The organism is Pseudomonas sp. BP01, assembly GCF_022760795.1.
GTDB classification, from domain to species: domain Bacteria; phylum Pseudomonadota; class Gammaproteobacteria; order Pseudomonadales; family Pseudomonadaceae; genus Aquipseudomonas; species Aquipseudomonas putida_Q.
Genome location: NZ_JAFBKA010000034.1, coordinates 1 through 56,113, shown reverse-complemented (window position 1 = coordinate 56,113; position 56,113 = coordinate 1). Strand labels below are relative to the sequence as shown.

At 62.7% G+C, this 56,113-nt stretch carries 56 protein-coding genes (1 of these 56 cut by a window edge); 15 read left to right on the top strand and 41 right to left on the bottom strand.

The window, feature by feature from the left end:
• The 6 genes from mazG to JOY50_RS23890 form a co-directional block, all read right to left on the bottom strand.
• A protein-coding gene (mazG, locus tag JOY50_RS23915; RefSeq protein ID WP_019473070.1) for a nucleoside triphosphate pyrophosphohydrolase crosses the window boundary here: on the bottom strand, positions 1–117 show its 5' end (the start). Its footprint begins 717 nt before the window's first position; the window shows 117 of its 834 coding nt (coding positions 1–117); the start codon lies at positions 115–117; its stop codon lies beyond the left edge, outside the window.
• A 124-nt stretch (positions 118–241) separates the two neighbouring features.
• Positions 242–2,482, bottom strand: a complete 2,241-nt coding sequence (gene relA / locus JOY50_RS23910; RefSeq protein ID WP_019473071.1) for a GTP diphosphokinase — start codon at positions 2,480–2,482, stop codon at positions 242–244.
• 96 nt (positions 2,483–2,578) lie between these two features.
• A complete protein-coding gene (gene rlmD / locus JOY50_RS23905; protein WP_132846912.1) occupies positions 2,579–3,937 on the bottom strand; it encodes a 23S rRNA (uracil(1939)-C(5))-methyltransferase RlmD in 1,359 nt (452 codons plus the stop codon).
• A complete protein-coding gene (cysM, locus tag JOY50_RS23900) occupies positions 3,938–4,837 on the bottom strand; it encodes a cysteine synthase CysM (RefSeq protein ID WP_165931669.1) in 900 nt (299 codons plus the stop codon).
• 159 nt (positions 4,838–4,996) lie between these two features.
• Positions 4,997–6,388, bottom strand: coding sequence for a sensor histidine kinase (locus JOY50_RS23895; RefSeq protein WP_243055980.1), 1,392 nt, complete (start codon positions 6,386–6,388; stop codon positions 4,997–4,999).
• A gap of 3 nt (positions 6,389–6,391) precedes the next feature.
• Positions 6,392–7,111 (bottom strand): response regulator transcription factor, encoded by a 720-nt coding sequence (locus JOY50_RS23890; RefSeq protein ID WP_132846909.1) that lies wholly within the window; start codon positions 7,109–7,111, stop codon positions 6,392–6,394.
• A gap of 193 nt (positions 7,112–7,304) precedes the next feature.
• Here JOY50_RS23890 and JOY50_RS23885 point away from each other — a divergent pair, with 193 nt between their 5' ends.
• The 4 genes from JOY50_RS23885 to JOY50_RS23870 are packed head-to-tail and all read left to right on the top strand — an operon-like array spanning position 7,305 to position 11,961.
• Positions 7,305–10,088: a response regulator gene (locus JOY50_RS23885; protein WP_019473076.1), complete on the top strand. Its 2,784-nt coding sequence runs from the start codon at positions 7,305–7,307 to the stop codon at positions 10,086–10,088.
• A gap of 13 nt (positions 10,089–10,101) precedes the next feature.
• The gene (locus tag JOY50_RS23880) at positions 10,102–11,091 is read left to right on the top strand and encodes a 2-hydroxyacid dehydrogenase (RefSeq protein ID WP_138737600.1); all 990 of its coding nucleotides are present in this window, start codon (positions 10,102–10,104) and stop codon (positions 11,089–11,091) included.
• Positions 11,092–11,122: 31 nt separating this feature from the next.
• The gene (locus JOY50_RS23875; RefSeq protein WP_016501120.1) at positions 11,123–11,560 is read left to right on the top strand and encodes a hypothetical protein; all 438 of its coding nucleotides are present in this window, start codon (positions 11,123–11,125) and stop codon (positions 11,558–11,560) included.
• Entirely contained in the window at positions 11,557–11,961 is a 405-nt protein-coding gene (locus JOY50_RS23870) for an META domain-containing protein (RefSeq protein ID WP_138737599.1), read from the top strand. The genes JOY50_RS23875 and JOY50_RS23870 overlap by 4 nt, the downstream gene beginning before the upstream one ends.
• A 34-nt stretch (positions 11,962–11,995) precedes the next feature.
• Here JOY50_RS23870 and JOY50_RS23865 read toward each other — a convergent pair whose 3' ends face one another.
• Positions 11,996–12,460: a TlpA disulfide reductase family protein gene (locus JOY50_RS23865; protein WP_138737598.1), complete on the bottom strand. Its 465-nt coding sequence runs from the start codon at positions 12,458–12,460 to the stop codon at positions 11,996–11,998.
• Between the two features lie 85 nt (positions 12,461–12,545).
• Here JOY50_RS23865 and arsC point away from each other — a divergent pair, with 85 nt between their 5' ends.
• The 3 genes from arsC to JOY50_RS23850 are packed head-to-tail and all read left to right on the top strand — an operon-like array spanning position 12,546 to position 13,907.
• Positions 12,546–12,899: an arsenate reductase (glutaredoxin) gene (gene arsC / locus JOY50_RS23860; protein WP_132846905.1), complete on the top strand. Its 354-nt coding sequence runs from the start codon at positions 12,546–12,548 to the stop codon at positions 12,897–12,899.
• Positions 12,896–13,501, top strand: coding sequence for an NAD(P)H:quinone oxidoreductase (gene wrbA, locus JOY50_RS23855; protein WP_016501124.1), 606 nt, complete (start codon positions 12,896–12,898; stop codon positions 13,499–13,501). Before arsC ends, wrbA begins: the two co-directional genes overlap by 4 nt.
• Positions 13,494–13,907: a DUF2069 domain-containing protein gene (locus tag JOY50_RS23850; RefSeq protein ID WP_132846904.1), complete on the top strand. Its 414-nt coding sequence runs from the start codon at positions 13,494–13,496 to the stop codon at positions 13,905–13,907. Before wrbA ends, JOY50_RS23850 begins: the two co-directional genes overlap by 8 nt.
• Before the next feature lie 132 nt (positions 13,908–14,039).
• Here the strand turns inward: JOY50_RS23850 and JOY50_RS23845 are convergent, their stop codons facing one another.
• Both JOY50_RS23845 and ttcA read right to left on the bottom strand, forming a co-directional pair.
• Entirely contained in the window at positions 14,040–14,711 is a 672-nt protein-coding gene (locus JOY50_RS23845) for a DNA-3-methyladenine glycosylase I (RefSeq protein WP_132846903.1), read from the bottom strand.
• Positions 14,712–14,715: 4 nt separating this feature from the next.
• Entirely contained in the window at positions 14,716–15,540 is an 825-nt protein-coding gene (gene ttcA / locus JOY50_RS23840; RefSeq protein ID WP_019472621.1) for a tRNA 2-thiocytidine(32) synthetase TtcA, read from the bottom strand.
• A gap of 263 nt (positions 15,541–15,803) precedes the next feature.
• On the opposite strand from ttcA, the gene JOY50_RS23835 reads away from it, so the two are divergent.
• Together JOY50_RS23835 and JOY50_RS23830 are read left to right on the top strand one after the other, a co-directional pair.
• On the top strand, positions 15,804–16,403 hold the full coding sequence (locus tag JOY50_RS23835) for a Yip1 family protein (protein WP_019472622.1): 600 nt from the start codon (positions 15,804–15,806) through the stop codon (positions 16,401–16,403).
• 131 nt (positions 16,404–16,534) lie between these two features.
• Entirely contained in the window at positions 16,535–17,029 is a 495-nt protein-coding gene (locus JOY50_RS23830; RefSeq protein ID WP_019472623.1) for a SprT family zinc-dependent metalloprotease, read from the top strand.
• A gap of 172 nt (positions 17,030–17,201) precedes the next feature.
• On the opposite strand, the gene fpr is transcribed toward JOY50_RS23830, so the two are convergent.
• Positions 17,202–17,981, bottom strand: coding sequence for a ferredoxin-NADP reductase (fpr, locus tag JOY50_RS23825; protein ID WP_016501130.1), 780 nt, complete (start codon positions 17,979–17,981; stop codon positions 17,202–17,204).
• A 118-nt stretch (positions 17,982–18,099) separates the two neighbouring features.
• Between fpr and finR the strand changes: the two genes are divergently transcribed.
• On the top strand, positions 18,100–19,026 hold the full coding sequence (finR, locus tag JOY50_RS23820) for a LysR family transcriptional regulator FinR (protein WP_016485245.1): 927 nt from the start codon (positions 18,100–18,102) through the stop codon (positions 19,024–19,026).
• On the opposite strand, the gene JOY50_RS23815 is transcribed toward finR, so the two are convergent.
• From JOY50_RS23815 to JOY50_RS23805, 3 genes are all read right to left on the bottom strand, one after another.
• Positions 19,023–19,388 (bottom strand): diacylglycerol kinase, encoded by a 366-nt coding sequence (locus JOY50_RS23815; RefSeq protein WP_010952700.1) that lies wholly within the window; start codon positions 19,386–19,388, stop codon positions 19,023–19,025. The two genes, finR and JOY50_RS23815, sit on opposite strands and share 4 nt — an antisense overlap.
• Before the next feature lie 73 nt (positions 19,389–19,461).
• On the bottom strand, positions 19,462–20,112 hold the full coding sequence (erdR, locus tag JOY50_RS23810; RefSeq protein ID WP_003252375.1) for a response regulator transcription factor ErdR: 651 nt from the start codon (positions 20,110–20,112) through the stop codon (positions 19,462–19,464).
• Positions 20,113–20,291: 179 nt separating this feature from the next.
• A complete protein-coding gene (locus JOY50_RS23805) occupies positions 20,292–21,002 on the bottom strand; it encodes a tRNA-uridine aminocarboxypropyltransferase (protein WP_019473852.1) in 711 nt (236 codons plus the stop codon).
• A 218-nt stretch (positions 21,003–21,220) separates the two neighbouring features.
• On the opposite strand from JOY50_RS23805, the gene JOY50_RS23800 reads away from it, so the two are divergent.
• Entirely contained in the window at positions 21,221–21,643 is a 423-nt protein-coding gene (locus tag JOY50_RS23800) for a quorum-sensing-regulated virulence factor family protein (RefSeq protein ID WP_019473853.1), read from the top strand.
• A 14-nt stretch (positions 21,644–21,657) separates the two neighbouring features.
• On the opposite strand, the gene JOY50_RS23795 is transcribed toward JOY50_RS23800, so the two are convergent.
• Positions 21,658–21,867, bottom strand: a complete 210-nt coding sequence (locus tag JOY50_RS23795) for a hypothetical protein (protein ID WP_132846900.1) — start codon at positions 21,865–21,867, stop codon at positions 21,658–21,660.
• Positions 21,868–22,026: 159 nt separating this feature from the next.
• Between JOY50_RS23795 and JOY50_RS23790 the strand changes: the two genes are divergently transcribed.
• Positions 22,027–23,145 (top strand): LOG family protein, encoded by a 1,119-nt coding sequence (locus tag JOY50_RS23790; RefSeq protein WP_019473855.1) that lies wholly within the window; start codon positions 22,027–22,029, stop codon positions 23,143–23,145.
• A 135-nt stretch (positions 23,146–23,280) separates the two neighbouring features.
• Here JOY50_RS23790 and recX read toward each other — a convergent pair whose 3' ends face one another.
• The 4 genes from recX to JOY50_RS23770 form a co-directional block, all read right to left on the bottom strand.
• Positions 23,281–23,751 (bottom strand): recombination regulator RecX, encoded by a 471-nt coding sequence (gene recX / locus JOY50_RS23785; protein WP_019472217.1) that lies wholly within the window; start codon positions 23,749–23,751, stop codon positions 23,281–23,283.
• A 20-nt stretch (positions 23,752–23,771) separates the two neighbouring features.
• Positions 23,772–24,839: a recombinase RecA gene (recA, locus tag JOY50_RS23780; RefSeq protein ID WP_019472216.1), complete on the bottom strand. Its 1,068-nt coding sequence runs from the start codon at positions 24,837–24,839 to the stop codon at positions 23,772–23,774.
• Positions 24,840–24,942: 103 nt separating this feature from the next.
• Positions 24,943–25,425 (bottom strand): CinA family protein, encoded by a 483-nt coding sequence (locus tag JOY50_RS23775; RefSeq protein WP_132846898.1) that lies wholly within the window; start codon positions 25,423–25,425, stop codon positions 24,943–24,945.
• A gap of 54 nt (positions 25,426–25,479) precedes the next feature.
• On the bottom strand, positions 25,480–26,547 hold the full coding sequence (locus JOY50_RS23770) for a hypothetical protein (RefSeq protein ID WP_132846897.1): 1,068 nt from the start codon (positions 26,545–26,547) through the stop codon (positions 25,480–25,482).
• Positions 26,548–26,734: 187 nt separating this feature from the next.
• Between JOY50_RS23770 and mutS the strand changes: the two genes are divergently transcribed.
• Together mutS and fdxA are read left to right on the top strand one after the other, a co-directional pair.
• Positions 26,735–29,308, top strand: a complete 2,574-nt coding sequence (gene mutS / locus JOY50_RS23765; protein ID WP_132846896.1) for a DNA mismatch repair protein MutS — start codon at positions 26,735–26,737, stop codon at positions 29,306–29,308.
• 140 nt (positions 29,309–29,448) lie between these two features.
• Positions 29,449–29,772 (top strand): ferredoxin FdxA, encoded by a 324-nt coding sequence (gene fdxA / locus JOY50_RS23760; RefSeq protein WP_012270863.1) that lies wholly within the window; start codon positions 29,449–29,451, stop codon positions 29,770–29,772.
• Between the two features lie 601 nt (positions 29,773–30,373).
• Here fdxA and rpoS read toward each other — a convergent pair.
• The 8 genes from rpoS to JOY50_RS23720 form a co-directional block, all read right to left on the bottom strand.
• Positions 30,374–31,381 (bottom strand): RNA polymerase sigma factor RpoS, encoded by a 1,008-nt coding sequence (gene rpoS, locus JOY50_RS23755; protein ID WP_003252351.1) that lies wholly within the window; start codon positions 31,379–31,381, stop codon positions 30,374–30,376.
• A 108-nt stretch (positions 31,382–31,489) separates the two neighbouring features.
• Positions 31,490–32,347: a peptidoglycan DD-metalloendopeptidase family protein gene (locus JOY50_RS23750; protein WP_132846917.1), complete on the bottom strand. Its 858-nt coding sequence runs from the start codon at positions 32,345–32,347 to the stop codon at positions 31,490–31,492.
• Between the two features lie 239 nt (positions 32,348–32,586).
• Positions 32,587–33,225 carry a protein-L-isoaspartate(D-aspartate) O-methyltransferase gene (locus tag JOY50_RS23745; RefSeq protein WP_015269209.1) on the bottom strand — a complete coding sequence of 213 codons (639 nt, stop codon included), beginning with the start codon at positions 33,223–33,225 and terminating at the stop codon, positions 32,587–32,589.
• A 35-nt stretch (positions 33,226–33,260) separates the two neighbouring features.
• Positions 33,261–34,010 carry a 5'/3'-nucleotidase SurE gene (gene surE / locus JOY50_RS23740; protein ID WP_019472210.1) on the bottom strand — a complete coding sequence of 250 codons (750 nt, stop codon included), beginning with the start codon at positions 34,008–34,010 and terminating at the stop codon, positions 33,261–33,263.
• Positions 33,998–35,056, bottom strand: a complete 1,059-nt coding sequence (gene truD / locus JOY50_RS23735) for a tRNA pseudouridine(13) synthase TruD (RefSeq protein WP_243055978.1) — start codon at positions 35,054–35,056, stop codon at positions 33,998–34,000. The genes surE and truD overlap by 13 nt, the downstream gene beginning before the upstream one ends.
• Positions 35,053–35,526: a 2-C-methyl-D-erythritol 2,4-cyclodiphosphate synthase gene (ispF, locus tag JOY50_RS23730; RefSeq protein ID WP_019472208.1), complete on the bottom strand. Its 474-nt coding sequence runs from the start codon at positions 35,524–35,526 to the stop codon at positions 35,053–35,055. Before ispF ends, truD begins: the two co-directional genes overlap by 4 nt.
• Before the next feature lie 176 nt (positions 35,527–35,702).
• Positions 35,703–36,557 carry an S-formylglutathione hydrolase gene (gene fghA, locus JOY50_RS23725; protein WP_132846894.1) on the bottom strand — a complete coding sequence of 285 codons (855 nt, stop codon included), beginning with the start codon at positions 36,555–36,557 and terminating at the stop codon, positions 35,703–35,705.
• Between the two features lie 8 nt (positions 36,558–36,565).
• On the bottom strand, positions 36,566–37,678 hold the full coding sequence (locus tag JOY50_RS23720) for an S-(hydroxymethyl)glutathione dehydrogenase/class III alcohol dehydrogenase (protein WP_012270857.1): 1,113 nt from the start codon (positions 37,676–37,678) through the stop codon (positions 36,566–36,568).
• Between the two features lie 107 nt (positions 37,679–37,785).
• Between JOY50_RS23720 and JOY50_RS23715 the strand changes: the two genes are divergently transcribed.
• Positions 37,786–38,682, top strand: coding sequence for a LysR substrate-binding domain-containing protein (locus JOY50_RS23715; RefSeq protein WP_019472206.1), 897 nt, complete (start codon positions 37,786–37,788; stop codon positions 38,680–38,682).
• Between the two features lie 134 nt (positions 38,683–38,816).
• Here the strand turns inward: JOY50_RS23715 and ispD are convergent, their stop codons facing one another.
• The 15 genes from ispD to bamA form a co-directional block, all read right to left on the bottom strand.
• A complete protein-coding gene (gene ispD, locus JOY50_RS23710) occupies positions 38,817–39,524 on the bottom strand; it encodes a 2-C-methyl-D-erythritol 4-phosphate cytidylyltransferase (protein WP_019472205.1) in 708 nt (235 codons plus the stop codon).
• The gene (gene ftsB / locus JOY50_RS23705; RefSeq protein ID WP_004375443.1) at positions 39,521–39,802 is read right to left on the bottom strand and encodes a cell division protein FtsB; all 282 of its coding nucleotides are present in this window, start codon (positions 39,800–39,802) and stop codon (positions 39,521–39,523) included. The genes ispD and ftsB overlap by 4 nt, the downstream gene beginning before the upstream one ends.
• A 168-nt stretch (positions 39,803–39,970) precedes the next feature.
• On the bottom strand, positions 39,971–41,260 hold the full coding sequence (gene eno, locus JOY50_RS23700; protein WP_019472204.1) for a phosphopyruvate hydratase: 1,290 nt from the start codon (positions 41,258–41,260) through the stop codon (positions 39,971–39,973).
• A gap of 153 nt (positions 41,261–41,413) precedes the next feature.
• Entirely contained in the window at positions 41,414–42,259 is an 846-nt protein-coding gene (gene kdsA, locus JOY50_RS23695; RefSeq protein ID WP_132846893.1) for a 3-deoxy-8-phosphooctulonate synthase, read from the bottom strand.
• 3 nt (positions 42,260–42,262) lie between these two features.
• Complete coding sequence (locus JOY50_RS23690) at positions 42,263–43,891, bottom strand: CTP synthase (RefSeq protein WP_016501153.1); 1,629 nt, start codon at positions 43,889–43,891, stop codon at positions 42,263–42,265.
• A gap of 269 nt (positions 43,892–44,160) precedes the next feature.
• Complete coding sequence (tilS, locus tag JOY50_RS23685) at positions 44,161–45,444, bottom strand: tRNA lysidine(34) synthetase TilS (protein ID WP_243055976.1); 1,284 nt, start codon at positions 45,442–45,444, stop codon at positions 44,161–44,163.
• Positions 45,445–45,576: 132 nt separating this feature from the next.
• Positions 45,577–46,524 (bottom strand): acetyl-CoA carboxylase carboxyl transferase subunit alpha, encoded by a 948-nt coding sequence (gene accA / locus JOY50_RS23680; RefSeq protein ID WP_026034625.1) that lies wholly within the window; start codon positions 46,522–46,524, stop codon positions 45,577–45,579.
• Positions 46,525–46,631: 107 nt separating this feature from the next.
• Positions 46,632–50,156: a DNA polymerase III subunit alpha gene (dnaE, locus tag JOY50_RS23675; RefSeq protein ID WP_132846891.1), complete on the bottom strand. Its 3,525-nt coding sequence runs from the start codon at positions 50,154–50,156 to the stop codon at positions 46,632–46,634.
• A 177-nt stretch (positions 50,157–50,333) separates the two neighbouring features.
• Positions 50,334–50,957 carry a ribonuclease HII gene (gene rnhB / locus JOY50_RS23670; RefSeq protein WP_019472999.1) on the bottom strand — a complete coding sequence of 208 codons (624 nt, stop codon included), beginning with the start codon at positions 50,955–50,957 and terminating at the stop codon, positions 50,334–50,336.
• Position 50,958: 1 nt separating this feature from the next.
• Complete coding sequence (gene lpxB / locus JOY50_RS23665) at positions 50,959–52,086, bottom strand: lipid-A-disaccharide synthase (protein WP_243055974.1); 1,128 nt, start codon at positions 52,084–52,086, stop codon at positions 50,959–50,961.
• A gap of 1 nt (position 52,087) precedes the next feature.
• The gene (gene lpxA / locus JOY50_RS23660) at positions 52,088–52,864 is read right to left on the bottom strand and encodes an acyl-ACP--UDP-N-acetylglucosamine O-acyltransferase (RefSeq protein WP_019473001.1); all 777 of its coding nucleotides are present in this window, start codon (positions 52,862–52,864) and stop codon (positions 52,088–52,090) included.
• The gene (gene fabZ, locus JOY50_RS23655) at positions 52,861–53,301 is read right to left on the bottom strand and encodes a 3-hydroxyacyl-ACP dehydratase FabZ (protein WP_008094893.1); all 441 of its coding nucleotides are present in this window, start codon (positions 53,299–53,301) and stop codon (positions 52,861–52,863) included. Before fabZ ends, lpxA begins: the two co-directional genes overlap by 4 nt.
• A 114-nt stretch (positions 53,302–53,415) precedes the next feature.
• Positions 53,416–54,471 (bottom strand): UDP-3-O-(3-hydroxymyristoyl)glucosamine N-acyltransferase, encoded by a 1,056-nt coding sequence (gene lpxD, locus JOY50_RS23650; protein ID WP_132846889.1) that lies wholly within the window; start codon positions 54,469–54,471, stop codon positions 53,416–53,418.
• Between the two features lies 1 nt (position 54,472).
• Positions 54,473–54,976 (bottom strand): OmpH family outer membrane protein, encoded by a 504-nt coding sequence (locus JOY50_RS23645; RefSeq protein WP_012270843.1) that lies wholly within the window; start codon positions 54,974–54,976, stop codon positions 54,473–54,475.
• 44 nt (positions 54,977–55,020) lie between these two features.
• Positions 55,021–56,113 (bottom strand): outer membrane protein assembly factor BamA (gene bamA, locus JOY50_RS23640; protein WP_243055972.1); only part of this gene is annotated, 1,093 nt, incomplete at its 5' end.

The following is a 56,113-nucleotide window of genomic DNA, read 5'->3' as shown; positions in this document are numbered from 1 at the left end:
TTCTATGGTGTGCGCAACGATACTCGCATAGTTCTGCTTCAGGTCCCACGGGCAGCCGTATTGCGGGTCGCGCAGACGGGCCATGAGGTGCAGCAGGTCTTCGAGGGTGTAGGTCATCTAGGCAGGTCCTTCGGCGGTGGCTTCTTCGCGGGCTTGCCCGCTCCCACAGGAGGGCTACAGGATCGAGCACCTGTAACGTACCTGTGGGAGCGGATTTACCCGCGAAGCAGGCGCCCCGGTCTCAAGGGGTTCTATTACGCCGCGTCTCGATGATGTTCGGCAACTGCGAAATTCGTCCCAGCAGGCGCCCCAGCGCGTCCAGGCCCGGAATCTCGATGGTCAGCGACATCAACGCAGTGTTGTCTTCCTTGTTCGAGCGGGTGTTCACCGCCAGCACGTTGATCTTCTCGTTCAGCAGCACCTGCGACACATCGCGCAGCAGCCCTGGGCGGTCGTAGGCACGGATGACGATGTCGACCGGATAGGTCTGCACCGGGATCGGCCCCCAGCTCACCTGGATCATGCGCTCTGGCTCCTTGCCTGCAAGCTGCAGCACCGAAGCACAGTCCTGGCGGTGGATGCTCACGCCACGGCCCTGGGTGATGTAACCGACAATGGCGTCGCCCGGTAACGGCTGGCAGCAGCCGGCCATCTGCGTCAGCAGGTTGCCAACCCCCTGGATCTGGATGTCGCCACGCTTGCCGGTACGCGGGCCGGTCGGCTTGCGCGGCACCAGTTCGATCTGCTCGATACGCTCGGGCTCCAGCAACTGCTGGGCGGCGTTGACCAGGTGGGCCAGGCGCAGGTCGCCCGCGCCGAGCGAGGCGAACATGTCCTCGGCAGTCTTGACGTTGGTCTTCTCGGCCAGGCGCTCGAAGTCCACCTGCGGCAAGCCCAGGCGGCTGAGTTCGCGTTCGAGCAAGGTCTTGCCAGCGGCGACGTTCTGGTCACGTGCCTGCAGCTTGAACCAGTGCACGATCTTGGCCCGCGCCCGCGAGGTGGTGACGTAGCCCAGGTTGGAGTTCAACCAGTCACGGCTGGGGTTGCCGTGCTTGCTGGTGATGATCTCCACCTGCTCACCGGTCTGCAGGCTGTAGTTCAGCGGCACGATACGGCCGTTGATCTTGGCACCCCGGCAGTTGTGGCCGATCTCGGTGTGCACACGGTAGGCGAAGTCCAGCGGGGTCGCCCCTTTGGGCAGGTCGATGGCGTGGCCGTCAGGGGTGAACACGTAGACCCGGTCCGGCTCGATATCGACCCGCAACTGCTCGACCAAGCCACCGATGTCGCCCAGCTCTTCGTGCCATTCCAGCACCTGGCGCAGCCAGGAGATCTTCTCTTCGTAATGGTTGGAGCTGGGCTTTACGTCGGTGCCCTTGTAGCGCCAGTGGGCACAAACCCCCAGCTCGGCTTCTTCATGCATGCCGTGGGTGCGGATCTGCACCTCCAGCACCTTGCCCTCGGGGCCGATGACTGCGGTGTGCAGCGAGCGGTAGCCGTTTTCCTTGGGGTTGGCGATGTAGTCGTCAAACTCTTTGGGGATGTGCCGCCACAGCGTGTGCACGATACCCAGCGCGGTGTAGCAGTCGCGAATTTCCGGCACCAGCACGCGCACTGCACGCACGTCGTAGATCTGGCTGAATTCCAGGCCTTTACGCTGCATCTTGCGCCAGATCGAATAGATATGCTTCGCCCGGCCGCTGATGTCGGCATTTACGCCGGTGGCCAGCAGCTCGTTCTGCAGCTGGTTCATCACGTCGCTGATGAAGCGTTCGCGGTCCAGCCGGCGCTCGTGCAGCAGCTTGGCAATTTGCTTGTACTGGTCGGGTTCGAGGTAGCGGAAGGAGAGGTCTTCCAGCTCCCACTTGATGTGGCCGATACCCAGGCGGTGCGCCAGCGGCGCATAGATGTCGAACACCTCACGCGCGACACGCAGGCGTTTTTCGTCGTCGGCGGCCTTGACCGCACGGATCGCGCAGGTACGCTCGGCCAGCTTGATCAGTGCCACACGCACATCGTCGACCATGGCCACGAGCATCTTGCGCAGGTTCTCGACCTGCGCCTGCGAGCCCAGCACCAGCGACTGCCGCGGGCTGAGGCTGGCGCTGATGGCGGCCATGCGCAACACACCGTCGATCAGCTTGGACACCACCGGACCGAACCGCTGGCTGACCTCGGCCAGGGTCACCTTGCCCTCGCGTACCGAACGGTAGATGACCGCGGCCACCAGGGAATCCTGGTCCAGCTTGAGGTCAGCCAGGATTTCGGCAATTTCCAGGCCCGCCTGGAAGCTGGACGTACCGTCCGCCCAGGAATGCTTGGCCGGGTTGCCCTTTTTCTCGATCTCATGGGCAAACTCGCAGGCTTCTTTGAGCGCTGCGCGATCCAGTGCCGAATCGACGCTTACCACATGGTCCAACCATCCTTCGAGATTGATACTGCCGTCGGTGTTGACCGGCTGGTGCACTCTCACCTGTACCATCTTTGTTTTACCTTTCCATACAGCGCACCACGCGGGTGCGCTGGCGATCACCGTGCGGCCGCCATTCCATGGAAGCCGCACCAAGGGGCCAGTCTGCTAGCCCGCTTCGAATAACGCCATGGCCTCGACATGCGCCGTTTGAGGAAACATGTCGAGAATCCCGGCCCTTTTTAACCGGTACCCCTGGCCGACCAGCACCTGCGCGTCTCGCGCCAGCGTGGCCGGGTTGCACGATACGTAGACCAGCCGTTTGGCCTGGAGGCGTGCGATGCCCTGCACCACCTCGAAAGCACCGTCGCGCGGTGGATCCAAGAGTACCGCAGAAAAGCCCTCGGCGGCCCATCCGGCGCCTGCCAAAGGCTGCGATAAATCGGCCTGAAAAAACCGTGCGTTATGCACATTGTTGTTCCGGGCATTGGCCGCGGCCCGATCGACCATGGCCTGTACACCTTCCACCGCCACGACCTCACGCGCCTTGCGGGCCAGCGGCAGGGCGAAGTTGCCCAGGCCGCAGAACAGGTCCAGCACCCGCTCGTCAGCCTGCGGTGCTAGCCATGCCAGGGCCTGCTCGATCATCGCCGTGTTGACCTGGGCATTCACCTGCACGAAGTCACCTGGGCGCCAGGCCAGTTCCAGCTGCCACGGTGCCAGGGCAAAGCCCAGTTGCGCGGCCGGGTCCACCGGCGCCGGCTCACCTTCACCCTGCAGCCACAGCTGGGCATTGGCCTGCTCACAGAACGCCTGCAATTTTGCCAGGTCTTCTGCCTGCAACGGCGCGACGTGGCGCACCAACACCGCGTCGGCGGTGCCACTGAACAGTTCCACGTGGCCCAGCGCCTGAGGTTTGTTCAACGAGCGCAGCACCGTCGGCAGGTGGCGCAAAATCGACTGCAAGGGCTGTACCAGCACCGCGCAGTCGTCGATGGCAATGATGTCCTGGCTGGCTTCGGCACGGAAGCCCACCTCCAGCTGACGCGCCTTGACGTCCCAGCGCACGGCCACACGGGCCCGGCGCCGATAGCCGAATTCCGGCCCGCTCAGGGGTGCGGCCCATTCCTCGGGTTGCACGCCGGCCACCCGCTGCAGTTGCTCGGCCAGGGTACGCTGCTTGAGCGCCAGCTGCGCTTCATGCGGCAGATGCTGCAGGTTGCAGCCACCACAGCGCGCATAATGGCGGCACGGTGCCTCACGGCGTTCGGGGCTGGCCTGCAGCAGCCGCTCCAGGCGGGCCTCGACCACTTTGCCACGGGCGTTGAGCACCCGCGCCTCCACGGCCTCACCGGCCAGGGCACCACTGACGAACCAGGTGCGCCCGTCGAGGAAGGCGATGCCACGGCCATCACCGGCCAGGCGCTCGATGTCCAGGCGCTGCTTCTTGCCCACGGGGACCTGGGGAGTGCGGTTGCCGCCGGCCGGCTGGAAACGCAGGCCGCTGTTGCTTTTTTTCTTGGACATTTAGCTCGGATCAAACAGGCCGGTGGACAGGTAACGGTCGCCGCGGTCGCAAATGATCGCGACCATCACGGCATTTTCCACTTCTTGCGAGAGGCGCAGCATGGCTGCAACCGCACCACCTGAGGACACGCCGCAGAAAATGCCCTCTTCACGGGCAAGGCGGCGGGTGGTTTCTTCGGCTTCCTGCTGCGACATGTCGACCACGCGGTCGACGCGGGCGGCGTCAAAGATTTTCGGCAGGTATTCCTCGGGCCAGCGGCGAATGCCCGGGATAGCAGAGCCTTCCATCGGTTGCAGGCCGATGATCTGTACCGCCGGGTTCTGCTCCTTGAGGTATTGCGAGCAGCCCATGATGGTGCCGGTGGTACCCATGGAGCTGACAAAATGGGTAATGGTGCCCTGGGTCTGCTGCCAGATCTCAGGGCCGGTGCTGTTGTAGTGGGCAATCGGATTGTCGCCGTTGGCGAACTGGTCAAGCACCAGGCCGCGGCCTTCGGCCTGCAGCTTCTCGGCCAGGTCGCGGGCGCCTTCCATCCCCTCCTCCTTGGTCACCAGGATCAGCTCGGCGCCATAGGCGGTCATGGCGGCCTTGCGCTCGGCGGTGGAGTTGTCGGGCATGATCAGGATCATCTTGTAGCCCTTGATCGCCGCCGCCATTGCCAGGGCGATACCGGTGTTGCCGGAAGTGGCTTCGATCAGGGTGTCGCCGGGCTTGATCTGGCCACGCAGTTCGGCGCGGGTGATCATAGACAGCGCCGGGCGGTCCTTCACCGAGCCGGCAGGATTGTTACCTTCGAGCTTGAGCAGGAGGGTGTTGCTGGTTTCACCAGCAATGCGCTGCAGGCGAACCAGGGGCGTATTGCCGACGCAATCGGCGATGGTTGGGTACTGCAAGGTCATGGCGTATTTCACAATCCGGACGGCAGGGGCGCCTATCATACCGGCAAACCCCTCGCGGCCATATCACGCAATCTGTGGTCCATATAGCTACAAGCTATATCGATGATCTGCATCGCCCTCTTCGCGGGCACGCCCGCTCCCACACGTACTCCACTGACCTCAAGAGTAGTGGTGAGCCTGTGGGAGCGGGTGCACCCGCGAAGGGGCCGGCACATGTAACGGCAATCGCATCCACAGCCGCAGCCCATGCTTGCCATTCTGCGCCCACAAGGTCCCGCCCTGGCGCTGAATTGCACTCCGGGCGATGCTCAAGCCCAGGCCAAAACCACCATCCCCCGGCCGAGAACCGTCCAGCCGCGAGAACGGCGCGAAGATCCGCTCCAGGTCCTCTTCTGCCACACCGCCGCCTTCATCCTCCAGCCACAGCCACCAATAACTGCCCTCGCGCTGACCACCCAGGCGCACCACACCCTCGGCCGGCGAGTGACGAATGGCATTGCGCAAGATGTTTTCCAGTGCCTGGGCCAAGTGGTTGAGGTTGCCCTGCACCCAACAGTCGGCCGGTACTTCGCAGCGCAGGCGCGCGGGCGACCAGCCGCTTTCGTAGCTGGCATTCTCGGCCAGCAGTTCCCAAAGCGCGTGGACGTCGATGGGCTCCAGGTTCATCGGCGCACGTTCGGCGTCCTGCCAGGCCAGCTGCAGGGTGTCTTCCACCAACTGCTGCATGCAGTCCACTTCACGGGTCAGGCGTTCGCGCAGGCGCTGCAAGTCGGTTTCGCCGTCGCAGGCCACCCGTAACCGGCTCAATGGCGTGCGCATTTCGTGGGACAGGTCGCGCAGCAACTGCTGCTGCATGGCCACCGTGCCCTGCAGGCGCTCGGCCATCTGGTCAAAGGCGCGGGCCAACTCGCCCAGCTCGTCATGGCGTGCGATGGTGCGCGAGTCGAGGCGCGCCGATAACTGATCGGCGCGCCAGGCATTGGCCTGCTCGCGAAGCTGATTCAGCGGCACGATCAACATGCGGTACAGGCCCACGCACAACAGCAACGTGAACAGGCCAGGGATGATGCCGTTGGTGACGATGCGCCACAGTAACCGGTACTGGTCAGGCTTGAACCGCTGCGGCAGTTCGATCACCAGCATGCCCTGCTCCGGCGCCCCCGGGAACGGTATACGTACCCACGGCTGGTCGACACTGCGCCGGCTCATCGGCCAGTCGACACCACGCAGGCGCGTCAGCCGCTGCATGATCTGTGGGTCGAGGGTGGCGCTGTCGAGCGGCCGCAGGTTGATATCGAGCACGCCAATCCAACCCCGTTCGCGCTGATGCATCGCCGCCACCCACTGGTCCAGCCCTTCCCGCCCACCGCTGCGCCAGGCATGTTCAGCCTCGCCGGCATAGCCACGCAATGCCTGCCGCGCCGGTTCCGAGAGGAAGGCGTTCTGGATTTCCATGTGCCGGCCCCAGGTGTAACTGAGGCCGATCATCAGCAGGCAGAAGCCCACCAGCAGGATGGCCAGTTTCCAGAACAGCGAATGGCGGTCAAGCATGCTTCACTCCGCCTCGCTGGCGCTGAGCACGTAACCCTTGCCCCACACGGTACGGATCTGCCGTTCGTGATAGTCGATGCCCTTGAGCTTGCGGCGGATCTGGCTGATGTGCATGTCCAGGCTGCGGTCATGCCGTGAATAGCCGCGCTGCAACACCTGTTGGTAAAGGAACGGCTTGCTCAGGACATCCTCGAAGTTGCGATTGAGGATGTCGAACAGCCTGTATTCGCTGGGGGTCAGGCCCGCCAGGCGGCCATCCAGGCGTACGTCGCACAGCCCCTCGTCGAACTGCAGCTCGCCGCAGACGACATGCTCCAGCGGGGCTTGATAACGGCGTTCGAGGGCCACCCGGCGCAAGATTGCCTCGATGCGCACCTGCAGCTCGGCCATGCTGAACGGCTTGGGCAGGTAATCGTCGGCCCCGCGCTGGAACCCGCTGATGCGGTCGGCCTCAGCACCCAGTGCCGACATCAGGATCACCGGCGTCGCGCTGCACCTGCGCAACTGCGCCAAGGCATCCAGGCCGTTCAGCCCGGGCAGCAGGATATCCATCAGCACCACATCGAAAACCTGGCGACCCGCCGTTTCCAGCCCCTCCAGACCATTACGGCACCAGGTTACCTGGAAGCCACCGCGTTGCAGCTCTTCGTGCAGATAGGCACCCAGGACCGGGTCGTCCTCGATGGCGAGGATATTGGAGTTGTAAATAGCTACAGGATTCATTGGCAACTGCCATTTATTCTCAATTGCGCAATTATTGAGCATCCAATGCCTGCCAGGCAACCGCCCTGCGACCAATGCCCCGGCAATGCTGCAAAACAGCTACTAAAGAGGTGCAATAGCGCCGCAGGCAGAGTAACTTCCCGGGTTGGCCGTCATCGCTTGACGGCATCCAGGCACATGACAGGAGGCGAGTGTGCTCGATCGTTTGGGAATCCGCAGCCGGGTCCTGCTGCTGGCCCTGCTGCCGGCCGGCCTGATGGCCCTGGTACTCGGCAGCTACTTTACCTGGCTGCAACAGAACGACCTGCGCACCCAGTTGCTGCAACGCGGCAAGATGATCGCCGAGCAGCTGGCGCCATTGGCTGCACCCGCCATGGCCCGGCTTGCCCCGGCACAGCTGGAGCGCATCGCCGCGCAAACCCTGGAGCAGGCCGATGTACGTGCGGTCGCCTTCCTGGCCCCGGACCGCACGCGCCTGGCCCACGCTGGCCCGAGCATGCTCAACCAGCCGCCCAGTGGCGGTACCGGCACGCAGTTGCTGCAACGCAGCGGCAATGACGCCACCCGCTACCTGATGCCTGTGTTCGGCCACCACCGCGACCTGGCCACCGATGCCGTGCCGGCCGAAGCCGAGCGCCTGCTTGGCTGGGTCGAGATCGAGCTGTCGCACGACGGCACCCTGCTGCGGGGTTACCGCAACCTGTTCACCAGCCTGTTGCTGATCCTCGCCTGCCTGGTACTCAGCGGCCTGCTGGCGCTGCGCATGAGCCGCACCATCAACGACCCCATCGAACGCATCAAGCACGCGGTCAATCAGCTCAAGGACGGCCACCTGGAAGAACGCCTGCCGACCATGGGCAGCCATGAGCTGGACGAGCTGGCCCGCGGCATCAACCGCATGGCCGAAACCCTGCAGAATGCCCACGAAGAACTGCAGCACAGCATCGATCAGGCCACCGAAGACGTACGCCAGAACCTGGAAACCATCGAAATCCAGAACATCGAGCTGGACATGGCGCGCAAGGAGGCCCTCGAGGCCAGCCGCATCAAGTCGGAGTTCCTGGCCAACATGAGCCACGAGATCCGCACCCCGCTCAACGGCATCCTCGGCTTTACCCACCTGCTGCAGAAAAGCGAGCTGACGCCACGCCAGCTGGACTACCTGAACACCATCGAGAAGTCCGCCGACAACCTGCTGGGGATCATCAACGAGATCCTCGACTTCTCCAAGATCGAGGCTGGCAAGCTGGTGCTCGACAGCATCCCGTTCAACCTGCGCGACCTGATCCAGGACACCCTGACCATCCTCGCCCCGGCCGCCCACGCCAAGCAGCTGGAATTGCTCAGCCTGATCTACCGCGACACCCCTTCGTCACTGGTCGGCGACCCGCTGCGGCTCAAGCAGATCCTCACCAACCTGGTCAGCAACGCCATCAAGTTCACCCGCGAAGGCACCATTGTCGTGCGCGCCATGCTCGAAGACGAGCACGAAGACAGCGCGCAGCTGCGCATCAGCGTGCAGGACACCGGTATCGGCCTGTCGCCGCAAGAGGTGCGCACGCTGTTCCAGGCTTTCAGCCAGGCCGACAACTCGTTGGCCCGCCAACCTGGCGGCACAGGGCTGGGGCTGGTGATTTCCAAGCGCCTGATCGAGCAGATGGGGGGCGAAATCGGTGTCGACAGCACCCCGGGTGAAGGGTCGCAGTTCTGGATCAGCCTCAACCTGCCCAAAGCCCACGACGACCTCGAGGAGCAGCCGATGCAGCCGCTGCTGGGCCGCCGCGCAGCCATCGTCGATGGCCACGAGCTGGCGCGCCAGGCCTTGGAACACCAGTTGGAAGACTGCGGCCTCAGCGTCAGCCTGTTCGCCTCCTATGACCAGTTGCTGCAAGCGGTACAGGCCGCCAGCCAGGCCGGCCTGCCGTTCGAGTTCGCCGTGCTCGGGGCCAACCTGGGCAACCTGTCGCCCGAGCAACTGGGCCACTACCACCAGCAACTCGAGCGTTACCATTGCCAGTGTGTGGTGCTATGCCCCACCACCGAGCAGGCGCTGTACCACCCCTACCTGCCCAACGGCCATGGCCAGTTGCTGTCCAAGCCTACCTGCACCCGCAAACTGCGCCGCCTGCTGATGGAGCTGGTGCAACCGCGTCGCCCGCAGGGCGAAGCGCACAGCGTCAACGGCCAGCGCCAGCCGAAGATCCTTTGCGTTGACGACAATGCCGCCAACCTGCTGCTGGTGCAGACCCTGCTTGAAGACCTGGGCGCCCAGGTGCTGGCCGTCGACAACGGCTATGCAGCAGTAGAAGCCGTGCAGGACGAGCCGTTCGATCTGGTGCTGATGGACGTGCAAATGCCAGGCATGGATGGCCGCGCCTGCACCGAGCAGATCCGCCTTTGGGAAAACACCCAAAGTGCCAACCCGTTGCCAATCGTCGCCCTCACCGCCCATGCCATGGCCAACGAAAAGCGCGCATTGCTGCACGCCGGCATGGACGACTACCTGACCAAGCCGATCAGCGAGCGGCAACTGGCCCAGGTGGTAATGAAGTGGACGGGTTTGAGCCTGGGTGTGCCGCAACAGGCGCTGACCGAGCAGTTGGCCAGCGGTGATGACCTGAAGGTGCTCGACCCCGAAGAAGGCTTGCGCCTGGCGGCAGGCAAGGCCGACCTGGCGGCCGACATGCTCAGCATGCTGCTGTCCTCGCTGGACGCCGACCGCGAGGCCATACGCGCCGCCCGCGAGGCTGACGACCGCACCGCCCTGATAGAACAGGTACACCGCTTGAACGGTGCCTCGCGTTATTGCGGCGTGCCACAGCTGCGCGCCGCTTGCCAGCGTAGCGAGACCTTGCTCAAGCAGGAACACCCACAGGCGCAGCAAGCGCTGGATGAGCTGGACGGCGCGATCAGCCGGCTGGCGGCGCAGGCCAGGTTGAGTGCATGGCCGTTGCTGTGGCCTACGCAGCACTTGTAGGAGGAGCCTTACCATGCGCGTCCTGTTGTTCAGCAGCCAGCATTACGACCGGGAAAGTTTCACCCAGGCCGCCAATGGCAGCGCGCTGGAGCTGCATTTCCAGCCCGCCCGCCTGACCCTCGACACCGCCGCCCTGGCCAGTGGCTACGAAGCCGTTTGTGCCTTCATCAATGACGAACTCGACGCCCCGGTGCTCCAGCGCCTTGCCGAAGGCGGCACCCGCCTGATCGCCCTGCGTTCGGCCGGCTACAACCACGTCGACCTGGCCGCTGCCCAGCGCCTCGGCCTTGCCGTGGTACGCGTGCCGGCCTACTCGCCACACGCCGTGGCCGAACACGCCGTGGCACTGATCCTGGCCCTCAACCGGCGCCTGCACAGGGCCTACAACCGCACCCGCGAAGGCGACTTCACCTTGCACGGGCTGACCGGTTTCGACCTGCACGGCAAAACCGTCGGCGTGGTCGGCACCGGCCAGATCGGCGTTGCCTTCGCCCGCATCATGGCCGGCTTCGGCTGCCAACTGCTGGCCTACGACCCTTACCCCAACCCGGAGCTGCTGGCCCTCGGCGCGCGCTACCTGACCTTGCCCGAGCTGCTGCGCGAAGCCCGTATCATCAGCCTGCACTGCCCGCTGACCGAGCACACCCGGCACCTGATCAATGCACAAAGCCTGGCCCAGCTGCAGCCCGGCGCCATGCTGATCAATACGGGCCGTGGCGCACTGGTCGACACCCCGGCACTGATCGACGCGCTGAAAAGCGGCCAGCTTGGCTACCTGGGCCTGGACGTCTACGAAGAAGAAGCCCAGCTATTCTTCGAGGACCGCTCCGACCTGCCGCTGCAAGACGATGTGCTGGCCCGCCTGCTGACTTTCCCCAACGTGATCATCACTGCCCACCAGGCCTTCCTTACCCGCGAGGCGCTGGACGCCATTGCCGCGACCACGCTCGACAACATCAACCGCTGGGCGGCAGGCAATCCACAGAATCTGGTAATGGGTTAGTGCTAGGATACGCGGCATTTCTGGAGGACCCATGGTCGAGCACGATTTCCGCTACACCCTTTTCAACCCGCAACACACCCTGATCGAGTGCCGTGCACTGGTGCCGGGCCGCTATCAGGTCACCGGCAACGGTGGTTCGATGCATAAAGGCGACACCCTGCTGGTGACCCTCAAGGGCAGCAAGGATTTGTCCATGCGATTGACCGTGGACAGCGTGCGCCACCTGATCAACCCGCGCGGCCAGTGGGTCGCCGTGGCCAGCGGACCGGTGTTCAACGAACTGGAAATTCTCACCTGGCAGGTCGAGTGCGACAGCTGCGACGCCGTGCTGGATTTTGAATTTGCCGTGGACGCCAAGCTGGGCAAGAAAGCCCGTCAGCCCGCCGCCAGCGCACGCATTGCCGAGCTGGGTTGGGCCAGCCGTGGCGAAAAACACCTGTGCCCGCGTTGCCAGGAGAGCGCCGAGTGAAGAATCTGCTGACCGGCGTGCTGATTGCCACCGGCCTGCTCGGCTGCGCCGCAGAACCTTCAAAGCTGCAGCAGGAGCGCAGCTACGTGCTGGAGTGGATTGGCGAACGCCCGCTGATCGACTACAGCCACCTGACCCTGACCCTGGCCAGCGACGGCCGCGCCTATGGCAACGGCGGCTGCAACCACTGGTTTGCGCCATACACGCTGGAGGGCGAGCACCTGAGCTTCGGCAAGGTCGGCAAGACCCGCAAGCTGTGCGCGCCGGCGTTGATGGAGCAGGAAAAGCGCTTTTTGCAGGCGCTGGAAACCGTAGAGCGCTGGGATGTGTCGCCGGTGGAGCAGATGCGCTTCTGGCCGGCCGAGGGCAAACCACTGCGGTTCTGGCCTGAGGAAGGCTGAGGATTGCCGGGGCCGCTTTGCGGCCCCAACTGCATCAGGCGCCTTTCAGGGCCTTGATCTTGGCCTGCAACCCTTCCAGGGTCTGCTCACCCAGCAGCTGTTCGCGCACCTTGCCCTTGTCATCGATGATGTAGGTCACCGGCAGCGCCTCGCTGCGCGGCAGGTCATAGCGCTCGGCCGGGTCCTCGGCCAGTACGGTAAAACCGATGCCCAGGGTTTCAGAGGCCTGTTTCAGGTCCTGCCCTTGCAAGCCATCGAAGTTCACCCCCACCACTTTGATACCATCGGCCGCCCACTGCTTGGCCGCCGCGTTCAATTCCGGGATTTCGGTACGGCACGGTCCGCACCATTCGGCCCAATAGTTGAGCACCAGCCAGTGCCCTTCGATCTGTTCGGCCTTAACCGTATTACCGTGTTGGTCCACGCCATAATCGGCACCGCAACCACCGAGCAACAGGCTCGCGGTGATGGCCAGTACTGCTGCCAGACGCCTTGCCATGGGTCAATCCTTCTCGAGTTTTAAAGCAAATTGGTCAGTCGCTGCGGTTAGAATAGCCGCCACACCCAGCTGGATGCGACCCGACATGACTGACCTGACGCTCTATCATAACCCGCGCTGCTCGAAATCCCGCGGCGCGCTGGAACTGCTCGAAGCCCGTGGGCTGGCGCCGACCATCGTGCGCTATCTGGAAACCCCGCCCGACGCCGCCACACTCAAGGCACTGCTCGACAAGCTGGGCATCGCCCCACGCCAATTGCTGCGTACCGGCGAGGACGAATACAAAGCGCTGAACCTGGCCGACCCGGCACTGACCGACGCGCAACTGATCGAGGCCATGGCTCAGCACCCCAAACTGATCGAACGGCCGATTCTGGTTGCCGGCGACAAGGCCGTGGTAGGTCGCCCGCCCGAAAAAGTGCTGGAGATCCTGCCGTGAGCGCCCCCTACATCCTGGTGCTGTATTACAGCCGCCATGGCTCGACCAGCGAAATGGCCCGGCACATCGCCCGCGGCATCGAACTGGCCGGCATGGAGGCACGCCTGCGCACAGTGCCCGCTATCTCTACCGAATGTGAAGCGGTGGCCCCGGACATTCCGGCCAGTGGGGCGCTGTACGCCACCCTGGACGACCTGCGCCACTGCGCAGGCCTGGTACTGGGCAGCCCGACCCGCTTCGGCAACATGGCGGCGCCGCTGAAGTACTTCCTGGATGGCACCAGCAGCCTGTGGCTGGGTGGTGAACTGGTCGGCAAGCCGGCGGGTGTGTTCACCTCTACCGCCAGCCTGCACGGCGGCCAGGAAACCACCCTGCTGTCGATGATGCTGCCGTTGATGCACCACGGCATGCTGGTGATGGGCCTGCCGTACAGCGAGTCGGCCTTGCTGGAAACCCGAGGCGGCGGCACCCCTTACGGCGCTAGCCACCATGCGGGGGCCGATGGCAAGCGTGAACTCGATCAGCACGAGATCGCCCTGTGCCGCGCCCTGGGCCAACGCCTGGCGACCACGGCCAAGGCCCTGGAGGCCGCGCGTGGCTAAAAAGCCCAAGGTGTTGCCGCCACTGGAGTGGCTGGCACCGCGCCTGCGCCTGACGCGGGCGTTGAGCCTGGCGTTCTTCTTCGGCCTGATCGCCCTGCTGGTGGTGAACAACCTGTGGTTCGCCAACCTGCATGGGGCGCGAGTCGGGGTGATTCTGGCGATCGAACTGGTACCGCTGCTGCTGCTGTTGCCGGGCATGCTGGCAGGCAGCGCCCGGGCACATGCCTGGGCCTGTTTCGTGGTGAATATCTATTTCATCAAGGGCGTGCTGGCGGCGTTCGACCCGGCGCGGGCGGTGTTTGGCTGGGTTGAAGTGCTGGTGAGCCTGGGCTTGTTCATTGCCGGGCTGCTGTATGTGCGCTGGAAGTTCCAGCATGAGCGGCGCATGGCGGGCGAAGGGAGTTGAATTCGGGGGCTGCCCTGCAGCCCAATCGCCGGCAAGCCAGCTCCCACAAAGTCCTCACAGGTTCTGAATGCTGTGCAACACCTGTGGGAGCCTGGCTTGCCGGCGATGGGCCGCACAGCGGCCCCGACAATCTCAATGGTTGACGGTATGCGCCAGCATCACTGACAACTGGCACAGCGGCCGCCCACTCTCTGCATGCCACTGGTTGAATGCCTGCTGCACCAAGGCCAGGTCGCGTTGACTGGTCGGCTGCTTGTCAATCACCTTCTGTGCGATCAACGCCGCCGCCATGTCATCGGTAGGGATGAAGGTGTCCTTGCCGACCATGCGCAAAAAACGCGGCGCCGACAACCCGCCCAGCTGGTTGCCGTGCTTGGCCAGGTACTTCCACAAACCGACGATGTCGGTCACCGGCCAGTCGGCGATGAAAGCGCCGAAACTGCCCTTTTCCTTGGTCACGTCGAGGATCATCTGCGCATTGCGCGGCACGCTCTTGAGCTTGCCCAGGTGGCGGATGATGCGCTCGTCATGCATCAGCCGCTCCAGGTGCTCGGCGCCCATCAGCACCACCTTCTCCGGGTCGAAACCGAAAAACACCTGCTCGAACACTGGCCACTTGGCATCCACCAGGCTGTGCTTGAGCCCTGCGCGGAACACGCGCAGCGCCAGGGTCGACAGGTAGCGGTCGTCACTGATGCCTTGCAGCTGCGCCGACGTGCGCGGCTGCGGCAGGAAAGCCTCCAGCGCCTGGGCCGAGCCAAAGCGGTTCAGGCAGTACTCATGCAGCCACTGATAGTCGCGCATGGGCTCAGATGTTCAGCACGTCGAGGAAGCGCGGCGTTGCGTTCTCGTCGATCTTCAGGCTGGTAAAGTCGAACAGGTTGCGGTCGGCCAGTTGCGACGGCGCCACGTTCTGCAGGGCACGGAAGATGCTCTCGGTACGGCCCGGGTGCTTGCGCTCCCATTCCACCAGCATGTCCTTGACCACCTGGCGCTGCAGGTTTTCCTGAGAGCCGCACAGGTTGCACGGGATGATCGGGAATTCCTTCATGTCCGAATAGGCCTGGATGTCCTTCTCGCTGCAGTACGCCAGCGGGCGGATCACCACGTTGCGGCCGTCATCGGCGCGCAGCTTCGGCGGCATGCCCTTGAGCGCACCATTGAAGAACATGTTGAGGAAGAAAGTTTCGACGATGTCGTCGCGGTGGTGCCCCAGCGCCATCTTGGTGGCGCCGATTTCGTCGGCAAAGGTGTACAGGGTGCCACGGCGCAGGCGCGAGCACAGCGAACATGTGGTCTTGCCCTCGGGTACCAGTTCCTTGACCACCGAATAGGTGTCTTTTTCGACGATGTGGTACTCGACGCCCAGCTCCTTGAGGTACGCAGGCAGCACGTGCTCAGGAAAGCCCGGCTGTTTCTGGTCCATGTTCACCGCGACGATCTCGAACTTGATCGGTGCCACCTTCTGCAGGTGCAACAGAACGTCGAGCATGGTGTAGCTGTCCTTGCCGCCGGACAGGCAGACCATGACCTTGTCGCCATCCTCGATCATGTTGAAGTCGGTGATGGCTTCGCCGGCGAGACGACGCAGGCGTTTTTGCAGTTTGTTCTGGTTGACCGAGAGGGTGCCCATAGCGCTTGGATCCGCGAGGTGTGACAAAAGCCGGCTATTTTACGCACAAACGCAGCGTCGCTGTAGGCATTCCGATAAAGACTTCGATGTAATCAACAGCCCCGCCGACAGCGCAATTTGCTCTAAAAAGCACGGTTCATGCCGGTAACCGCTTCCTATACTGCGACATAAGGCCACATTACCGCTTGCATCGGTGTTTCGGGCCTCGGGCCGCTTGCGCTCCATCTGGGGGGCGTTTGGCAACATTGAGAGGAGTGATCGGCATGATTCATCACGTTGTGGGGCTGTTTACCCATCCCGATCAGGAATGGCGGGAAATTCGTGGCGAAGACGAAACCATCAGCCACATGTACCTGACGCATACCTTGATCCTGGCAGCAATCCCTGCCATTTCCGCCTTCATCGGCACGACCCAGGTTGGCTGGGTAATCGGGGACCGGCCAGCGGTCATGCTGACCATGGAAAGCGCCATCTGGATGAGCATCATGTCGTACCTTGCCATGCTCGGCGGGGTGGCGGTAATGGGCGCGTTCATCCACTGGATGGCCCGCACCTACGATGCCAATCCGTCCATGGCGCAGTGCATCGCCTTTGCCACCTACACCGCCACACCACTGTTCATCGGCGGCCTGGCGGCCCTGTACCCACACCTGTGGCTGGGCATGCTGATTGGCACTGCCGCCATCTGCTACACGGTGTACCTGCTGTATGTCGGCCTGCCGACTTTCATGAACATACCGTCCGACGAAGGCTTCCTGTTCTCCAGCTCCGTGCTGGCGGTGGGCCTTGTGGTGCTGGTGGCGATCATGGCCGCCACGGTAATTATCTGGGGACTGGGCGTGGGGCCCGTCTACACCAACTAGAACAGACTCAACCAACACTGGGGCATCAACCAGGGGCCGCCGCAAGGCGGCCTCTGGCTGTGCGCTGACCGGTGGCTCGGCAGGCCGCCGGTGCTTGCGGCATAATGCCGGGTCAGGAGAACCGCCCCACCATGCCCGAGCTGCTCAAACAACGCGTCGAAACCTGTTACCAGCAAGCCGAAACCTTTTTCAAACGCCCCTTCTCGCGCCCGGAAGTCAGCTTCAAGCTGCGCGGGCAAAAAGCCGGCGTCGCCCACCTGCACGAGAACCTGCTGCGCTTCAACCTGCAGCTCTACCGGGAAAACCAGGAAGATTTCCTGCGCCAGACCGTTGCCCACGAAGTGGCGCACCTGGTAGCCCACCAGCTGTTCGGCGACCGCATCCAGGCTCATGGCGAAGAGTGGCAACTGATCATGCGCGGGGTGTATGAGCTGCCACCCAACCGTTGCCACAACTATGAAGTGCAACGACGCGTGGTAACCCGCTACATCTACCGCTGCCCGTGCCCGCAGGGTGATTTCCCGTTTACCGCACAGCGGCACAAGCTGGTGCGCCAGGGGCGTCGGTACCTGTGCAAACGCTGCCGGGAAATTCTGGTGTACAGCGGCGAGACGCGCGTCGAATAGGGGCCGGCCTCATCGCCGGCAAGCCAGCTCCCATAGGTACTGCACAGCTCCTGAACCCTGTGCAGTACCTGTGGGAGCTGGCTTGCCGGCGATGAGGCCGGCACAAGCAATGCAAAAATCACAGGCATAAGAAAGGCGACCCGAGGGTCGCCTTCTTGTACCAGCCTGCGCCTTACTTCTCGACGAAGGCACGCTCGATCAGGTAGTCGCCCGGCTCGCGCATGCGGGCGGAGACTTTCAGGCCGAAGCTGTCCAGCACTTCGCTGGTCTCGTCGAGCATGCTCGGGCTGCCGCAGATCATCGCACGGTCGTCCTGCGGGTTGATCGGTGGCAGACCGATGTCGCTGAACAGCTTGCCGCTGCGCATCAGGTCGGTCAGGCGGCCCTGGTTCTCGAACGGCTCGCGGGTCACGGTCGGGTAGTAGATCAGCTTGTCGCGAACCGATTCACCGAAGAACTCGTTCTGCGGCAGGTGCTCGGTGATGAACTCGCGGTAGGCCACTTCGTTCACGTAACGCACGCCGTGCACCAGGATCACTTTTTCGAAGCGCTCGTAGGTCTCCGGGTCCTGGATAACGCTCATGAACGGCGCCAGGCCAGTGCCGGTGCTCAGCAGGTACAGGTGCTTGCCCGGGTTCAGGTCGTCGAGCACCAAGGTACCGGTAGGCTTCTTGCTGATGATGATCTCATCGCCTTCCTTCAGGTGCTGCAGCTGCGAGGTCAGCGGGCCGTCCGGCACCTTGATGCTGAAGAACTCCAGGTGCTCTTCCCAGTTCGGCGAGGCGATGGAATAGGCACGCATGAGCGGACGGCCGCTTTCCTGCTGCAGGCCGATCATCACGAACTGACCGTTCTCGAAGCGCAGCCCCGGGTCGCGGGTGCACTTGAAGCTGAACAGGGTGTCGTTCCAGTGGTGCACACTGAGGACACGTTCGTGGTTCATGTTGCTCATCGATGGGGCTCCTGAAGAAAAACGCGGCGCGCAAAACGCGCAGTTGCGCGATAGTTTAGGGGCAGCGACAATATCTGTTAACTGGATTATCAAGATATGTGTTATCGGTTATATCGATATGCGATTCACACTCCGTCAACTGCAAGTCTTCGTCGCCGTCGCACAGCACCAAAGCGTCTCCCGGGCCGCTAGCCTGCTGGCGTTGTCGCAGTCGGCCGCCAGCACTTCCATCACCGAACTGGAGCGCCAATCGAGCTGCCAGTTGTTCGACCGTGCCGGCAAGCGCCTGGCCCTCAACGCCCTGGGCCATCAACTGCTGCCACAGGCGGTGGCCCTGCTCGACCAGGCCAAGGAAATCGAAGACCTGCTCAATGGCAAGTCCGGCTTCGGATCGCTGGCGGTCGGCGCCACGCTGACCATCGGCAACTACCTGGCCACCCTGCTGATCGGCAGCTTCATGCAGACCCACCCGGAAAGCCAGGTCAAGCTGCATGTGCAGAACACTGTGCATATCGTGCAACAGGTCGCGCACTACGAAATTGATCTGGGTCTAATCGAAGGTGACTGCAATCACCCCGACCTGGAAGTGCAGCCGTGGGTCGAGGATGAACTGGTGGTGTTCTGCGCGCCGCAGCATCCGCTGGCCAAGTTGGGCCGTGCCGATATCGAAAGCCTGTCGCAAGAGGCGTGGATTTTACGCGAGCAAGGCTCCGGCACCCGCCTCACCTTCGACCAGGCCATGCGCCATCACCGCGCCAACCTCAACATCCGCCTGGAGCTGGAACACACCGAAGCGATCAAGCGCGCGGTGGAATCGGGCCTGGGCATTGGCTGTATTTCGCGCCTGGCGCTGCGTGACGCCTTCCGCCGGGGCAGCCTGGTACCGGTGGAAACGCCGGAACTGGACCTGATGCGCCAGTTCTACTTCATCTGGCACAAACAGAAGTACCAGACCTCGGCGATGCGCGAATTTCTGGAACTGTGCCGCAACTTCACTGCGGGCTATACCCGCAGTGACGAAATCGTGCTGCCGCCAATCGCTTAAAGCAGGATAACGCCCCACACCAGCGCCACCATAGTCAGTGCCACCAGTTGCGCGGCGCTGCCCATGTCCTTGGCGTTTTTCGACAGCGGGTGGCGCTCCAGCGAGATGCGGTCGATGGCCGCCTCCACCGCCGAGTTGAACAGCTCGACGATCAGCCCCAACAAGCACACCGCGATCATGATCGCCCGCTCCGCACGGCTGACCGGCAGCCAGAAGGCGATCGGGATCAGCAGCACGTTGAGCAGCACCAGCTGGCGGAATGCGGCCTCACCCTTGAAGGCGGCGCGCAGGCCGTCCAGCGAGTAACCGGCGGCGTTGAAGATGCGTTTAAGGCCGGTCTGGCCCTTGAATGGCGATGTCATGTGGGTCACTTAACAACAGAAAGGCCAGCAGACTAGACCGGCACGGGTCAAAAAAGCGTGAAGCCACGCGCAGTCAGTTGCTGGCAACCGATTCAAGTTGTTGCAGCAGCAGCGCGGCCTGGGTACGGGTACGCACGCCCAGCTTGCGGAAGATCGCAGTCACGTGCGCCTTGATGGTGGCCTCGGAGACACTCAGCTCATACGCAATCTGCTTGTTCAGCAAGCCCTCGCAGACCATCGTCAGCACGCGGAACTGCTGCGGCGTGAGGCTGGCCAGGCCTTCACTGGCGGCCTTGGCTTCGGCCGAGACATCGACCTTTTCGAACGCCTGCGGCGGCCACCAGACCTCGCCATCGAGCACCTTGCGCACGGCGTCCTGGATCACTTCCAGGGTGCTGGACTTGGGAATGAAGCCACTGGCGCCAAACTCACGGGACTTGACCACCACGGCGGCCTCTTCCTGCGCCGATACCATCACCACGGGGATCTGCGGGTATTGCCCGCGCAGCAGCACCAGCCCGGAAAAACCATAAGCACCCGGCATGTTCAAGTCCAGCAGCACCAGGTCCCAGTCGGCTTTTTCGCTCAGGCGGGTTTCCAGTTCGGCAATGCTTGCGACTTCGACCAGGCGCACATCCGGGCCCAGGCCAAGGGTAACGGCCTGGCGCAGGGCGCCACGGAACAGCGGGTGGTCATCGGCAATCAGGATTTCGTAAGTGGCCATCGATCAAAGGATCCTGTTCTATGCCAGGCGCTCGGGGGGATTGAGAAGCGCCCGGCGGGGAATCGGCGCCAAGGATGCCGAGCACGGTCAAGGGTGGTCAAGCCATTGCCCTGCCGTCTCGCCCACCCTGGCTGCCAGCCCTGTCATTATGAACCAAAGCAGGGGTTGTGCCCCTTGGACTATAGGAAGGTATGCAAACGCTGGTGGGTGTCGTCCTGATCATCCAGCGGCAGACGCCGCTTGCCGCTCAGATAGTGCAGGCTGAATACATCCAGGTAGGCATCCAGCGCCTGTGAGGCCTGGCTGTCGCCGGCCAGGTCCAGGCACATGGCTGCGACCTCTGCCGTGCAGAAGTGGTCGTCGCGCTTGGAGCGCCGCAGGCGGTAGCGCGACATCTGCTCGGCCTGCAGGCTCAACACAGGGAAGCGGTCAAGGTACGGGCTTTTGCGGAACATCTTGCGGGCTTCGGTCCAGGTGGCATCCAGCAGGATGAACAGCGGGCGCTTGCCCGGCTCACGCGCCACCTCGCTGACCACCCGCTGCTCGGCCACGAATTCACCGGGGAAGACGATATAGGGCTGCCAGTGCGGGTCGTCCAGCAGGGCCAGCAAGCGCTCGTCGACCGAAGTGCGCAGCCAGCCGAAGGCCCAGGTGTCCTGGATCAGGTCGGCAATCAGCCAGCCGGTGTTGGTCGGCTTCAACGGCTCGGTGTCATGCATCAGCAGACACACGCCCGACTCGGCCTGCACCCGAGGCTTCCAGGCACACAGGCAATGGGTGGCGATGACCCGGCAATCCGGGCAGCGCTCGGCACGCGAGCCACGGGCGATGAAAGGTTTGTTGCTGCGGGCCAGGCGTTCGGCGCGCAGGCGCGCTACCGCGTGGCTCATGCCGGCAGGCCTCTGGACAGGTACGAAATGGGCACAAGGATGACTCGGAAAACACAAGGCGGCCAGTTTAGCAGAACAGAGGGCATTTACTGTGCAGCTGGCAAGGCGCCCCTTATAATCGACACCTACCGTGCCCTAAGCTCGCGCCTGCGCGACTTTAACGGAACGCCGTCGACCTGCGCATGTCAAAGCGCCAGTCATCGAACCAGGAGAGATTCATGCTGCGCCTTATCGTCCCCGCCCTGAGCCTGCTACTCGCTCTGCCCCTGGCAGCCCAGGCAGCCTCCAAGCAGGATTACGACCTGAACACGACATTGCAAAAGGTCGCAAGAGAAAGCAGCGTCGGTACCCCACGCGCCATCAACGAGGACATCCTCGACCAAGGCTACACGGTGGAAGGCAAGGCGCTGGTCAACCACCTGAGCGTACGCCCGAGCCACGCCGAGCGTATGCAGGCCAATCCCGAGCAGGTACGCAGCCAGCTGGGCGACAGCGTCTGTCGCAACAGCGGTTTCCGCAACCTGATGTCCAAGGGCGCGGTCATGGTCTACCGCTTCACGGTGTACAAGACCAACCAGCCAATCATGGACCAGGCCTTCGACAGTGCCAGCTGCGTGGCCGGCAACAAGAAAAAGAAGTGACAGCGGCTTTCTAGCTACGCTTTCTCCTCCTCGCGGGCGCGCCAGTGCCCTTCGGCGGCATCGGCGCGCATCTCGGCCAACAACGCCTGCAGGTAGCGCGACTGGCACTCTAACCCCGCCAACCTGCGGCAGCACTCATCCTCAAGGCTCAAGTGATGCACTTGAGCCGCACTCTCCAGCTGCTGATAGAGCTGCCGGTCCACCTCGATGGTCAAGCGATGCATACCGCCACCTCCTGCATCGATACGTTTCGCTTTCCAGTTAACCAAACCCCTGCTTGCAGTGGCCACATACCGACGGGCGGCTGCGCGAAACAGCCCGGCACGATTCGGTGCGAGGGTCTAGATTGAGGTCAGAGGTATTGGTGCAGAAGGAGACGTTGCATGCCTTACCAAGCGAATGAGCTGCTATTCAGCCACTTCCGTGACAACAATATTGACCTGAGCAACATCGACGCACAACTGCAACTGGTGGCCCCCAACAGCCCCAACCTGCCGCTGTACCGCGACATGATGCTGACCGTCCTGCGCATGGCCCATGACGACAGTGACCGCTGGAGCGCCAAGATCACCCTGCAGGCCCTACGCGAACTGGACCAGGCGTTCCGCACGCTGCAGCGCTACAAGGGCCGGCGCAAGGTGACTGTGTTCGGCTCGGCGCGTACCCCGCTGGAGCACCCGATGTACGCCCTGGCCCGCGAGTTGGGCGCCACCCTGGCGCGCTCCGACCTGATGGTCATCACCGGTGCCGGCGGCGGCATCATGGCTGCCGCCCACGAAGGCGCTGGCAGCGACCACAGCCTGGGCTTCAACATCACCCTGCCCTTCGAGCAACACGCCAACCCGACCGTGGACGGCACCGACAAGCTGTTGCCCTTCCATTTCTTCTTTATCCGCAAGCTGTTCTTCGTCAAAGAGGCGGATGGCCTGGTGCTGTGCCCGGGCGGTTTCGGCACCCTGGATGAAGCGCTGGAAGTGCTGACACTGATCCAGACCGGCAAGAGCCCATTGGTACCGGTGGTGCTCCTGGACTCGCCCGGCGGCAGTTTCTGGCGTGACTGCCTGGACTTCATCAGCCGCCAACTGGAAGAAAACCGCTATATCCTGCCCAGCGACCTGAAGTTGGTGCGCCTGGTGCACAGTGCCGACGAGGCGGTAGAGGAAATCAACCAGTTCTACAGCAACTACCACTCCAGCCGCTGGCTGAAAAACCAGTTCGTGATCCGCATGCACCACCCGCTCAGCGAAGCAGCGTTATTTGATATTCAGGAAGGCTTTGCCGACTTGCGCCTGAGTGGCAAATATCACCAGCAAGCGGATAGCAGTGCCGAACATGAAGTGGGCAACTTCAACCACTTGACCCGGCTGTCGTTCGCCTTCAATGGCCGCGACCAGGGCCGGCTGCGCGAGCTGGTGGATTTCATCAACTTGTCGGAGAACTGGGCCAAGCCTCAGCCAATGCATACCACGCAGCGGGCCAGGGAGGCGTTGAAGGTCAGTTAATAGGTGTCGCCTGTTTGGGGCCGCTCTGCGACCCTTTCGCGACACAAGGCCGCTCCTACAGACGATCGCGAATACCTGTAGGAGCGGCCTTGTGTCGCGAAAGGCCGCAGAGCGGCCCCAGCATTTCAGCAAGGGTCAGTAATCGTCGAGATCACGCCCGCTGAGCAGGCGGCCGATCATGTCCATGGGGAAACCCCGGTAAGCCAGAAACCGGGTTTGCTGGGCACGGCTGCGCGGATCCTGCGGGCGCTGCCCGGCAAATTTGCGCTGCCAGACGTCACGCATGCGCTCGCGCCAATCCACCTCGCTCTCGCGCAATGCCTGCTCGATATCAGCACGCGCCAGGCCACGCTGGCCCAGCTCCTCGCGAATACGCGAAGGGCCGTAGCCAGCGCTTGAACGGTACCTGATGAAGCTTTCAAGGTAGCGGGCTTCGCAAAGCAGCCCTTCTTCGGCGAGCCGGTCGAGTTCAGGCTCGATCAGCTCATCCGAAGCGCCGCGCTGGCGCAACTTGCGCGTCAGCTCGACGCGACCGTGCTCACGTCGCGCGAGCAGGTCCATGGCTGTCCGCCGAATGGCGACGGGGGTGTCGAGTACGGCGGACATGTTGGCTATCTACCGCGCAATCAATAACCGGCTTCGGCGTCGGCCACATCGTCGGCACTGGCATCAACGGCTGCAGCCTTGCTGGCTTCAGCGGCAGCACCGGCTTTCAGCAGCTTTTCACGGATCTGCTTCTCGATCTCGGCACCGATAGCCGGGTTCTCGGCCAGGTATTTGGCAGCGTTGGCTTTGCCTTGGCCGATCTTGTTACCTTGGTAGGCGTACCAGGCACCCGACTTCTCGACCAGGCCTTGGGACACACCCAGGTCAATGATCTCGCCGTTACGGTAAATACCTTTGCCGTAAAGAATCTGGAACTCGGCCTGACGGAACGGCGGTGAGACCTTGTTCTTGACGATCTTGACGCGGGTTTCGCTACCGACCACCTCGTCGCCTTCCTTGACCGCACCGGTACGGCGGATGTCCAGACGAACCGAGGCGTAGAACTTCAGGGCGTTACCACCGGTGGTGGTTTCCGGGCTGCCGAACATCACGCCGATCTTCATACGAATCTGGTTGATGAAGATGACCAGGCAGTTGGCGTTCTTGATGTTACCGGTGATCTTGCGAAGCGCCTGGGACATCAGACGAGCCTGCAGGCCCACGTGCATGTCACCCATTTCGCCTTCGATCTCGGCCTTGGGCACCAGCGCGGCCACGGAGTCGACGATGATCACGTCAACGGCGTTGGAGCGCACCAGCATGTCGGTGATTTCCAGGGCCTGCTCGCCGGTGTCCGGCTGCGAGACCAGCAGGTCGTCGACGTTGACGCCCAGCTTGCCAGCGTACTCAGGGTCGAGGGCGTGTTCGGCGTCGACGAAGGCGCAGGTGGCACCGTTTTTCTGGGCTTCGGCAATGACCGACAGCGTCAGTGTGGTCTTACCCGACGATTCCGGGCCATAGATCTCGACGATACGGCCTTTTGGCAGGCCGCCGATGCCCAGCGCAATATCCAGGCCCAGCGAGCCGGTGGAAATGGCAGGAATGCCTTGGCGCTCCTGATCACCCATGCGCATGACCGCGCCTTTGCCGAATTGGCGTTCGATCTGACCCAGGGCCGCAGCCAAGGCGCGCTTCTTGTTGTCGTCCATTGAAATCCTCACGTGTTCGACTTGGCCCTGATGGCCGGAATACCTGTATAAGTAGCCAGTATTATTCCACAGGCAGGCGCCCGCGCAAACCCCTGTCGTCGATTTACTCGGCACCAAGCTGTAACAAGCCGTCTAACGCGGCGATCACCGTCTGTCGGCGCACGGCTTCGCGGTCACCGTCGAACTGGCGCCGCTCACTGAACACCCGGTTGCCGTCGCCCCAGGCCAGCCACACGGTCCCTACCGGTTTGGCTGGCGAACCACCGTCCGGCCCGGCCACACCGCTTACCGCCACGGCAAAACGTGCGCCGCTGGCGGCCTGGGCCCCGCGGACCATGGCTTCGACCACTTCCTGGCTGACTGCGCCAACCTGGCCGAACAAGGCCTCGGGCACGCCCAGCAAGCGGGTTTTCTGGGTGTTGGAATAGGTCACATAGCCGACCTCGAACCAGGCCGAGCTGCCAGGTATACGGGTAATGGCTTCGGCAATGCCACCGCCGGTGCAGGATTCGGCGGTAGTCACCTGCGCATTGAAACGGCGCAGGTGTTCACCCAGGCGGGTGGCAAGCGTGGTGATCGGGTCCATGTCGGGCTCCTTGAATGCTGCCCTCTACCCTATCACCCTGGCGCAGCCCCTGGTTCAGGAAACCTTCATGCTGTCCCGGGCAATTTCACTGAACGCACGCTCGTCACGCCGCCCCAGGCGCGGCAGCCCTGCCGGCCATTCCTGGCTCCAGTCGATACCACCTTGCTTGCGCATGTCATCAATCGCCGAACGCCACCAGATCACCTTGCAGGCACGCTGGTAGTCGTCGCTGCTCATCACACTGCCGTACAGCAGCTTGCGGCCGATGCCGCGCAGCTCGCGCGGCACACGCTTGAGGCTCCACTTCACCGAAAGCCGCGCCAGCCACGAAGGTACAGGGCGATGTGCCGGCACCTTGAGGGCCAGCCTTGGCATCTGTGGATGGAAGCCTTCGCCGTGCCTGGCGAAGAAAATTTCCAGGATGGCATGCACGTACTGCTTCATCGCGAAGTAATGGCTGATCACGCCACGCGCTTCATTAAGCTGCGCCCCGTGCAACTCGAAGGAAAAGGCGATCTGTTCGATGGTGTGCAGGTCGTCGGTATAAGGTGTCCAGGCATCGATGCGCGGGATGGCGCGCTCGGCAATGCCGACATTGCAGCGGGTGAAACCCATGACACCGCTGTTGCACAGCCGCAAATCATCGGCCGGTGCATGCCCAGCCGCGGCGAGCCCTGCGCTGAAGCGAAGGTAGTCGCTGCTGCGCGAAGCCTCGGCCCAGCTCTTTTCCACTTCGTCGACCAGAAACTGCCCGGCATCGACCTGGCTGAACAGCTTCAGCGGCGATTGCAGGAATACCGTATCGGTGTCGATGAATACGGTTTTGTCCGCCCACTGCCCGGCCTGGGCAATGGCGCAGGCTTTGCGTCGGTGAGTGTAGCCGCCGTCACCGGTCCAGGCCTGCAGGGTCTGCTCGTCCAGGGTGATTACTTCCACCGGCCAGCCGACAAAGGCCTGTGGCTGGTCGGTAAGCACACGGATCACCGGCAGCTCTGCCGGCTTGCAGCGCGCCACGGCGGTGAGGATGCTGAGTTTGGCCTCCAGCTGATAGATCCGGCGCTCGCCGTACAGGAGGTAGATCAGCTGTTGCTTTACATGAGGGACAGGGCTGGACACATTCATCGTGCAGGTCACGGCTACAGGCGTTCGTCGAGGGGCGCGCATTCTAGAGGGTAACGCCGCGCAGCTCCACCATTGCCCGCCAGGCTGCGCGCACATGTCCTGAAGCCTGCGCCTGCATCGCAACAAAAAAGCCTGTACCATTGCGGGTTTACCATCGCCAACCAGATCACCCGCTGTAAGGCCCTGAATGTCAGATCTTTCCGCACACACCCCGATGATGCAGCAGTACTGGAAGCTGAAGAACCAGCACCCGGACCAGCTGATGTTCTACCGCATGGGCGACTTCTACGAAATCTTCTACGAAGATGCAAAGAAGGCCGCAAAACTGCTGGACATCACCCTGACCGCGCGCGGTCAGTCGGCCGGCCAGTCCATCCCCATGTGCGGGATTCCGTTCCATTCGCTGGAAGGCTACCTGGCCAAGCTGGTCAAGCTGGGCGAATCGGTGGTGATCTGCGAACAGATTGGCGACCCGGCCACCAGCAAGGGCCCGGTGGAGCGCCAGGTGGTGCGCATCATCACGCCTGGCACAGTAAGCGACGAGGCGCTGCTGGACGAGCGTCGCGACAACCTGATTGCCGCACTGCTCGGTGACGAACGCCTGTTCGGCCTGGCCGTGCTGGACATCACCAGCGGCAATTTCAGCGTGCAGGAAATCAAAGGCTGGGAGAACCTGCTGGCCGAGCTTGAGCGCCTGAACCCGGTCGAACTGCTGATCCCGGACGACTGGCCACGCGACCTGCCTGCCGAAAAACGCCCCGGTGCCCGCCGCCGTGCGCCATGGGACTTCGACCGCGATTCGGCACGCAAGGCCCTGTGCCAGCAGTTTGCGACCAAGGACCTCAAGGGCTTTGGCTGCGACAAGCTGACCCTGGCCATTGGTGCCGCCGGCTGCCTGCTGACCTACGCCAAGGAAACCCAGCGCACCGCCCTGCCGCACCTGCGCAGCCTGCGCCACGAGCGCCTGGACGACACGGTCATCCTCGATGGCGCCAGCCGTCGCAACCTGGAGCTGGACGTCAACCTGGCGGGCGGGCGTGACAACACCCTGCAATCGGTGGTCGACCGCTGCCAGACCGCCATGGCCAGCCGCCTGCTGAGTCGGTGGCTGAACCGTCCGTTGCGCGACCTCAAGGTATTGCAAGCACGCCAGGACTCGATCCGCTGCCTGCTCGACAGCTACCGTTTCGAGAAGCTGCAGCCGCAGCTGAAAGAAATTGGCGACATCGAGCGGATCCTCGCCCGAATCGGCCTGCGCAATGCCCGCCCACGCGACCTGGCGCGCCTGCGCGATGCATTGGGCGCCTTGCCTGAACTGCAAAACGCCATGACCGAGCTGGAGGCGCCGCATCTGGCGCGCCTGGCAGCCATCACCGGCACCTACCCGGAGCTGGCCAGCCTGCTGGAGCGGGCGATCATCGACAACCCGCCGGCGGTGATCCGCGACGGTGGCGTGCTCAAGACCGGCTATGACAACGAGCTGGACGAGCTGCTGGCGATCAGCGAAAACGCCGGCCAGTTCCTGATCGACCTGGAAGCCCGCGAAAAAGCCCGCACCGGCCTTGCCAACCTCAAGGTCGGCTACAACCGTGTACACGGCTACTTCATCGAGCTGCCCACCAAGCAGGCCGAGCAGGCACCGGGCGACTACATTCGCCGCCAGACCCTCAAGGGCGCCGAGCGCTTCATCACCCCCGAGCTGAAAGTGTTCGAGGACAAGGCGCTGTCGGCCAAGAGCCGCGCCCTGGCCCGCGAGAAGATGCTCTACGACGCCCTGCTGGAAACCCTGATCAGTCACCTGGCACCGCTGCAGGACAGCGCCGCTGCCCTGGCCGAACTGGACGTGCTCAGCAACCTGGCCGAACGTGCGCTGACCCTCGACTTGAACTGCCCGCGCTTCATCGACGAGCCGTGCCTGCGCATCGAGCAAGGCCGCCACCCGGTCGTGGAGCAGGTACTGACCACGCCGTTCGTGGCCAACGACCTGGGCCTGGACAACAGCACGCGCATGCTGATCATCACCGGCCCGAACATGGGCGGTAAATCTACCTACATGCGCCAGACCGCCCTGATCGTGCTGCTGGCGCACATTGGCAGCTTCGTGCCGGCGGCCAGCTGCGAGCTGTCGCTGGTCGACCGCATCTTCACCCGCATCGGCTCCAGCGACGACCTGGCCGGCGGGCGCTCGACCTTCATGGTCGAGATGAGCGAAACCGCCAACATCCTGCACAACGCCACCGACCGCAGCCTGGTGCTGATGGACGAAGTGGGCCGCGGCACCAGTACGTTCGACGGCCTGTCGCTGGCGTGGGCTGCCGCCGAGCGCCTGGCCCAGTTGCGCGCCTATACCCTGTTCGCCACCCACTACTTCGAGCTCACCGTGCTGCCGGAAAGCGAGCCGCTGGTGGCCAACGTGCACCTGAATGCCACCGAGCACAACGAGCGCATCGTGTTCCTGCACCATGTACTGCCTGGCCCTGCCAGCCAGAGCTACGGCCTGGCCGTGGCGCAACTGGCCGGCGTGCCGGGTGTGGTGATCCAGCGTGCTCGCGAACACCTGGCGCGCCTGGAAACCACCAGCCTGCCGCATGAGCAAGCCCCGACCGAAAAGGCCAGGGATGTGCCACAGGTGCCGCACCAGAGCGATCTGTTCGCCAGCCTGCCACACCCGGCCATCGAGAAGCTGGGCAAGCTGCAACTGGACGAAATGACCCCGCGCCAAGCTATCGAAATGCTATATCAACTAAAGAACCTGTTATAACGGCGCCCACTACAAGCTGGTAGAATCCGCCGCGGTTTGCTGGTGCTGCAGGTTATTAGCCTGGCCTGCAGCCACATACCTGTAAACCGCGCGGCCCTGAGAGGAAGGGCCGCCGCCGTCGCCTGAGGAGAGAACTAGAAATGACCTTCGTCGTCACCGACAACTGCATCAAATGCAAATACACCGACTGCGTGGAAGTCTGTCCGGTGGACTGCTTCTACGAAGGCCCGAACTTCCTGGTCATCCACCCGGACGAGTGCATTGACTGCGCACTGTGCGAGCCGGAATGCCCGGCGCAAGCCATCTTCTCGGAAGACGAAATCCCTGCCGGGATGGAAAACTTCATCGAGCTGAACGCCGAACTGGCGGAAGTCTGGCCAAACATCACCGAACGTAAGGATGCCCTGCCGGACGCTGAAGAGTGGGACGGCAAGACTGGCAAGATTGCAGACCTGGAGCGCTGATAGCGCCCGGATACGAAAAAGGCCCCTCGGGGCCTTTTTTGTTTTTTTGCGGACAAAAAAAGGGGCGGTTTGACCCGCCCACATTTTTTCCGTAGTCCCTGCTTGTCCCAAACATCATCCTGATGAAATCGCTTCTTGCGATGTCCTTGGCCTTCATCCTGAATGCCTGTGCATGTCCCTGTGCACAGTTCGAATACTAGCGGGTTGAGCCGGGCGGGCAAGCGCGAGACCTCACAAGGTATTACCAGGCACACATTTCCTCACAGCCGAATAAGCCATGCTTTTCAATGGGTTGTAAAAATACAGGGGCTGAAAACGACAATGATTTACTGAGACTTGCATAGATAGCTTACAAAACAAGTAAGAAAAGGCTTACACGCAATGTTACTGGGGTAGCGCAGTACACATTAGATATCTGTTTTACCGGGCAGATTTTGGGGCGCTGCTTTGCAGCCTATTCGCAGCACAAGGCTGCTCGCGTATCCCTGCAGGAGCAGCCTTGTGCTGCGAATAGGCTGCAAAGCAGCGCTCCCAACATTTTCAAATGACACACACAAAAACGCCCCGAGGTCATCGGGGCGTTTTGTGTGACAGGCCTTCGCTACTGGAACAAAGACTCGCTGGACAACCCATTCTTTTCAAGGATCTCGCGCAGACGCTTGAGCCCCTCCACCTGGATCTGCCGTACACGCTCCCGGGTCAGGCCGATCTCCAGGCCAACATCTTCCAGGGTGCTGCTTTCATGCCCACGCAGGCCAAAGCGACGCACCACCACTTCCCGCTGCTTGTCCGTCAGCTCGCCCAGCCACTGGTCGATGCTCTGCGACAGGTCGTCATCCTGCAGCAGTTCGCACGGGTCGGTGGGGCGGTCGTCTGTCAAGGTGTCGAGCAGGGTCTTGTCCGAATCCGGGCCAAGCGACACATCCACCGACGATACCCGCTCGTTCAGGCCCAGCATGCGCTTGACCTCGGCGACCGGCTTCTCCAGCAGGGTGGCGATTTCTTCGGGGGAGGGTTCGTGGTCGAGTTTCTGGGTCAGCTCGCGTGCGGCGCGCAGGTAGACGTTCAGTTCCTTGACCACGTGGATCGGCAGGCGGATGGTGCGGGTCTGGTTCATGATCGCCCGTTCGATGGTCTGGCGGATCCACCAGGTCGCATAGGTCGAAAAACGGAAACCACGCTCCGGGTCGAACTTCTCGACCGCACGGATCAGCCCCAAGTTGCCTTCCTCGATCAGGTCGAGCAGCGACAGGCCGCGGTTCACGTAACGACGGGCAATTTTTACAACCAGGCGCAGGTTGCTTTCGATCATGCGCTTGCGGCCAGCAGGATCGCCCTTCTGCGACAAGCGCGCAAAGTGCACTTCCTCTTCCGGCGAAAGCAGCGGCGAGAAGCCGATCTCGTTGAGATACAGCTGGGTGGCATCAAGCGCCCGACTGTAATCGATGTACTTGTGTTGCTTGAGCGAAGAGCCCGACTTGGCCCTCGTCCGAACCGAAGATACAGCAGGTTCGTCTGACACCACATCCGTTTCCAAAACGATACCCGTCTCCATCAGGAGGACGTCATCGTCGATGTCAAACTCCGGCACTTCTTTACTGAGAGCCATTGTTATAGTCCTTTGCTGAGTTCGAACTCAGACTCGAGCGGCACCTTTATCCCTGGCAGCGCTGGAGCCTGTCCCCACTACATCACAGGAACAGGCCGGGTACAACGATCAACGGCGTGGCAGGAACTGGAGTGGATCGACGGGTTTGCCCTGGCGGCGAATCTCGAAATGCAGCTTCACCCGATCAGTGCCCGTGGACCCCATTTCAGCAATCGACTGCCCTGCCTTGACCTGCTGCCCCTCCCGAACCAACAGCCTGCGGTTATGACCGTAGGCACTGACGTAGGTATCGCTGTGTTTGATGATGATCAGCTCGCCGTAGCCCCTCAAACCACTCCCGGCGTAAACCACTGCACCATCAGACGCAGCAAAAACAGGCTGTCCCAAATCACCGGCGATATCAATGCCTTTATTCAAACTACCGTTTGAAGCAAATTTTCCAATCAGCACGCCGTTGGCAGGCCAGGTCCAGCCACCTACCGCGCGCTCCGCAGCTGGCACCGTGGCAACCACCGGCGCGCTGGTGATGGGGGCCGGCGTGGCCGGTTTGCCGGTGCTGGCAGGCGACGTGGGCGTGCTCCCCACGGGCCGCCGCGTGACCGTGGTGCGGCTCGACGAGGACGGGTTGGACACCACCGTTGTACTGCTGCTTGAACCACTGCTGAAACGAATCGCTTGGCCCGGGCGGATGGTATAAGGCGCCGGGATGCCATTGCGTGCAGCCAGCTCCTTGTAGTCCCAGCCATAGCGGAAGGCGATGGAGAACAGCGTGTCCCCAGGCTTGACGATGTACTGCCCGGACGTCACCGTCGGGCGCTTGGGCACAGTGTTGTTGCGGTCGACCACCCGCGCGCTGGTGTTACTGGTGCTCGAGCAACCCACCAGTAGCATGCCCATGGCCAGTGCAATCACCAGAAGCTTGAAACCCGACCCGTCCTTGCGCTGCCGAATGACTGTGTGACCCACCCGCGCTCCCCTCATGGTGCCGAAAAACGATATGAAGACAAGAAATGCAATATTGTTGCAATTATAACCAAGCCGGCCTGTATTGGCAGGCTGGCGCAAAAGGCTGTTGCAAACCCGAGGCGCGCACTGTGCGCTAGCGCTTTGCTCCGCCAGATAGACAGGGCGAAGCCACAAGAATTCGCCACCGGCGCAAAAATACCGCGCGGCTCATGCCGGCAGTGCCCAGCACGACGCAGCGCTCAGGCCAATGGGCCATTGAGCAGCGGCACGAAGCGCACGGCCCCCAGCACACGGCGGGAGAACCCATGTTCTTCGCGCACGATCAGCATCAGTTGCTGCGTTTCGCCGGCCGGCCCCACCGGAATCACCATGCGGCCACCGGGTGCCAGCTGGTCGAGCAGTGCCTGGGGCACTTCCGGCGCTACCGCGGTGACGATGATGCCGTTGTACGGCGCCAGCGCCGGCCAGCCTTCGCAACCATCGCCCCAGCGGAATACCACGTTGCGCAGGTTCAGCTCCACCAGGCGCTCTTTGGCCCGGTCCTGCAGCACCTTGATACGCTCCACCGAGAATACCCGCTCCACCAGCTGGGCCAGTATCGCTGTCTGGTAGCCCGAGCCAGTGCCGATCTCCAGCACCTTGTCCAGCGGACCGGCCTCGAGCAGCAGCTCGCTCATGTGGGCAACCATGAATGGCTGGGAGATGGTCTGGTTGTGGCCGATCGGCAGCGCGGTGTCTTCATAGGCACGATGCGCCAGTGCCTCGTCGACGAACAGGTGACGTGGGGTACGACGGATCACGTCGAGCACCTTGGTGTTCGACACACCCTCCTCGCACAGGCGCTGGATCAGCCGCTCCCGGGTACGCTGGGAGGTCATGCCGATGCCACGCCGCAGCATATCGTCCTCGCGCATCAGAGCACGCCCTCCAGCCAACCGTCGAGCTGCTCGAAGGCATCATTGAAGGTGCGGTCGAGTTGCAGCGGAGTGATCGACACGAAGCCTTGCATCACCGCATGGAAGTCGGTGCCCGGGCCGCCATCTTCGGCATCCCCGGCCACAGCGATCCAGTAGCCTTCCTTGCCGCGCGGGTTGACCACCTTGGTCGGTGCCGCCGCCCGCGCCCGGTGACCGAGGCGGGTAAGCTGGATGCCACGAATGTGCTCCAGCGGCAGGTTGGGGATATTGACGTTGAGTACCGTGCGTGGCGGCAGCACCAGACGTGACTGTGCCTCGACCAGCCGACGGGCGATGTAAGCCGCCGTCGGCAGGTTGTCCGGCTGACGCGACAGCAGTGAAAACGCCAGCGACGTGCCGCCAAGGAAACGGCCTTCCAACGCGGCGGCGACCGTACCCGAGTACAGCACGTCATCCCCCAGGTTGGCACCGAGGTTGATCCCCGACACCACCATGTCAGGCACCTGCGGCAACAACCCATTGAGCCCCAGGTGCACACAGTCGGTCGGTGTGCCGTTCAGGCTGATGAAGCCGTTGGCCAGGGTCTGCGGGTGCAGTGGCCGGTCCAGCGTCAGCGAACTGCTGGCGCCGCTCTTGTCTTGATCCGGGGCGATCACCGCGCACTCGGCGTAATCCGCCAGCGCAGCGTGCAGCGCGGCGATGCCGGGTGCGGTGACACCGTCGTCGTTCGAAATCAGAATACGCATGGGCTGTCCGTCTGCCCTGCCGACACCAGATCCACGACTTCGCGCACCACCACGGTGGCAAAGCATCCGGCCGGCAGGACGAATTCCAGTTGCAGGATATCAGGCTCGGGATAATGCCATGTCAGGCCGCCAATAGGGAGCCGCAAAATACGCCGTTCGTGATCCATGCCCGCCTGCGCCAACCACTGGCAAAGTGCCGGTTGCCGAGCGCCGACGGCATTTTCCAGCTGCGCGGTGGCGCCGCCTGCGGGCGAATTGCCCTCGCCCCACATCGCACCGGTCGGGTGCAGGTCGAGAATCGCCAGACGTGGGTCAGCGCATTCCGCCTCACCGGCCGGGAAGAAGCTACGGCTGTCGGTGAACGCCAGCAGGTCGCCGACCTGGGCCTCGGCCCAGCTACCTTCGACGACACGTGCAGCAAGGACCTGATTGAACAGGTAGCTGCGCCCGGCCGAAAGCAGCCGCGAACGCACGTTACGCTGCTCGGGCAATGCCTTGCGCGCGGCCCAGTCGAGGGCGTCATGGACGTTGCCCCCGCCGTGACCGAAGCGCTGGGTGCCGAAATAGTTGGGCACACCGTGCTGCTTGAGCTGTGCCAGGCGCGCATCCACAGCCTGGTGGTCGGCAGCGAGTGCCGTCAGGCGCAAGGTGAAGCCGTTGGCCGAATGCGCGCCGCGCTGCAGCTTGCGCTGGTGGCGCACCTGCTTGAGCACGCGCAGGCTGGCATCTTCAGCGCGCGACAGGTCTGGGTCGGCTTTGCCCGGCAGGTGCAGGCTGAACCACTGGCGGGTCAGGGCTTGACGGTCCTTGAGCCCGGCGTAGCTGATAGAGCGCACCGGCACGCCTGCGGCGCGCGCCAGGCGGCGGGCCGCCTCTTCGGTGTTCAGGTCACGCTTTTCGACCCACAGCCACAGGTGCTCGCCCTGGCCGGACAGTGGAATATCCAGCACTTCGTCGACCTGGAAGTCCTCAGCCACCGCCTTGAGGACGGCGGTGCCCAAAGGTTCGCCCGATGCACGCGGGCCCAGCAGTTCCAGTTCGGTCATGCTGCCAGCAACAGGGCGACCGAATGCACGGCTATCCCCTCCTCACGGCCGGTGAAGCCCAGCTTTTCAGTCGTGGTGGCCTTGACATTGACCTGGTCGAGTTCGACCTGCAGGTCTTCGGCGATCAGTTGGCGCATGGTCTCGATGTGCGGGGCCATCTTCGGCGCCTGGGCGACGATGGTGGCGTCGACATTGCCGACCTTCCAGCCCTTGGCCTTGACGATGCCGACCACATGGCGCAGCAGCACACGGCTGTCGGCACCCTTGAACTGTGGGTCGGTGTCGGGGAAGTGCTTGCCGATGTCGCCCAGCGCCGCGGCGCCCAGCAAGGCATCGCTCAGGGCGTGCAGCAGCACGTCGCCATCGGAGTGGGCCAGCAGGCCGTATTTGTGGGGGATACGCACCCCGCCCAAGGTAATGAAATCACCGTCGCAGAAACGGTGCACATCGTAGCCATGGCCAATACGCATAGAAAAACGCCCTGAATGAGTCAGGGCGTGATTCTACCTGCTTTTGAAGCATTGGGGCTGCTTCGCAGCCCATCGCCGGCAAGCCAGCTCCCACCTGGACCACATGGCCCTCGAGCCATGCACGGTACCTGTGGGAGCTGGCTTGCCGGCGATGAGGCAAATACCCCAGCTACGCCTTACACCCGCCCCAGTGCCACCGCATGATGGCGCAGGTGATCCTCGATGAAGCTGGCAATGAAGTAGTAGCTATGGTCATAGCCCGGCTGCAAACGCAGGGTCATTTCATGGCCCCCTTTGCGTGCCGCCTGCTCCAGCGCTTCAGGCTTTAGCTGCTTCTCGAGGAAGTCGTCACGGTCACCCTGGTCGACCAGCAACGGCGGGCATTGGCCAGCAGGGGTTTCGGCCAGCAGTACGCTGGCATCCCACTCACGCCAGCGCGCCCGGTCTTCACCCAGATAGCGGCTGAAGGCCTTCTCGCCCCACGGGCAATCCATCGGGTTGCTGATCGGCGAAAACGCCGAAACCGAGCGGTAACGCCCGGGGTTGCGCAAGGCGCACACCAGCGCGCCATGCCCACCCATGGAGTGGCCGCTGATGCTGCGCTCGCCCGACGCCGGGAAGTGCGCCTCGATCAGCGCCGGCAGCTCCTGCACCACATAGTCATGCATGCGGTAATGTTGGGCCCAGGGTTGCTGAGTGGCGTTGAGGTAGAAGCCCGCCCCCAGGCCGAAGTCCCAGGCGCCGTCCGGGTCGCCCGGCACCTGCTCGCCACGCGGGCTGGTGTCGGGGGCCACGATGATCAGCCCAAGCTCCGCGGCCATGCGCTGGGCGCCGGCCTTTTGCATGAAGTTCTCGTCGGTGCAGGTGAGGCCGCTAAGCCAGTACAGCACCGGCAACTTTTCGCCCTGCTCGGCCTGCGGTGGCAGGTACACAGCGAACACCATGTCGCAGCCCAGCACCTTGGAGTGATGCCGGTAACGCTTGTGCCAGCCGCCGAAGCTCTTCTGGCAGGAGATGTTATCCAGGCTCATGGCACACCTCAGAAGTGGATCACGCTGCGAATGCTCTTGCCTTCATGCATCAGGTCGAAGGCTTTGTTGATGTCCTCCAGGCCCATGGTATGGGTGATGAAGGTATCCAGCGGAATCTCGCCCTTCTCGGACATTTCCACGTAGCTTGGCAGCTCGCTGCGGCCACGCACGCCGCCGAATGCCGAACCACGCCAGACGCGGCCGGTGACCAGCTGGAACGGACGGGTGGCAATTTCCTGGCCGGCACCGGCTACACCGATGATGACCGACTCGCCCCAGCCTTTGTGGCAGCATTCCAGGGCGGCGCGCATCAGTTGCACGTTGCCGATGCACTCGAAGGAGAAGTCCACGCCACCGTCGGTGAGGTCGACGATCACCTCCTGGATCGGGCGGTCGTAGTCTTTCGGGTTGACGCAGTCGGTGGCACCCAGTTGGCGGGCGATCTCGAACTTGGCCGGGTTGATGTCGATGGCGATGATGCGCGAGGCCTTGGCCTTGACCGCTCCGATCACCGCCGAGAGGCCGATGCCGCCCAGGCCGAAGATGGCCACGGTGTCACCCGGCTTGACCTTGGCGGTGTTGAGCACCGCGCCGATACCGGTGGTGACGCCACAGCCCAGCAGGCAGACCTTTTCCAGGGGGGCTTCTTTCTGGATCTTGGCCACGGAAATTTCCGGCAGCACGGTGTACTCGGAGAAGGTCGAGGTGCCCATGTAGTGGAACAGCTGCTGGCCCTTGTACGAGAAGCGCGTGGTGCCGTCCGGCATCAGGCCCTTGCCCTGGGTAGCGCGAATGGCCTGGCACAGGTTGGTCTTGCCCGAGAGGCAGAACTTGCACTTGCCGCATTCCGGGGTGTACAGCGGGATCACGTGGTCGCCGACGGCCACCGAGGTCACGCCCTCGCCTACCGCTTCGACGATCGCGCCGCCTTCGTGACCGAGGATGGACGGGAAGATGCCTTCGGGGTCAGCACCGGACAGGGTATAGGCATCGGTGTGGCAGACACCACTGGCGACCACACGCAGCAGCACTTCACCGGCCTTGGGCATGGCCACGTCGACTTCGACGATTTCCAGGGGTTTCTTGGCTTCGAAGGCTACGGCAGCACGGGACTTGATCATCAAAGGTCTCCAGACAGAGGGTCGATTCAGTGACACAGTGTAATTCACCGCCTTTTGATGAATAATCAGGCCAAAGACAAAACATTATTGCCACACAGGGATAATCCATGAGCAACCGCTGGGAGGGCATCGACGAATTCGTCGCCGTGGCCGAATCGGGCCAGTTCACAGCGGCCGCCGAACGCCTGGGGGTTTCCTCTTCGCACATAAGCCGCCAGATCGCCCGGCTGGAGGAGCGCCTGCAGACGCGCCTACTGTACCGCAGCACGCGCCGGGTAACCCTGAGCGAGGCGGGGCAGACCTTTCTGCAGCATTGCCAGCGCTTGCAGGATGGCCGCGAGGAAGCCCTGCGTGCCATGGGCGACCTGGCCAGTGAACCCAAGGGGCTGCTGCGCATGACCTGCGCGGTAGCCTACGGCGAGCGCTTCATCGTGCCGCTGGTAACACGGTTCATGGCGCTGTACCCGCAGTTGCGGGTGGATGTGGAACTGAGCAACCACACCCTCGACCTGCTGCATGAGGGGATGGACCTGGCGATCCGCCTGGGCCGCCTGGCCGACTCTCGGCTGGTGGCCACTCGCCTGGCCCCGCGGCGCATGTACCTGTGCGCCTCGCCGGCCTACCTGGAACGTTACGGCCGGCCGCACAGCCTGTCGGAACTGGCGCGGCACAATTGCCTGGTGGGCAGTTCGGACTTGTGGGCGCTGCAGCAGGACGGCCGCGAGATCAGCCAGCGGATACAGGGCAACTGGCGCTGTAACAGCGGGCAGGCAGTGCTGGATGCGGCGCTGCAAGGGATAGGGTTGTGCCAGCTGCCGGATTATTACGTGCTGGAACACCTGAACAGTGGTGCGCTGGTGTCTTTGCTCGAAGCGCACCAGCCGCCGAATACGGCAGTGTGGGCGCTGTATCCGCAGCAGCGGCACCTGTCGCCGAAGGTGCGGCGGCTGGTGGATTACCTGAAGGAAGGGTTGGCGGGGTTGCCGGAATATCGCGGGATCTGATTGCAAAGGGGTCCGCTTCGCGGCCCAATCGCCGGCAAGCCAGCTCCCACAGGATCTCCACAGACCTGAGGGAATCGCGGTTACTGTGGGAGCTGGCTTGCCGGCGATTGGGCCGCGAGGCGGACCCGGCGATTTCAGCGCCTACCGGCCCAGCGCTGGCGCAACCATTCCAGGTCTTCGGGCCGGGTCACCTTGATGTTGTCACTGCGCCCTTCCACCAACCGCGGCGCCTGGCCGGACCATTCAATGGCAGAGGCCTCATCTGTCACCACCACATCCGATACCAGGCACTCGGCCAGCGCCCGATGCAACGCCCCCAGGCGGAACATCTGCGGCGTATACGCCTGCCAGATAGTACTGCGGTCCACGGTAGCGCTCACCCGGCCATTGCTGTCTGCACGCTTGAGGGTGTCGCGCGCCGGCACCGCCAGCAAGCCACCCACCGGGTCGTCTGCCAGCTCCGACAACAACTTGTCCAGGTCGCTGCGCGCAAGGTTCGGCCGCGCGGCATCGTGCACTAGCACCCAGTCGCTGTCCGAGGCGCCCTGGGCATGCAGCAACAGCAAAGCGTTGAGCACCGAGTCGGCGCGCTCACGCCCGCCCGTCGCGCGCTGGATGCGCGAGTCGCTGGCGCAACGCAGGGCTGGCCAGTACGGGTCATCTTCAGCAATGCTGACCACCACGCCATTGAGCGCCGGGTGGCCAAGAAAACAGTCGAGGCTGTGCTCGAGCAGGGTCTGCCCGGCCAGCTCCAGGTATTGCTTGGGGCGGTCGGCAGCCATGCGGGCACCAACGCCCGCAGCAGGAATCACGGCCCAGAAGGCCGGCAAGGTATCGATCATTTCTGTGGCAACTGGAAGAGGGTTTCGCCCTCTTTGACCATTCCCAATTCGTGGCGAGCCCGCTCTTCAACGGTCTCCATGCCTTTTTTCAGCTCCAGCACTTCGGCATCGAGCACACGGTTACGCTCCAGCAGCCGCTCGTTTTCGGCATGCTGCTCGGCAATCTGCTGCTTCAGCTCGGTCACTTGCGCCAGGCTGCCATTACCCACCCACAGGCGGTATTGCAGGCCACCCAGCAGCAGGAGCAGGACGAGGAACAACCAATAAGGACTGCGCATCTAGGTATCCAGGTTAAAAAGACCGCCGCACACTATGCATTTCAGGGTCTCGAATAGCACGAAGCCTGGCCGAGGCCAGGCTTCGTGGACAGAAACCCGTTGGAACGCAGTAAAGTTCAGTACGAACGTTCCTACAGCTCCGGCTGCTGTCTTTTTACCATCTCTTGCTTAGCCGCGAAACTCGGCACGACCACGGTAAACTGCTTTGGCACCCAGTTGCTCTTCGATGCGCAGCAGTTGGTTGTACTTGGACACGCGGTCGGAACGGCACAGCGAACCGGTCTTGATCTGACCGGCAGCGGTACCCACGGCCAGGTCGGCAATGGTCGAGTCTTCGGTTTCACCGGAACGGTGCGAGATCACCGCGGTGTAGCCGGCAGCCTTGGCCATCTGGATGGCTTCCAGGGTTTCGGTCAGCGAGCCGATCTGGTTGAACTTGATCAGGATCGAGTTACCGATGCCTTTCTCGATGCCTTCTTTGAGGATCTTGGTGTTGGTTACGAACAGGTCGTCGCCAACCAGCTGTACCTTCTCGCCGATCTTGTCGGTGAGGATCTTCCAGCCAGCCCAGTCGGACTCGTCCAGGCCGTCTTCGATCGAGATGATCGGGAAGCGCTCGGTCAGGCCTTTCAGGTACTCGGCGAAGCCTTCGGCATCGAACGACTTGCCTTCACCGGACAGGTTGTACTTGCCGTCTTCGTAGAACTCGGAAGCCGCGCAGTCCAGGGCCAGGGTCACGTCGGTGCCCAGCTTGTAGCCGGCTTTTTCAACGGCTTCGGCGATGGCAGCCAGGGCGTCTTCGTTGGAAGCCAGGTTAGGGGCGAAGCCGCCTTCGTCACCTACGGCGGTGTTCAGGCCACGGGCCTTGAGCACAGCTTTGAGGTGATGGAAGATTTCGGTACCCATGCGCAGGCCATCGGAGAAGGTCTTGGCACCAACCGGCTGAACCATGAACTCCTGGATGTCGACGTTGTTGTCGGCGTGCTCGCCACCGTTAATGATGTTCATCATCGGAACCGGCATCGAGTACTGGCCCGGGGTGCCGTTCAGGTTGGCGATGTGCGCGTACAGCGGCAGGTCCTGGTCCTGGGCTGCGGCCTTGGCGGCAGCCAGGGAAACAGCCAGGATGGCGTTGGCGCCCAACTTGGCCTTGTTCTCGGTACCGTCCAGTTCGATCATGGCGCGGTCCAGAGCCTTCTGGTCGGATGGGTCCTTGCCCAGCAGCAGGTCACGGATCGGGCCGTTGATGTTGCCGACGGCTTTCAGCACACCCTTGCCCAGGTAACGGCTCTTGTCGCCATCACGCAGCTCCAGCGCTTCGCGCGAGCCGGTGGAAGCACCGGACGGCGCGCAGGCGCTGCCGATGATGCCGTTGTCGAGCAGTACATCGGCTTCCACGGTGGGGTTGCCACGCGAATCGAGAACTTCACGACCTTTGATGTCGACGATTTTTGCCATTGTTGTAAGCACTCCAGAATTGACTAAAACAACCTAGCTTAAGAAATTCTTGCCGTTCACCAGGCGGATTTGCAGTGGGCAGGCCGGGTGAAGGGAGCCTCTGACCGATTGGTCAGGGGTGGATCGGGCGCTACTTTACCCGAGAAATGAGTTTTATGCGGTTTCTACCGTCGGAAAACTTTTCACCAGGTCGTCCAATTGCTTGATCTGGGCCAGGAATGGCTCCAGTTTGTCCAGGCGCAGGGCGCATGGACCATCGCACTTGGCGTTGTCCGGGTCGGGGTGGGCTTCGAGGAACAGGCCGGCCAGACCCTGGCTCATGCCAGCCTTGGCCAGGTCGGTGACCTGGGCGCGGCGGCCACCGGCGCTATCGCTGCGACCACCCGGCATCTGCAGGGCGTGGGTCACATCGAAGAACACCGGGTACTCGAACTGCTTCATGATGCCGAAGCCGAGCATGTCCACCACCAGGTTGTTGTAACCGAAGCTCGAACCGCGCTCGCAGAGGATCAACTGGTCATTACCGGCCTCTTCGCACTTGGCCAGGATATGTTTCATTTCCTGGGGTGCGAGAAACTGGGCCTTCTTGATGTTGATCACCACGCCGGTCTTGGCCATGGCCACCACCAGGTCGGTCTGCCGCGACAGGAAGGCCGGCAGCTGGATGATGTCGCATACCTTGGCAACGGGCTCGGCCTGACAAGGCTCGTGCACGTCGGTAATCACCGGCACGTTGAAGGTGCGCTTGATCTCCTCGAAGATCTTCAGCCCTGCTTCCATGCCCGGGCCACGGTAGGACGCCACCGACGAACGATTGGCCTTGTCGAAGCTGGCCTTGAACACGTACGGGATACCGAGCTTCTCGGTCACCCGCACGTATTCTTCGCAGACCTTCATTGCCAGGTCACGGGACTCCAGAACATTCATGCCGCCGAACAGGACGAACGGCTTGTCGTTGCCTATCTCGATATTACCGACACGAATGATCTTCTGGGGCATGGGTCAGGCCTTGTTCTTCTGAGCCAGGGCCGCCTTGACGAAACCGCTGAACAGCGGGTGGCCGTCACGCGGGGTGGAAGTGAACTCCGGGTGGAACTGGCAGGCGACGAACCATGGGTGGTCCTTTGACTCGACCACTTCCACCAGCGCGCCGTCTTCGGAACGACCGGAAACCACCAGGCCAGCATCGACCAGTTGCGGCAGCAGGTTGTTGTTCACTTCGTAGCGGTGACGGTGACGCTCGGTGATCACGTCCTTGTTGTAGCAGTCGTGCACTTTGGAGCCGGCGGCCAGCTGGCAATCCTGTGCGCCCAGGCGCATGGTGCCGCCCAGGTCCGAAGCCTCGGTACGGGTCTCGACGGCACCGGTGGCATCAGCCCACTCGGTGATCAGGCCGACTACCGGGTGGCCGCTGTTGCGGTCGAATTCGGTGGAGTTGGCGTCTTTCCAGCCCATCACGTTACGGGCGAACTCGATCACGGCCACCTGCATGCCCAGGCAGATGCCCAGGTACGGTACCTTGTTCTCACGGGCATACTGCACCGCGGTGATCTTGCCTTCCACGCCACGCAGGCCGAAACCGCCCGGTACCAGAATGGCGTCGGCACCTTCAAGCAGGCTGGTGCCCTGGTTCTCGATGTCTTCCGAATCGATGTAGCGCAGGTTGACCTTGGTGCGGTTGGTGATGCCGGCGTGGCTCATCGCTTCGATCAGCGACTTGTACGCATCCAGCAGCTCCATGTACTTGCCGACCATGGCGATGGTCACTTCATGCTCCGGGTTGAGCTTGGCATCGACCACCTTGTCCCACTCGGACAGGTCGGCACCATTGCACTGCAGGCCGAAACGCTCGACGACGAAGTCGTCCAGGCCCTGTGCGTGCAGCACGCCCGGGATCTTGTAGATGGTGTCGACGTCTTCCAGCGAAATGACTGCACGCTCTTCAACGTTGGTGAACAGCGCGATCTTGCGACGCGACGAGGCATCGACCGGGTGGTCGGAGCGGCAGATCAGCACGTCAGGCTGCAGGCCGATGGAGCGCAGCTCCTTGACCGAGTGCTGGGTCGGCTTGGTCTTGGTTTCGCCAGCGGTGGCGATGTACGGGACCAGGGTCAGGTGCATCAGCATGGCGCGCTTGGAGCCCACTTCGACGCGCAGCTGGCGAATCGCCTCGAGGAACGGCTGCGACTCGATGTCACCCACGGTACCGCCGATTTCCACCAGGGCCACGTCGGCATCGCCGGCGCCCTTGATGATGCGACGCTTGATTTCGTCGGTGATGTGCGGAATGACCTGGATGGTCGCGCCCAGGTAGTCACCACGACGCTCTTTACGCAGCACGTGCTCGTAAATGCGACCGGTGGTGAAGTTGTTGTTCTGGGTCATGGTGGTGCGGATGAACCGCTCGTAGTGGCCCAGGTCGAGGTCAGTCTCGGCGCCATCGTGGGTGACGAACACTTCACCGTGCTGGAACGGGCTCATGGTGCCCGGATCGACGTTGATGTACGGATCCAGCTTGAGCATGGTGACCTTCAGGCCCCGCGCTTCCAGGATGGCCGCCAGGGAAGCCGAGGCAATGCCTTTCCCCAATGAAGAAACAACACCGCCCGTGACGAATATGTAGCGCGTCATGAAAAACCCTAGAAGTCTGCGTTAAGGCGGCCAGCGCCGCCGGAGAAAGCGAAGGAAGGCCGAAGCCCCCGATCACCTGCGTCAATCACAGTGCATCTCGAAAAACTGTCGCGCCTGTACAGACCAGGGTTATCCCCGGCATGGAGCTCGCTCGTCATTTCTAGAATCAGCCCAGCAAAAAACTGCTTGGTAATCGGCAACCCCTGTGTTTTCGCGGAAGCCACAGAAGTTGTATCAAGAAGGGAGGGTAGTCTACCGGAATGTACCCTTCATCTCAAACCTTGCGCGCTCGTCGGCAACTGCCAATGCAGCTGGCAATCCGCCTGCACCAGCCTGGGCAGGTTGGCCACCGCCAGCAGGCGCTCGCCCTGATACAGCAAAGGCAGGCGCGGACGCAGGAAGTACGGCACCCGCTGCTCATTGAGCAGGCGCTTGAGGTCGCGCTGGCCGCGGCCGGGGACCTCCAGCATTTCGCCACCCTGGCGGTAGGCAATGCGCAGGCCAGCCAACGGCTCGGCGACATCAATACGCACCCTGCCGTTACCCGGCAGCACCAGGGGCTTGGCTGAATCCAGCCAAGCCATTTCGCCGACAGGCTGCTGCAGCCAGTCGCCGCTCAGCCACCAGATGCGTCCGTGGCTGCGCACCAATTGGCCATCGGCCAGCCGCCAGACCGGCTGGGCATCGGCGGCGGCATCGCGCAGGTCTGCCCAGCCGGCCCAATGCCGTGTGTCGGGCAAACGAGTGCGCCTGCTCAACCAATATTGCAGGGCATTGCGCTGACGGGCCGGCGATAGCGCCACCAGGGCGCCCAGGTCGAGGGATTCCAGCCCCGACCAGGCAACGGGCGCACCCTCCTGCGCAAGCGCCAGGTCGCCCTGGGCCAGTTCGTCCAGCAGTCCCAATGCTTCACCCAGATGCTCTGCGGCGCGGGCGAGGTTCTGCCCGGCCTGTGGCCAACGTTGCTGCAAGCGCGGGAACACATCGCCGCGCAGGTAGTTGCGGGCAAATTGTGTGTCGGTATTTGACGGGTCTTCGATCCATGCAAGCCCATTTACCCGGGCATAGTCATGCAGTTGCTGGCGTGAGCAACCCAGCAACGGCCTGACCAGGCTGCCCTGCCCTAGCGCCCGCTGCCCCGGCATCGCCGCCAGGCCACGCAGGCCTGCGCCGCGCAACAGGCGAAACAACAGGGTTTCGGCCTGATCATCGCGGTGCTGCCCGGTGAACAGAATGTCGCCCGGGCCCAGGGTTTGCCTGAAAGCGGCATAGCGGGCGTCGCGGGCAGCCTGTTCGAGGCTCGCGCCGGGGCTGACCTGGACGTGGATGACCTGAAGTTCGATGCCCAGATTGTCGCAGACGGCTTGGCAGTGGGCCGGCCAGGCGTCGGCAGCGGCTTGCAGGCCATGGTGGATGTGGATGGCGCGCAGCGGGGGGGATGCGTGGTTGCGGGCGTGGTTGGCCAGCAGGTGCAGGAGGACGGTGGAGTCGAGGCCGCCGGAAAAGGCAATGTACCAGGTAGGGGCTTGCAGCCAGGGGGTGAGGTTGATCATGAGGGCCTCACATGGCTTGAGATTGCCGGGGGTGCTTTGCACCCCATTCGCCGGCAAGCCAGGCTCCCACAGTGATCCTTGTGGGAGCCTGGCTTGCCGGCGGATGGGCCGCAGAGCGGCCCCGGTGGTATGTCAGAGGCCGTAGCTCATCAGGCGCTCGTAACGGCGAGCCAGCAGCGCGTCGTTATCGAACTTGCCGAGCATGTCCAGCTGCTCTATCAGGTCGGTGCGGATGCTTTCCGACACTTTCACCGGGTCACGGTGGGCGCCGCCCAACGGTTCCTGGATGACCTTGTCGACAATGTTCAGGCTCTTCAGGCGCTCGGCAGTGATGCCCATTGCCTCGGCTGCGTCAGCCGCCTTGTCGGCAGTCTTCCACAGGATCGAAGCGCAACCTTCCGGCGAGATCACCGAGTAGGTGGAGTACTGCAGCATGTTCAGCTGGTCACACACGCCAATCGCCAGAGCACCGCCCGAACCACCCTCACCGATCACGGTGGCGATGATCGGGGTTTTCAGGCGCGCCATGACGCGCAGGTTCCAGGCGATTGCTTCGCTCTGGTTGCGCTCTTCGGCGTCGATGCCCGGGTAGGCACCCGGGGTGTCGATGAAGGTCAGGATCGGCATCTTGAAGCGCTCGGCCATTTCCATCAGGCGGCAAGCCTTGCGGTAGCCTTCCGGGCGCGGCATGCCGAAGTTGCGGCGTACCTTCTCGCGCACTTCACGGCCCTTCTGGTGGCCGATGACCATGACCGGCTTGCCATCCAGGCGCGCGGTACCACCCACGATGGCGGCGTCGTCGGAGAAGTGACGGTCACCGTGCAGCTCTTCGAACTCGGTGAAGATGTGCTCCAGGTAGTCCAGGGTGTAAGGACGACGCGGGTGACGGGCCAGGCGCGCAATCTGCCAGCTGGTGAGGTTGCCGAAGATGCTTTCGGTCAGTGTGTTGCTCTTGTCTTGCAGACGGGCAATTTCATCGCTGATGTTCAGCGAGTTGTCGTTACCTACCAGGCGCAGGCCTTCGATCTTGGCTTGCAGGTCGGCAATCGGCTGTTCGAAATCGAGAAAATTCGGGTTCATAGTCATCCGTCTTGGGTCTACGGCCAGGCGGCCGGCCGGTTGATCCGTTTGGCGCCCTACCTTAAGGGATCAGGCGCATTCAGGTCGAGATTAAATTTTTTGTCGGTTCAACGATATTGCAGGAAGACGTTCTCACGCCCGAACTGGTCACGCAGCGCCTGAATCAGCCCGTCAGCCGGGTCGATCGACCACTGCTCACCGAACTGCAGCATGGCCTTGGCGTCGCTGCCGGTGTATTCCAGGGTGATCGGGCAAGCACCGCGATGGCGGGTGATCAGCTCGCCCAGCCACTTCAGCCGGTCGCCTTTCAGCGCCTCGTGCGCCACCTTCAGGCGCAGGCTCTCGGCCAGCTTGGTGCGCGCGTCTTCCATGGTCATCACCTGCTTCACCCGCAGGCGCAGGCCACCGGAGAAGTCATCGTTGCTGACCTCGCCTTCGACGACCACCATGGCATCAGCCTGCAGCAAGGACTGTGCCGCCATGAAGGAATCGGCGAACAGGGACGCCTCGATGCGCCCGGAGCGGTCATCCAGGGTGACGAAGCCCATCTTGTCGCCCTTCTTGTTCTTCATCACCCTCAAGGCAATGATCATGCCGGCGATGGTCTGGGTTTCGCGCGACGGCTTGAGGTCGATGATGCGCTGGCGGGCAAAGCGGCGGATCTCGGCCTCGTACTCGTCGATCGGGTGGCCGGTGAGGTACAGGCCCAGGGTGTCCTTCTCGCCCTTCAGGCGCTCCTTGAGGGTGAGTTCGCGCACCTTGCGGTGGTTGGCATAGACGTCCACTTGCGCTTCATCGAACATGCTGCCAAACAGGTCGACATGGCCACTGTCCGCCGTATGGGCCGCCTGCTCGGCAGCCTTGATGGCTTCACCCAGCGCCGAGAGCAAGGTTGCACGGTTGATGTCGATGTTGGCCTGATAGGCCTTGATCTCATCATGGAAGTGCGGGCCCAGGCGGTCCAGGGCGCCGCTGCGCACCAGTGCGTCCAGGGTGCGCTTGTTGACCCGCTTGAGGTCGATGCGCTCGCAGAAATCGAACAGGTCCTTGAACGGGCCACCCTCGGCACGCGCCTCGACGATCGCTTCCACCGGGCCTTCGCCGACGCCCTTGATGGCGCCCAGGCCATAGACGATACGGCCGTCGTTATTGACGGTGAACTTGAAGTCGGAGAAGTTCACGTCCGGCGCGTCGAGGCGCAGCTTCATGCTGCGCACCTCTTCGACCAGCACCACCACCTTGTCGGTGTTGTGCATATCCGCCGACAGCACGGCAGCCATGAACGGCGCCGGGAAGTGGGTTTTCAGCCAGGCCGTCTGGTAGGACACCAGGCCATAGGCGGCGGAGTGGGATTTGTTGAAGCCATAACCCGCAAACTTTTCTACCAGGTCAAAGATGTTACCGGCCAGGTCGGCATCGATGCCGTTGTTGGCGCAACCCTCGATGAAGCCACCACGCTGCTTGGCCATTTCCTCGGGTTTTTTCTTACCCATGGCCCGGCGCAGCATGTCTGCACCACCGAGGGTGTAGCCCGCCATCACCTGGGCGATCTGCATCACCTGTTCCTGGTACAGGATGATGCCATAGGTAGGTGCCAGCACCGGCTGCAGGCCGTCATACTGGTAATCCGGGTGCGGATAGGCCAGCTCGGCGCGGCCGTGTTTGCGGTTGATGAAGTCGTCCACCATGCCCGACTGCAGCGGGCCTGGGCGGAACAGCGCCACCAGTGCGATAAGGTCTTCAAGGCAGTCGGGCTTGAGCTTCTTGATCAGCTCCTTCATGCCCCGGGATTCAAGCTGGAATACCGCAGTGGTTTCGGCTTTTTGCAGTAGCTCGTATGTCTTGCGGTCATCCAGCGGGATGAAGTCGATGTTGAGATCTGGCAGGTTTTTCTTGGCCTGCTCGCGGTTGATGATCTCCATCGCCCACTTGATGATGGTCAGGGTCCGCAGGCCGAGGAAGTCGAACTTGACCAGGCCGGCGGCCTCGACGTCGTCCTTGTCGAACTGGGTTACCAGGCCGCCGCCCTCTTCGTCACAGGCGATCGGCGAAAAATCGGTAAGCTTGGTCGGCGCGATAACCACACCACCGGCGTGCTTGCCGGTCCCCCGGGTGACGCCTTCCAGCTTCAGCGCCATGTCCCAGATTTCGCGGGCATCCTCGTCGCCCTTGAGGAAGTCGCGCAGGATTTCTTCCTGCTCGTAGGCCTTCTCCAGGGTCATGCCCACTTCGAACGGGATCATCTTCGACAGGCGGTCGGCCAGGCCATAGGACTTGCCCTGCACCCGCGCCACGTCACGCACTACCGCCTTGGCGGCCATGGTACCAAAGGTGATGATCTGGCTGACGGCATTGCGCCCGTAGGCATCGGCCACGTATTCGATTACCCGATCCCGGCCGTCCATGCAGAAGTCGACGTCGAAGTCGGGCATGGAAACACGTTCAGGGTTGAGGAAGCGCTCGAACAGCAAGTCGTAGGCCAACGGGTCGAGGTCGGTGATCTTCAGCACGTAGGCCACCAGCGAGCCCGCACCCGAACCACGGCCAGGCCCAACCGGCACCCCGTTGTTCTTGGCCCACTTGATGAAGTCCATCACGATCAGGAAGTAACCGGGGAAGCCCATCTGGATAATGATGTCCAGCTCGAACTTCAGGCGGTCCAGGTACACCTGGCGCTTCTCTTCGTAATTGGGTGTGGTGTCTTTCGGCCACAACACCGCCAGGCGCTCTTCCAGGCCTTCGTGGGACACATGCCGCAGGTAGTCGTCAATGCCCATACCGTTCGGCGTGGGGAAGTCGGGCAGGAAGTGCTTGCCCAGTTGCACCTGGATGTTGCAGCGCTTGGCGATCTCGACGGTATTGGCGATGGCATCGGGCAGGTCGCTGAACAGCTCGGCCATTTCCTCGGCCGATTTCAGGTACTGCTGATCACTGTAGCCACGCGGGCGGCGCGGGTCATCAAGGGTCCAGCCCTCGCCAATGCACACGCGGGTTTCGTGTGCGTCGAAGTCCGCCTGCTTGATGAAACGCACGTCGTTGGTGGCCACCAGCGGGGCGCCACACCTGTCGGCCAGGGCCACCGCCGCGTGCACGTATTCTTCGTCGCGGGCGCGGTTGGTGCGCTGCACTTCAACGTAGAAGCGCTCGGGGAACATACCCATCCAGTCTTGCAGCAGGGTCTGGGCTTCTTCGTCCCGGCCGGACAACAAGGCCATGCCGATATCGCCTTCCTTGCCCGCCGACAGGGCAATCAGGCCCTCGCTGGCGGGGGCGATCCATTCACGCTGAAGGATGACCAGGCCGTTGCGCTGGCCTTCGGTCCAGCCACGCGAGATCAACTCGGTGAGGTTGCGGTAACCCTTGGCGTCCATGGCCAGGAAGCAGATGCGTGACAGCGGGGCTTCCGGGTCGGCACCGGCCAGCCACAGGTCGGCACCACAGATCGGCTTGATGCCCGCGCCCATGGCGGTCTTGTAGAACTTCACCAGCGAGCACATGTTGCTCTGGTCGGTGATCGCCACCGCCGGCATGTTCATCCCGGCCAGCGCCTTGGCCAGCGGTTTGATCCGCACCAGGCCGTCGACCAGCGAGAATTCGGAGTGGACGCGCAGGTGAACGAAGGGAACCGACATGGAAGATCCTGTAGCAGTGCTTAACGACAAGGGCGGGATTGTAGCTTAAATGGGCGGGGATTTTGGGGCTGCTTCGCAGCCCTTTGCGGGCACGCCCGCTCCCACAGGGATATCATCGCCCTCAGGAACGGCGCTGCACCTGTGGGAGCGGGCGTGCCCGCGAAGGGCCCTGTCAGGTCAGATCAGAGAATCTGTGACGCCTTCGCGTGCTTCCCAGGCCGCACGCACCGGGGCAAAGGAACGCCGATGGATGGGCGTAGGGCCCAGACGCGCGAGCGCCTCAAGGTGCACCGGGGTCGGGTAACCCTTGTGCCCGCCGATGCCATACCCTGGGTAGATCAGCTCGAACGCGCTCATCTCACGGTCACGGCTTACCTTGGCCAGGATAGAGGCAGCCGCAATAGCCGGCACCTGGCTATCGCCTTTGACCACCGGCGACGCCGGTACGGCCAGCTTCGGGCAACGGTTGCCATCGATCAGGGCCAGCTTGGGGGTAATGTGCAGGCCTTCCACCGCACGCTGCATGGCCAGCATCGTGGCCTGCAGGATGTTCAGGCGGTCGATTTCCTCGACCTCTGCACGGGCGATGCAGAAACTCAGGGCCTTTTCACAGATCTCGTCGAACAACGCCTCGCGCTTGGCTTCGGTGAGTTTCTTCGAGTCGTTCAGGCCGAGGATCGGGCGCGCCGGATCAAGGATCACCGCCGCCGTCACCACTGCGCCGCACAGCGGGCCGCGGCCCACTTCGTCAACGCCGGCGACCAGGTCTTCGACCAGGTTGAAGTCCAGTCCAATTTGCATGTCAGCGGTCCTTGACCAAGGCCAGTACCGCCTCGGCCGCCTGGTTGGAGGCGTCACGGCGCAGGGTGCGGTGTATTTCGTCGAAACGTTCGGTCTGCTGGCTGCCATCGCGTACCAGTGGCGCAAGCGTGTTGGCCAGGGCATCGCTGGTGGCGGCGTCCTGCAACAGTTCGGGCACCAGTTCGCGCTGGGCGAGCAGGTTCGGCAATGACACGTATGGGCTCTTTACCAGGCGCTTGAGGATCCAGTAGGTCAACGGCGCCAGACGGTAGGCCACCACCATTGGCCGCTTGTACAGCAACGCTTCAAGGGTGGCTGTACCCGAAGCGATCAAGACCGCATCACAGGCCGCCAGCGCCTGGTGCGACTGACCATCGAGCAGGGTCAGCGGTAGCTGGCGCTCTTCGAGCATCTGTTCAACCTGGGTACGCCGTGCGGCGTTGGCACAGGGCAGCACGAACTGCACACCCGGTACCTGCTGCTGCAGGCGTTCGGCGGCGTCGAGGAACAACGCCCCCAGGCGCCCTACTTCGCCGCCCCGGCTGCCGGGCATCAGCGCAACCACCGGCCCCTCGCCCAGGCCAAGCGCAGCACGTGCTGCCGGGCGATCGGCTTCAAGCGGTATGGTGTCGGCCAGCGGGTGACCGACAAAGCGCACCGGCACGCCCTGCTCTTCATAGAACCGCGCCTCGAACGGCAGCAGGGTCAGCATCAGGTCGCAACCTTCGCGAATCTTCAACACACGCTTCTGCCGCCAGGCCCAGACAGACGGGCTGACGTAATGCACGGTCTTGATCCCGACCTGACGCAGTTTCAGTTCGATGTTGAGGGTGAAGTCCGGGGCGTCGATACCAATGAAGACATCCGGCTTTGCGTCGATCAGTGTCTGGATCAGCAGCTTGCGGCGTTTGAGCAGCTCGCGCAGGCGTCCCAGCACTTCGACCAGGCCCATGACCGCCAGGCGCTCCATGGGGAAGTACGATTGCAGGCCTTCGGCTTCCATCAAAGGGCCGCCAACGCCAATGAAACGTACATCGGGATGGCGTGCCTTGAGGGCACGCATCAAGCCTGACCCAAGAATATCGCCGCTGGCCTCACCTGCGACCAAGGCTACGCAAAGCGGGGCCATGTCAGCGGGTGATGCCGCGGGCGGAGTTCACGATCGACTGACGGAACAGGTCGACCTCAGGGTGCTTCGCCGCCATTTCGGCCAGTTCCTTGAGCGCGTCTTCGACGGTCAGGCCCTGACGATAGACAATCTTGTAGCAACGGCGCAGCACGTGGATCACCTCGTCGCTGAAACCGCGGCGGCGCATGCCTTCGAAGTTCATGCTGCGGGCTTCGGCCGGGCTGCCGAACACGGTGACGAAGGCCGGGACGTCCTTGCCGATTGCCGTGCCCATGCCGGAAAACGCGTGGGCACCGATATGGCAGTACTGATGCACCAGCGTGTAGCCGGACAGGATCGCCCAGTCACCCACGTGCACATGGCCGGCCAAGGCCGTGTTGTTGACCAGGATGCAGTGGTTGCCGATGACGCTGTCGTGGCCGATGTGGGCATAGGCCATGATCAGGTTGTGATCGCCTACGGTGGTTTCCGCACGGTCCTGAACGGTGCCGCGGTGGATGGTCACCCCTTCGCGGAACACATTATGATCGCCGATCACCAGGCGCGTCGGCTCACCCTTGTACTTGAGGTCCGGGGTATCTTCGCCAATCGAGGAAAACTGAAAGATACGGTTGTGCTTGCCGATACGGGTCGGCCCTTTGAGCACAACATGCGGGCCGATAACGGTACCCTCCCCGATTTCCACATCGGGGCCAACGATCGACCAAGGGCCGACCTCGACACCATCGGCCAGCTTGGCCGACGGGTCGATAATGGCCCGAGGATCAATCGAATTCATAGGGAGCGTTCCGCGCATGTGATCTGTGCCGAGCAAACCGGCTTGCCGTCGACCAGGGCGCGGCACTCGAACTTCCAGATCATGCTCTTGCGGCTGAGGAACTTGGCTTCCAGCACCAACTGGTCACCCGGCAATACCGGCTGACGGAAACGCAGCTTGTCGGAGCCGACGAAGTAGTACAGGGTGCCATCAGCCGGCTTGGCATCGAGCATCTTGAAACCGAGGATGCCGGCCGCCTGAGCCATGGCCTCAATGATCAAAACGCCCGGCATGATCGGGTGCGCCGGGAAATGGCCGTTGAAGAACGGCTCGTTGATGCTGACATTCTTGTAGGCACGAATGCTCTGGGCCTCGAAGTCCAGATCCGTCACCCGGTCCACCAGCAGGAACGGGTAACGGTGAGGCAGGTATTCGCGAATCTCGTTGATGTCCATCATTTCGGGGGGGAAGCCTGTAATAAGAATAGGGAGCGCAGGTGCTGAACACACGCTCCTTTAGCAATCCAAAGAGGAGCCAGCTAGCGACTGTTCACTCTTGCTCAGGGAATGGTATCAGCCTTCTGATGTCGGCAGGCCACCTGAGGTCACGGTATCGACGCGTTTTTCCAGCTGCTGAAGACGCTTGGCCATGTCATCCAGCTGGCGGATGCGCGCAGCGCTCTTGCGCCAGTCAGCCAAAGGCTGCATGGCTGTGCCGGATGAATAGGAACCGGGTTCAGTGATCGAACGGGTTACCATCGTCATCCCGGAAACAAATACGTTATCGCAAATATCAATGTGCCCTACCAGGCCCACGCCCCCGGCCAGCATGCAATGCTTGCCGATGCGCGTACTGCCGGAAATGCCCACACAAGCGGCCATGGCCGTGTGGTCACCGATCTGCACGTTGTGGGCGATCTGGATCTGGTTGTCGAGCTTGACCCCGTCGCCGATCCGCGTGTCGGACAGCGCACCACGGTCAACCGCAGTATTGACGCCGATTTCCACATCGTCACCGATGGTCACGCCACCGATCTGGGCAATCTTGCGCCACACACCTTTCTCGTTGGCAAAGCCGAAGCCTTCACCACCGATAACGGCACCCGACTGGATGACCACGCGCTTGCCGATGGTCACGTCATGGTACAGCGTGACCCGCGGGGCAAGCCAACCACCTTCACCGATCACGCAACGCGCACCGACCACGCAATGAGCACCCACGGTGACATTGGCGTCGATACGCGCACCGCTTTCGATGACCGCGAACGGCCCGATGCTGGCGCTCGCATCCACCTGAGCGTCCCCTGCCACCACGGCGCTGGGATGAATACCCGCCACAGCCTTGGGTTTGGGGTCGAACAGGTGGGAGATGCGTGCGTAAGCCAGGTACGGATCGGCGACGATCAGTGCATTGCCGGCAAAGCCTTCGGCATCCGCAGCCTTCAGCAATACCGCAGCGGCCTGGCTTTCATCCAGGAATTTGCGGTATTGCGGGTTGGCGAGGAAGCTCAATTGACCGGGGCCAGCCTCCTGCAAGGTGGCCAGCCCGGTAATCTGCATCCCCTCGGGCCCCTTGAGGGTGGCACCGAGGGCCTCGGCCAGCTGGCCTAGCGTCATGGTCACACTCATATCAACGGGCTTGGTTCATGCGCTCGATGACCTGGCGGGTGATGTCGTACTGAGGCTTGACATCGATGACCGCACCACGCTCGAGGACCAGGTCGAAACCGCCCTTCTTGATCACTTCCTCAACAGCGCCATCCAGCTTCGGCTTCAGTTGCTTGAGCATGTCGCGGTCAGCAACGGCTTTGGCTTCGTTCAGCTCCTTGGACTGGAACTGGAAGTCACGGGCCTTTTGCTTGAACTCGAGCTCCAGGCGCTCACGCTCCTGCTGCTGCATCTTGTCGCCGCCCTTGATCAGACGGTCCTGAATGCCCTTGGCGCTGCTTTCCAGGCTTTTCAGCTTGGTCAGTTGCGGACCGAACTTCTTCTCGGCATCAACCGCGTATTTCTTGGCGGCATCCGACTCGAGGAGGGCCATCTGATAGTTCAGGACGGCAACCTTCATTTCGGCGAACGCCGGGGTGGCGACCAGCGCCGCGGCCACTACGGCCAGTTGAGCCAATTTACGCACGATGCACTCCTGGATAAACCGTTGTCATTAAGCAGGGGCCGACCTTAGAAGGTCTGGCCCAGAGAGAATTGGAACACCTGGGTATCGGCATCGTCCGGCTTCTTGACCGGCATTGCCAGGCTGAAGCTCAGCGGGCCCAGTGCGGTAATCCAGGTCACACCCAGGCCGACCGAACTGGCCATGCCCGAGAAGCCGACCTTTTCGCAATCAGGCTTGTTACCGCAATTGGTGTCGAACACGTTACCCACATCCCAGAACACGGAGGTGCGCAGCGAACGCTGGTCCTTGACGAACGGCAGCGGGAACAGCAACTCGACGCCACCTTGCACCAGCACGTTACCACCGAACGGCAACGGATCCTGATCCGGGTCGGCGATGGTGCCAGGTTTGCCTCCTGGGTTGCCTTCACCGCGGCTCGGGGTGCTGCGCGGGCCCAGGCTGCTGTCCTTGAAGCCACGCACGGAGTTGAAGCCACCTGCGAAGTAGTTCTCGTAGAACGGCAGGCCCGAAGTACTGCCATAACCATCACCATAGCCCAGCTCGGTGTGCAGGCGCAGGGTGTAGTCGTTGCTGATCGGCTGGAACAGCTGGCCACGGTAGTCGAGCTTGAAGAACGACAGGTCGCTGCCCGGAATCGTGGATTCCAGGGTCAGGCTTTGCGAGTGACCGCGGGTGGCCAGCACGCCTTTGTTCAGGGTCGACTCGGACCAGCCGATCGAGGCCTTGAAGTTCAGGAAGTTGTCGCCCTCCTGGTCGAGGAAGTCGAAGATCTCGTCGACGGTGTACTTGCCGGTCTTGATCTTGTCCTGCTGCACGCTCAGGCCGTAGGTCAGGCGCGAGGTTTCGCTGATCGGGTAGCCCAGGCTCACACCGGCACCGTAGCTGTCCACCGCATAGCTGGCCACGTCGACGTCAAGGTCGTCGTAGTCGGTGCTGCGGTAGAAGGCGTTGTAGCCCAGGCTGACGCCATCGGCAGTGAAGTAGGGGTCCACGAAGCCGAAGTTGTAGCGGGTCTGGTATTCCGAACGGGTCAGGCCGATGGACACCTTGTTACCGGTACCGAGGAAGTTGCTCTGGCTGATCGAACCACCCAGGATCAGGCCGGCGCTCTGGGCGAAACCGACGCTGGCGGTGATC

Excerpts from the sequence above, each read along its gene's own strand:
- JOY50_RS23775 (WP_132846898.1), bottom strand. The coding sequence starts at position 25,425 with ATGGACCCGATCACCACGCTTGCCACCCGCCTGGGTGAACACCTGCGC.
- mutS (WP_132846896.1), top strand. The coding sequence starts at position 26,735 with ATGTCAGATCTTTCCGCACACACCCCGATGATGCAGCAGTACTGGAAG.
- JOY50_RS23805 (WP_019473852.1), bottom strand. The coding sequence starts at position 21,002 with ATGAGCCACGCGGTAGCGCGCCTGCGCGCCGAACGCCTGGCCCGCAGC.
- ftsB (WP_004375443.1), bottom strand. The coding sequence starts at position 39,802 with ATGCGCAGTCCTTATTGGTTGTTCCTCGTCCTGCTCCTGCTGCTGGGT.
- recA (WP_019472216.1), bottom strand. The coding sequence starts at position 24,839 with ATGGACGACAACAAGAAGCGCGCCTTGGCTGCGGCCCTGGGTCAGATC.
- lpxA (WP_019473001.1), bottom strand. The coding sequence starts at position 52,864 with ATGAATTCGATTGATCCTCGGGCCATTATCGACCCGTCGGCCAAGCTG.
- surE (WP_019472210.1), bottom strand. The coding sequence starts at position 34,010 with ATGCGTATTCTGATTTCGAACGACGACGGTGTCACCGCACCCGGCATC.
- fdxA (WP_012270863.1), top strand. The coding sequence starts at position 29,449 with ATGACCTTCGTCGTCACCGACAACTGCATCAAATGCAAATACACCGAC.
- truD (WP_243055978.1), bottom strand. The coding sequence starts at position 35,056 with ATGACCGAACTGGAACTGCTGGGCCCGCGTGCATCGGGCGAACCTTTG.
- lpxB (WP_243055974.1), bottom strand. The coding sequence starts at position 52,086 with ATGGCCCCGCTTTGCGTAGCCTTGGTCGCAGGTGAGGCCAGCGGCGAT.
- ispF (WP_019472208.1), bottom strand. The coding sequence starts at position 35,526 with ATGCGTATTGGCCATGGCTACGATGTGCACCGTTTCTGCGACGGTGAT.
- JOY50_RS23800 (WP_019473853.1), top strand. The coding sequence starts at position 21,221 with ATGCTGCGCCTTATCGTCCCCGCCCTGAGCCTGCTACTCGCTCTGCCC.
- JOY50_RS23690 (WP_016501153.1), bottom strand. The coding sequence starts at position 43,891 with ATGACGCGCTACATATTCGTCACGGGCGGTGTTGTTTCTTCATTGGGG.
- arsC (WP_132846905.1), top strand. The coding sequence starts at position 12,546 with ATGACTGACCTGACGCTCTATCATAACCCGCGCTGCTCGAAATCCCGC.
- lpxD (WP_132846889.1), bottom strand. The coding sequence starts at position 54,471 with ATGAGTGTGACCATGACGCTAGGCCAGCTGGCCGAGGCCCTCGGTGCC.
- tilS (WP_243055976.1), bottom strand. The coding sequence starts at position 45,444 with ATGATCAACCTCACCCCCTGGCTGCAAGCCCCTACCTGGTACATTGCC.
- fpr (WP_016501130.1), bottom strand. The coding sequence starts at position 17,981 with ATGAGCAACATGAACCACGAACGTGTCCTCAGTGTGCACCACTGGAAC.
- fabZ (WP_008094893.1), bottom strand. The coding sequence starts at position 53,301 with ATGATGGACATCAACGAGATTCGCGAATACCTGCCTCACCGTTACCCG.
- fghA (WP_132846894.1), bottom strand. The coding sequence starts at position 36,557 with ATGAGCCTGGATAACATCTCCTGCCAGAAGAGCTTCGGCGGCTGGCAC.
- eno (WP_019472204.1), bottom strand. The coding sequence starts at position 41,260 with ATGGCAAAAATCGTCGACATCAAAGGTCGTGAAGTTCTCGATTCGCGT.
- rnhB (WP_019472999.1), bottom strand. The coding sequence starts at position 50,957 with ATGCAAATTGGACTGGACTTCAACCTGGTCGAAGACCTGGTCGCCGGC.
- JOY50_RS23875 (WP_016501120.1), top strand. The coding sequence starts at position 11,123 with ATGGTCGAGCACGATTTCCGCTACACCCTTTTCAACCCGCAACACACC.
- kdsA (WP_132846893.1), bottom strand. The coding sequence starts at position 42,259 with ATGCCCCAGAAGATCATTCGTGTCGGTAATATCGAGATAGGCAACGAC.
- erdR (WP_003252375.1), bottom strand. The coding sequence starts at position 20,112 with ATGGCCACTTACGAAATCCTGATTGCCGATGACCACCCGCTGTTCCGT.
- recX (WP_019472217.1), bottom strand. The coding sequence starts at position 23,751 with ATGTCCGCCGTACTCGACACCCCCGTCGCCATTCGGCGGACAGCCATG.
- dnaE (WP_132846891.1), bottom strand. The coding sequence starts at position 50,156 with ATGTCGGTTCCCTTCGTTCACCTGCGCGTCCACTCCGAATTCTCGCTG.
- JOY50_RS23880 (WP_138737600.1), top strand. The coding sequence starts at position 10,102 with ATGCGCGTCCTGTTGTTCAGCAGCCAGCATTACGACCGGGAAAGTTTC.
- accA (WP_026034625.1), bottom strand. The coding sequence starts at position 46,524 with ATGAACCCGAATTTTCTCGATTTCGAACAGCCGATTGCCGACCTGCAA.
- rlmD (WP_132846912.1), bottom strand. The coding sequence starts at position 3,937 with ATGTCCAAGAAAAAAAGCAACAGCGGCCTGCGTTTCCAGCCGGCCGGC.
- JOY50_RS23895 (WP_243055980.1), bottom strand. The coding sequence starts at position 6,388 with ATGCTTGACCGCCATTCGCTGTTCTGGAAACTGGCCATCCTGCTGGTG.
- JOY50_RS23795 (WP_132846900.1), bottom strand. The coding sequence starts at position 21,867 with ATGCATCGCTTGACCATCGAGGTGGACCGGCAGCTCTATCAGCAGCTG.
- JOY50_RS23715 (WP_019472206.1), top strand. The coding sequence starts at position 37,786 with ATGAGCAACCGCTGGGAGGGCATCGACGAATTCGTCGCCGTGGCCGAA.
- JOY50_RS23890 (WP_132846909.1), bottom strand. The coding sequence starts at position 7,111 with ATGAATCCTGTAGCTATTTACAACTCCAATATCCTCGCCATCGAGGAC.
- JOY50_RS23745 (WP_015269209.1), bottom strand. The coding sequence starts at position 33,225 with ATGACCTCCCAGCGTACCCGGGAGCGGCTGATCCAGCGCCTGTGCGAG.
- JOY50_RS23845 (WP_132846903.1), bottom strand. The coding sequence starts at position 14,711 with ATGCGCGACTATCAGTGGCTGCATGAGTACTGCCTGAACCGCTTTGGC.
- JOY50_RS23835 (WP_019472622.1), top strand. The coding sequence starts at position 15,804 with ATGATTCATCACGTTGTGGGGCTGTTTACCCATCCCGATCAGGAATGG.
- ispD (WP_019472205.1), bottom strand. The coding sequence starts at position 39,524 with ATGATCGATACCTTGCCGGCCTTCTGGGCCGTGATTCCTGCTGCGGGC.
- ttcA (WP_019472621.1), bottom strand. The coding sequence starts at position 15,540 with ATGGGCACCCTCTCGGTCAACCAGAACAAACTGCAAAAACGCCTGCGT.
- JOY50_RS23770 (WP_132846897.1), bottom strand. The coding sequence starts at position 26,547 with ATGAATGTGTCCAGCCCTGTCCCTCATGTAAAGCAACAGCTGATCTAC.
- JOY50_RS23815 (WP_010952700.1), bottom strand. The coding sequence starts at position 19,388 with ATGACATCGCCATTCAAGGGCCAGACCGGCCTTAAACGCATCTTCAAC.
- JOY50_RS23830 (WP_019472623.1), top strand. The coding sequence starts at position 16,535 with ATGCCCGAGCTGCTCAAACAACGCGTCGAAACCTGTTACCAGCAAGCC.
- relA (WP_019473071.1), bottom strand. The coding sequence starts at position 2,482 with ATGGTACAGGTGAGAGTGCACCAGCCGGTCAACACCGACGGCAGTATC.
- rpoS (WP_003252351.1), bottom strand. The coding sequence starts at position 31,381 with ATGGCTCTCAGTAAAGAAGTGCCGGAGTTTGACATCGACGATGACGTC.
- finR (WP_016485245.1), top strand. The coding sequence starts at position 18,100 with ATGCGATTCACACTCCGTCAACTGCAAGTCTTCGTCGCCGTCGCACAG.
- JOY50_RS23790 (WP_019473855.1), top strand. The coding sequence starts at position 22,027 with ATGCCTTACCAAGCGAATGAGCTGCTATTCAGCCACTTCCGTGACAAC.
- cysM (WP_165931669.1), bottom strand. The coding sequence starts at position 4,837 with ATGACCTTGCAGTACCCAACCATCGCCGATTGCGTCGGCAATACGCCC.
- JOY50_RS23720 (WP_012270857.1), bottom strand. The coding sequence starts at position 37,678 with ATGATCAAGTCCCGTGCTGCCGTAGCCTTCGAAGCCAAGAAACCCCTG.
- JOY50_RS23865 (WP_138737598.1), bottom strand. The coding sequence starts at position 12,460 with ATGGCAAGGCGTCTGGCAGCAGTACTGGCCATCACCGCGAGCCTGTTG.